The sequence below is a fragment of the Micromonospora sp. NPDC047730 genome, assembly GCF_043204765.1.
Taxonomy (GTDB): Bacteria; Actinomycetota; Actinomycetes; order Mycobacteriales; family Micromonosporaceae; genus Micromonospora.
The window spans coordinates 57,672-113,217 of sequence record NZ_JBIDCU010000002.1 but is presented as its reverse complement, the minus strand read 5'-3'; the positions used below and the strand labels follow the sequence as shown (position 1 = coordinate 113,217).

The following is a 55,546-nucleotide window of genomic DNA, read 5'->3' as shown; positions in this document are numbered from 1 at the left end:
CGGATTTCTGACAGTGCGGCGATACCGGCCGTCCCGGGTCTCCCGCCGGGGCGGCCGGTGGCCCACAATGCTGCGAGCGTCACTCACCACGTAGCGCAACTCACCGTTCGGCGCCGGCCCACGCCGCGCCCGACGACGAGATTGACCCGGCCCCCGCCGGGCGGCACGCGGAGCGACGCGAGCAGCACAACCCCCGCCCCCAAGGGTGCCGGGTGGGCCGTGTCGTCCCCTCACCCCCTGATGCGGCCCGGCCCGCCCGGCGCCACCACGGTCGATCGTCACCGCCCGTGACCGTCGACGGCGGCGTACCCTGCTAGCCGCGGCAGCGCGTGGGGAGGGGGCGTGATGACGGACCGGGGGCAGCGGGGGCGGACGGCCTCGCCGAGCGGCGGGCGGGTGCTCAGGCCCCGGGACTGGGCGGCGCCCGTGCGGGCGATGACCCGCCGGCTCAACCCCGACAACCTCCAGGGCCCCCCGACGCCGGCCGGCCCGCAGCGCAGCGCGGTGGTCGACTGCGCCCTCTACGTCGACGGCCGGCGGCAGCCCGGCGACTGGCGGTACGCCGACGCGCTCGCCGCGGCCCGCCGCGAGGAGAACGCCTTCGTCTGGCTCGGCCTGCACGAACCGGAGCTGGCCGAGATGACCGCCATCGCCGCCACCTACGGCCTGCACGAGCTGGCTGTCGAGGACGCGGTCAAGGCGCAGCAGCGCCCCAAGCTGGAGCAGTTCGGCGAGGTCAGCTTCCTGGTGCTGCGGACCGCGCGCTACTGCGAGCACGCCGAGCTGACCGAGAACTCCGAGGTCGTCGAGACCGGCCAGGTGATGCTCTTCATCGGGCCGAACTTCCTGATCAGCGTCCGGCACGGGGATGCCTGCCGGCTGGCCCCCGTCCGGGCCGACCTGGAGACGAAGCAGGACCTGCTGCTCCACGGGCCCTGGTCGGTGGCGTACGCGGTGACCGACCGGGTGGTGGACATCTACCTGGAGGTCGCCGACCGGCTGGAGGACGACCTCGACACGCTGGAGGTCGAGGTGTTCGACCGCCAGGCGAGCGGCCGGATCCAGCGGATCTACCAGATGAAGCGGGAACTGGTGGAGTTCAAGCGGGCGGTGACGCCGCTGCAACGCCCGCTGATGACGCTCACCGCGCAGCTGAACCGGGACGTGCCCGACGAGATCCGCCGCTACTTCCGCGACGTGCAGGACCACCTCAGCCGCACCGTCGAGCAGGTCAACTCCTACGACGACCTGCTCAACTCCATCCTCCAGGCCCGGCTGGCCCAGGTCACGGTCGACCAGAACAACGACATGCGCAAGATCGCCGCGTGGGCGGCCATCGCCGCCGTCTGGACCGCCATCGCCGGCATCTACGGCATGAACTTCGACGTCATGCCGGAGCTGCGGATGACGTACGGCTATCCGGTCGTGCTGGCCCTCATGCTCGCGATCTCGCTGGCCCTCTACCGCTGGTTCCGCCGCAACGGCTGGCTCTGACCGGGGGGCGGGGACGCGGAAGCGCCGGCGGCGCGGGGTGGCCCGCTCTGCCGGCGCTTTCCGGGGACCTCGGGGCGTCAGCGGCGCCCGTTGGTCTTGGCGCCCTTGCCCAGCGCCTCGGTCAGGTCGTCCGCCGGGCGGCCCGACACGTCCTTGGCGCCCTCGGCCACCGACGGGACCTTGTCCGTCGCGTGGACCGTCGGCTGTGTGCCGGGGGCGGTGGTGGAGGCGCTGTCGCCGCCGGCCACCGCCGAGCTGCCGGCGCCGGTCGGTCCGCCGGCCACGCCCGAGCCGCTCGACAGCGTCGAGGCGTCGGTGACCGGGGTCCGGATCTCCATGGTCTCGACCTCGTCGCGCATCGGTTCCAGCGTGCGGGTCGGGTCGTACTCGGCCCACTCCTGCTGCTCGCGACGGCGACGCATCGCCATCGCGGCGACGCCGGCCACCGCGCCGGCCGCCAGGAGACCGGTCAACATGGACCCGCCGCGCCGTGCGTTCTTCTTCCGGGAAGCCTTCATGTTCTTCGCCTTGACCTTCCTGGTGACCGCGGCCTGCTTGGCTGCGGCGGCCTTCCTGCCGGTGACCGCCTTGCCCGCCGCCTCGGCCTGGGCCTTGCGGACGGCCAGGGCCAGCGGCGCGAGCGCGGCGACCGTGGACGCGAGACCGCTGGAGGCGCGGTCGCGCACGATGACGGCGGTCGGCGCGACGGCGCCCCGGGCCGCCTGGACCCGCGGGCCGACGGTGGCGCCGGCGCCCTTCGCGGCGTGAGTCGCGGCCTGCCTCAGGTGACCGAGGCCCTGGTTCAGCTCCGCCTTGGCCAGCTGCCCCTGGGTCTTACGCCGCCCGATTCCAAACACGGTCCCACCTCCTGGGAGTTGTTCCTTCGTCATCCTCCACCTTCGGATGCCTCCGCACTGCCAGATCGGGCACATGGGAGGATCCGCATGGAACTGACCAACGAGTGAGGAGTACCCGTGGCCGAGGCTGTCTACGCCACCTTGCACACCAACGCTGGCCCGATCCGGCTGGAGCTCTTCCCCAACCACGCGCCGAAGACCGTCAAGAACTTCGTCGACCTGGCCGAGGGCAACCGCGAATACACCGACCCGCGCACGGGTCAGCCGGGCAGTGGGCCGTACTACGACGGCACCATCTCGCACCGGGTGATCAGCGGCTTCATGATCCAGATGGGCGACCCGACGGGCACCGGCCGCGGTGGCCCGGGGTACAAGTTCGCCGACGAGTTCCACCCGGAGCTGCGCTTCGACCGGCCGTACCTGCTGGCCATGGCGAACGCCGGACCGGGCACGAACGGCTCGCAGTTCTTCATCACCGTCTCGCCGACGCCGCACCTGAACAACCGGCACACCATCTTCGGTCAGGTGGCCGACGAGCAGTCCGCGAAGGTCGTCGACTCGATCGCCAACACCCCGACCGGCCCGAACGACCGGCCGCTGCAGGACGTCGTCATCGAGCGGGTCGAGATCGAGCGCTCCGCTGCCTGAGCCGTCCGCGAGGTACCTTTGCCCACATGACTGAGCGCTCCGAAGGTCGGGACCGGTTGGCGGGCCGCGCGGCCCGCGTCGGCGGGCGGGCGCGGTGAGCGAGTCGCCGCCGGTCACCCCGGTCTGCTACCGGCACCCCGGCCGGGAGACGTACGTCCGGTGCACCCGCTGCGACCGGCCGATCTGCCCGGACTGCATGCGGGAGGCGTCGGTCGGGTTCCAGTGCCCGGAGTGCGTGGCGGAGGGACGTCGTGGCGTGCGGCCGGCGCGCACCGTCTTCGGTGGCGGTGCCGCCGGCCGGCACGGCTATGTCACCAAGGCGCTGATCGCGCTGAACGTGCTGCTGATGCTGCTCTCCATCGCCTCGGACCCGGGCGGGGACGCGGCGGTCGGCGGCTCCGGCTTCGGCGGCCTGATGGGCGGCAGCACCCCGCTGACCGACTGGGGCGCGGTGCTCGGCGGCGCGATCTTCCCCGACGGCACGGTCGGCGGCATCGCCGAGGGCGAGTGGTACCGCCTGGTCACCGCGATGTTCCTGCACTACGGCGTGGTCCACCTGCTGCTGAACATGTGGGCGCTGTGGGTGCTGGGCCGGTCGCTGGAGGCCAGTCTCGGGCCGCTGCGGTTCGGCGTGCTCTACCTGGTCTCCGGGCTGGGCGGAAACGTCGCCGCCTACCTGTTCAGCGAGCAGAACCAGCTCACCGCCGGCGCGTCCACGTCGATCTTCGGCCTCTTCGCCGCGCTGGTGGTCATCGAACGCAAGATGGGGCGGGACATCTCCCAGGTGCTCCCCATCCTGGTGATCAACCTGGTCTTCACGTTCACCGTGCCCGGCATCTCGATCCCCGGGCACCTGGGCGGGCTGGTGGTCGGCGGGCTGGTGGCGCTCGTGTTCGCGTACGCCCCACGGTCCCGGCGGACGCTGGTGCAGTTCGCCGGCGGCGCGGTGGTCGTGGTGGCGCTGCTCGGCCTGGCGCTGATCCGCACCGCCGTCATCCTCGGCGGCTGACCGTCCGCTCGGTCGTGCCGCGCGGGACCGACCGGCGGCGGGCCGGCGGCTGACCCGCCGCTCAGCGCGGGCGGGCCTCGTGCAGGGCCTCGGCCACGTCGGCGGGGTCGGCGCCGAGGTCGAGGCGGCCGAAGAGGTGCAGCGACTCCCCGGCGTCGATCTCCAGCACCTCGCTGGTCAGGCCCAGCCGGGCGCGGCGGTCCACGGTGACCCGCTCGACGGCCGGCCAGGGCAGCCGGCGGCGACCCGCGAAGCCCCGGACGACGGTGACCCCCTCCGGGTCGACCGCCAGCCGGACCGGCGCCACCAGGTCGCGCGCCGCCCAGCCGGCCAGCGCGGCGGCCGCGACCACGGCCAGCCCCAACTGGACCGGGTCGCCCTCGTCGAGGAGCAGTGCGAGCGCGAGCAGCGCGACCGCGCCGGCCAGCTTGAGTGCCGGCAGGGTGGCCGGCACCCGCCACTGGTGGACGGTCGGGGACGGGTCTGGGCGCATCCGTCCAGGATGCCAGCGCACCCCGGGGGAGGACGGCGGCCCGCCCAGGACGTAGTATCGGTGGCAGCCGAAGTTACCGGGGAGTAGTCATGAGTGACGCAGTCATCGTCGGCGCGGTACGCACCCCGGTGGGGCGGCGCAAGGGCAGCCTGGCCGCCGTGCACCCGGTCGACCTCTCGGCGCACGTGCTGCGCGCCCTCGCCGAGCGCACCGGGATCGACCCGGCCCAGGTCGACGACGTGGTCTGGGGCTGCGTCTCCCAGGTCGGCGACCAGTCGTGGAACATCGCCCGCAACGGCGTGCTGGCCGCGGGCTGGCCCGAGTCGGTGCCCGGCACCACGCTCGACCGGCAGTGCGGCTCCAGCCAGCAGGCCCTGCACTTCGCCGCCGCCACCGTGCTCTCCGGCCAGGCCGATCTGGTGGTCGCCGGCGGCGTCGAGTCGATGACCCGGGTGGCCATGGGCTCCAGCGGGGCCGGCGGGATGCCCTTCAGCGAGCAGCTCCGCGACCGCTACCGGGGCGTCGAGGGCTTCGCCGAGGACGCGCCGCTGCCGTTCAACCAGGGCGTCGGGGCGGAGCTGATCGCCGCGCGCTGGCGCTTCTCCCGGGCCCAGCTCGACGAGTTCGCCCTCGCCAGCCACGAGAAGGCGGCCGTCGCGCAGGACGCCGGCGCCTTCGAGGCCGAGATCACCCCGGTCGCCCTGGCCGACGGCGGCAAGTTCGTCGCCGACGAGGGCATCCGGCGGGACACCTCGCTGGAGAAGCTCGGTGAGCTGGCCACCCCGTTCCGCCCCGACGGCGTCGTCACCGCCGGCTCCGCGTCGCAGATCTCCGACGGCGCGGCGGCGCTCGCCGTCACCACCAGCGAGTGGGCCAGCCGGCACGGCCTGCGCCCGCTGGCCCGGATCCACACCGCCGTGGTCGCCGCCGACGACCCGGTCACCATGCTCACCGCGCCCATCCCGGCCACCGCGAAGGCGCTGCGCCGCGCGGGGCTGGGCATCGAGGAGATCGGGGTGTACGAGGTGAACGAGGCGTTCGCCCCGGTGCCGCTGGCCTGGCTGGCGGAGACCGAGGCGGACGCGGAGCGGCTCAACCCGCGCGGCGGCGCGATCGCCCTCGGCCACCCGCTCGGCGCCTCCGGCGCCCGGATCATGACCACCATGCTCGCCCACATGCGGGACAACGACATCCGCTACGGCCTCCAGACCATGTGCGAGGGCGGCGGCATGGCCAACGCCACCATCGTCGAGCTGCTCTGACGCCCGGCCTGCCGGGGCGGGAGCTACGCCCCGGCGGGCCGGCGCGCCACCATGTGGCCCTGCGGGGTCTTCTCGGTGCCTTCGGGCTCCTTCACGACCGTGGCCCACAGGTCGAAACCGGCCTCGCGCAGCAGCGCGGCCACCTCGTCCGGCTGCTGCCGGTACCAGTCGGCGCAGATCGGTTTGCCGAAGGCCTCGTCGAGGTGCAGGCATTCGTCGCCGACCTGGAAGGCGAGCATGAGCTGCCCGCCCGGCGCGAGCACCCGGTGGAACTCGGCGAAGACCTCGGGCCGCCGCTCCCAGGGGACGTGGATGATCGAGTAGTAGGCGAGCAGCCCGCCGAGGGAGGCGTCCGGCAGGTCCAGCGCGAGCATCGAGCCCACCTCGAACCGCAGCCCCGGGTACGTCTCCCGGGCCAGCGCGACCATCCCGGGCGACAGGTCGACGCCGAACGCGTCCAGGCCCAGTCGGTGCAGCAGGATCGTGACGCGGCCGGGCCCGCAGCCGACGTCGGCGACGGGGCCGTTGCCGTTGGCCTTCACCGCCTCGGCGAAGGCGGCCAGCAGCGCGCGGTCGAGGGGTCTCTCGTCCATGTCCGTGCGGAGCCACTCGGCGTAGTCGACGGCCATGGTGTCGTAGGAGTCGCGGGTGGCGGCGAGGAACGAGGCGTCCGGCATGGCGGTGAAGGGTAGCCGTCCCCTCCGCCGGCCGCGATGATCATCGCCGGGACCGGCGGGGCGTGTCGATCGCCGCCGGGCACGGGGTGCGCCGGGGATAAGGTGTCGCCCCGGCGCCGGGGACCGGGCTAGATTCCGCGGCGTGACCACTGCCTCCATGCCGTACGCCGACTGGGCCGACCCGCACTGGCGGGACACCGCGCTCGGCTGGGTCGGCGACCAGCTCGGCCGGCACGGCCGGCGGGTCGTCGGGCCGGTCGAGCCCCGGGTCCGGCCGTGGTCCCTCGTCTGGCGGGTGCCCACCGACGCCGGGGACGCCTGGTTCAAGGCGAACAACCCGGGCACCCGGCACGAGGCGGCGCTGTTGGCCGCACTGGCCCGGCTCGCCCCGGGGCGGGTGCTCGACCCGATCGCGGTCGACGCCGACCGCGGCTGGTCGCTGCTGCCCGACGGGGGCCGCTCGCTGCGCGACGCGCTGGGCGGCGACCGTGACCTGCTGGCCCGCTGGGAGCAGGTCCTGCCGGAGTACGCCGACCTCCAGCGCACGGTCGCGCCCCGGGCCGGTGAGCTGCTCGCGCTCGGGGTGCCCGACCACCGGCCGGAGGTGCTGCCGGAGCTCTTCGAGTCGCTGCTGGAGGACGAGGAGTCGCTGCTGCTGGGGGCGGCGGACGGGCTCGACGTCGAGGCGTACGGGCGGTTGCGCGCCCATCGGGACACCTTCGCCGAGCACTGCCGACGGCTGGCCGACTCGGGCATCGAGCCCAGCATCCAGCACGACGACCTGCACGACGGCAACGTCTTCGTCGCCGACGACGGGCACCGGTTCTTCGACTGGGGGGACGCCTCGGTCGCCCACCCGTTCGGCACCCTGCTGGTCACGCTGAACTCGGTCGCGGACGCCTTCGAGCTGCCCGCCGGCGACCCGACGTCGGCGCGGCTGCGGGACGCGTACCTGGAGCCGTGGTCGGACCGGCACGACCGGGCGACGCTGCGCGAGGTGGCCCGGCTGGCCGTCCGCGTCACCCGGGTGAGCCGGTCGCTCTCCTGGCGCCGGGCCCTCATGACGCGGGATCCGGCCCGGGCGCAGTACGCGTCCGCGGTGCCCGGCTGGCTGACGGAGCTGTTCGAGCCCGACCCGGTCTGAACCCGGACGGGCGGCGCGCGGCCCCGCCCAGCAGGCGCGAGGGGCCGCCGGCGACGCTTCCGGCCCGTCCGGTGCCGGCCACGACCTCGACAGGAGCCGTCGACTGTGGTCAGAATCAGCGGGCCGGCGGCGCGAGTGACGCGTCCGCCCGCCGGCCGTCCGACTCACGGGGACAGATCGGGGAAACGTGAAATCCACACTCTCGCCGGCCGGGCTGCGCCGTGCCGCCCGCCGGACCGTGGCCCTCGCCGCCACCACCGTCGTCGGCACCGGCCTCGCGTTGACAGCCGTCACCAGCCCGGCCCACGCCGCCGTCCCACCACAGCCCGGCACCTACACCGGCCTCGGCTTCGACGCCTGCACCGCGCCGACCAGCGCACAGATGCAGGCGTGGCGCGACCACTCGCCGTACCGGGCGGTCGTCATCTACTTCGGCGGCAGCAGCCGGGGCTGCGCACAGCCCGCGCTGACCCCCGAATGGGTCGCGGAGCAGACGGCGGAGGGCTGGCACCTCGTCCCGATGTACGTCGGGCTCCAGGCCCCCTGCCTGGCGACCAGCCGGCCGCGCATCGACCCGGCCCAGGCGGCGGCGCAGGGCCAGGCCGAGGCCGACGACGCCGTGGCGCGGGCGGTGGAACTCGGCCTGCCCCGGGAGAGCGTCCTCTTCTACGACATGGAGGACTACGACGGCGGCGACGCCGCCTGCACCACTGCGGTCCTCACCTTCATGAGCGCGTGGACCGCCCGGCTGCACGACCAGGGCTACCTCTCCGGCTTCTACAGCAGTGTGGCCCGGGGCGTCGCCGACCAGGTCGCCGCCTACGACACGCCCGGCTACGTGCGTCCGGACTACCTCGACTTCGCGCGCTGGGACAACGACGCCACGGTCGAGGACCCGACCATCCCGGCCAGCTACTGGATGCCGAAGCGGCGGATGAAGCAGCACGTGGGCCCGCACGACGAGACGTGGGGCGGGGTCACCATCAACATCGACGGCGACTACCTCGACGTCGCCCCGCTGCCGGCGACCCGGTTCGGCGACTTCACCGGCAACGGCTGGGCGGACCTCGGCTACCGGGAGCCGTCCACCGGCCGGGTGTACGTCTACGGCGGCAACGGCACCACGCTGAGCGGCCGGATCACGCTGGGCGCCGGCTGGAACGGCATGGACACCATCATCCGGGCCGGCGACTTCGACCGGTCCGGCGGCGAGGACGTGATCGCCCGCGAGCCGGCCACCGGCTACCTGTGGCTCTACCCGGGCACCGGGTCGGGGATCAGCGGCCGGATCAACCTCGGCGCGGGCTGGAACAGCGTCCGGGAGATCACGCCGATCGGCGACTACAACCGCGACGGCTTCCAGGACCTGCTGGCGGTGCAGAGCTCCACCGGCGCGCTCTACCTGTATCCGGGCACGGGAGGCAGCGCGTTCACCAGCCGCATCCTGCTCGGCTCCGGCTGGAACACGGTGGACGAGCTGAACGGTGGCGGCGACTTCAACAACGACGGCTACCCCGACGTGGTCGCGCGGGAGAAGAGCACCGGTGACCTCTACCTGTACCCGGGTCGTGCCGGCGCGCCCAACACCCGTACCAAGGTCGGTGCCGGCTGGAACACCATGCGCGACCTCGTCCAGCTCGGCGACTTCGACCGGGACGGCCGGCCGGACATGGTGGCCGTGCAGAATTCGACCGGCTACGTCTACCGGTACCGCTGGCTCGGCACCGCCTGGGCGTCGCCCATCCGGCTCGGCACCGGGTTCGGCTCCATGACCCCGCTGCTCTGAGCGACCAGGATCGAGGACTCGTGACGCTCCGTTCCGCTCTGCCCGCCGGGCTGCGGCGTACCGCCCGGCGGGCCCTCGCCGCGACGGCGGCCACCGTGCTCGCCGCCGGCGCCGCCCTGACCGGCACCGCCGGGCCCGCGTGGGCCGCCGGCTACACCGGGCCGCACCCGGGCGCGTTCACCGGCCTGGGCTTCGACACCTGCACCGCGCCGTCGAACGCGGCCATGAACGCGTGGCTCGCCTCGCCGTACCGGGCGGTGGGCATCTACATCGGGGGGAACGGCCGGGCCTGCGCCCAGCCGAACCTGACCCGGGAGTGGGTGACCACGCAGGCGGCGGCGGGCTGGCGCTTCTTCCCGCTCTACGTCGGGCCGCAGGCGCCCTGCCGCAGCACCAGCAAGCCCCGGATCGACCCGGCGCAGGCCGCCGCGCAGGGGCGGGCCGCCGCCGACGACGCCGCGGCGCGCGCCCGCGACCTGGGGCTCGCCCGGGAGAGCACCGTCTTCTACAACATGGAGAAGTACCCGGCGGGCGACGCGACCTGCACGGCGGCGGTGCAGACCTTCACCCACGCCTGGACCATCCGGCTGCACGACCACGGCTACTTCTCCGGCTTCTACACCGACGTGGCCTCCGGTGGCCTCGCCGACCAGGTCTCCGCGTACGAGCGGGCCGGCCACGGCCGGCCGGACTACCTGGACTTCGCCCGGTGGGACGGCGTGCAGACGGTGGCGGACGAGGCGCTGCCCGAGTCGTACTGGATGCCGAAGCAGCGGATGAAGCAGTACCGGGGCGACCACCACGAGACGTGGGGCGGGGTGACGATCAACATCGACAGCAACCACCTCGACGTCGCCCCGCTGCCCGCCACCCGGTTCGGCGACTTCACCGGCAACGGCTGGGCCGACCTCGGCTACCGCGAGCCGGCCACCGGCCGGCTGTACGTCTACGGCGGCAACGGCGCCACGCTGAGTGGGCGGGTCTCGCTCGGCGCGGGCTGGAACGGGATGGACGCGATCGTCCGGGCGGGCAACTTCGACCGGGCCGGCGGCGAGGACCTGCTGGCCCGCGAGAAGTCGACCGGCTACCTGTGGTTCTACCCGGGCAACGGCACCGGCGTGACCACCCGGGTCAGGGTCGGCAGCGGCTGGAACGGCATGCGCGAGATCACCCCCGTCGGCGACTGGAACGGCGACGGCTTCCAGGACATCGCGGCGGTGCAGACCTCCACCGGCGTGCTCTGGCTCTATCCGGGCACGGGCACCGGCTTCGGCAGCCGGGTCGCCCTCGGCGGCGCGGGCTGGAACGCGATGGACGAGCTGACCGGCGGCGCCGACTTCACCGGTGACGGGCGCCTCGACGTGCTCGCCCGGGACACGGCCACGGGCCGCCTGCACGTCCACCCGGGTGGCCCGGACGGGCTCCTCGGCGCCCGGCTCGACGCGGGTGCCGGCTGGGGCGGCATGCGCGACCTCGTCCAGCTCGGCGACTTCGACCGGGACGGCCGGCCCGACCTGGTCGCGGTCCAGAAGTCGACCGGCAACGTGCTGCGGTACCACTGGAGCGGTGGCGGATGGCTCGCCCCGACCCGGCTGGGCAGCGGTTTCGGCGCGATGCAGCCGTTGCTCTGACCCGTACTTCCGGGCCCGTCCGGCGCGACGGGCCCGGAAGTCGGACAGGCGGTGCGACGCGCGGGTGTGGAAGTTCTGCAATTTGCGCGTGACCCACGTCACCCTCCGGCGCCCGTCGTTGGGCAGGGCATGGACGTCTTCTCCCGAACGTTCCTCCCGGCCGCCTCCGAGGCCGGACTGGCGATGCAGACTGTCAGCCGGCACATGCCGGTCTTCCGCCGCTGCGTCGGCTCCGGCGACGCCACCATCCTGGTCACCCGGTGCAGCCGGCCCGACCGCCCGATGGCCGGCGAGTACCTCTTCCTGCTGACCCACCGGCGGCTGGTCGTCACCCAGCAGACCCGGGTCCTGCACCGGCTGCGCCTGCACCTCAACACCGAGCTGCGGGAACTCAGCAACGTCACCTGGAGCCCGGACCCGCGCCTGCACTCGGTCGAGCTGGCGGCCACCGCGATCGACGGGGTCCGCGAGCGGTTCCTCATCCACACCCGGCACCCGAAGCAGGTGTGGCAGCTCGACGCGCTGCTCAACCACGCCTTCCGGACCCGGCTGCGGACGCCCCGGGAGCGGCTCGTCGCCACCATCGGCGAGGCGCCGGCGGTCGCGCGACCCGCCGCGTTCCGGCCGGCCGTGGTGCGCTGACCGTCTTCTTACCGAACCCGAACATCCGCTGACCCGCCCGACGCCGCCGCGTCGGGAATCATGGGCCGGTGACCGTCGACGCCCCGACCCGCGGGCTCGTCCTCGTGGTGGAGGACGAGCCGGCCATCGCCGACCTGGTCCGGCTCTACCTGATCCGCGACGGGTTCGGCGTACACCTGGAACGGGACGGCGCCGCCGGCCTGGCCGCCGCCCGCCGGCTGCGGCCGGTGGCCTGCGTCCTCGACATCGCGCTGCCCGGCCTCGCCGGCACCGAGGTCTGCCGGCGGCTGCGCGAGGCCGGCGACTGGACGCCGGTCATCTTCCTCACCGCCCGGGACGACGAGGTGGACCGCGTCGTCGGGCTGGAACTGGGCGCCGACGACTACGTCACCAAGCCGTTCAGCCCGCGCGAGCTGGTCGCCCGGGTGCGGGCGGTGCTGCGGCGCACGGCCGGAGCGCCCGGGGGAATGGGCCGGCCGCGGGTCGTCGGCGCGGTGACGCTCGACCCGGCCCGGCGCACGGTGACCGTCGCGGGGGCCCCGGTGCAGCTCACGTCGACCGAGTTCGACCTGCTCGCGCACCTGATGGCCCGGCCGGGCCGGGTCTTCACGCGGGAGGAACTGCTCGCCGGGGTGTGGGGGTACGCGGCCCACGCCGGCACCCGCACCGTCGACGTGCACGTCGCGCAGGTCCGCGCGAAGCTCGGCGCGGCCAGCGTGATCCGCACCCACCGGGGCGTCGGGTACGCCGCCGATGGCTGAGCCCACCGTCGCGCTGCCGGTGGTCGGCCCGCCGGCGCGACCGCCCCGCCCCCGCCCCGCCCGTACGCTCACCTCCCGCGCGGTGCTGGTCACCTGCGCGGTGGCTCTGGTCTCGGTGCTGGTCACCGCGATCGTGGCGGTGCCCCTGGCGGTGCGCGGCGTCGAGCGGCGCGACCAGGAGGCGCTGGCCGCCCAGGCCCGGCTCGCCGCCGAGGTGCTGCGGCCCCGGCTGGAGACCGGGCGGACCGCCGACGAGGAGCGGCTCGTCCGCCAGTTGCGCGCCCAGGGCGTCGACGCGTACCTGGTCCGGCGGGGCGTCGCGGACCGGCCCGGCCTGCCGCCCCGGGTGGTGCAGCGCGTCGCCGAGGGACGGAACGTGTCGACCCGCCGGCCCCTCGACGGGCGGCGCACGCTCATCGAGGGCCGCGCCCTGCCGGGCGGCAACGGGGTGGTGCTGACCCGCTCCCGGGCCACCGCCCCGTGGCGGCAGGTGCTGCCCAGCCTCTGGCTGCCGCTGCTGGCCGGGCTGGCCGCCGGCGTGGTCGCCGGGCTGCTGCTGGCCCGCCGGCTGGCCCGGCCGATCCGGCGCGCCGCCGACGCCGCCGCCCGGCTGCGCGCCGGGGACCGGACGGTACGCGTGCCGGTGGAGCCGCCCGACGAGGTGGCCGACCTGGCGTACGCGCTGAACGGGCTGGCCGCCGCGCTGGCCACCAGCGAGGGCCGGCAGCGGGAGTTCCTGCTCTCCGTCTCGCACGAGTTGCGCACCCCGCTGACCGCGATCCGGGGCTACGCCGAGGCGTTGGCGGACGGGGTGATCGGGGCGGCGGACGCGGCGGGCACCGGCCGTACCGTGCTCGCCGAGGCGGAGCACCTGGACCGACTGGTCAGCGACCTGCTGGCGCTGGCCCGGCTGGAGGCCGCCGACTTCCCGCTCGAACCGGTGCCGGTGGACCTGGCCCGGCTGGCCGCCGACGCCGGCCGGACCTGGGCCGACCGGTGCGCGGCGATGGGGGTCACGTTCCGTGCCGAGGTCCCGGAGCAGCCGGTGCCGGCGTACACCGATCCGGGGCGGATCCGGCAGGTGGTGGACGGGCTGCTGGAGAACGCGCTGCGCGTCGTACCACCGGGGGCGCCGGTCGTGCTCGCGGTCCGGGCGGCCGGCGCGGACCCGGCGGCGGGCGGCGTCGTGGAGGTCCGCGACGGCGGACCCGGTTTCACCGACGACGACCTGGCGGTGGCGTTCGAGCGCGGCGCCCTGCACCAGCGCTACCGGGGGGTGCGCAAGGTCGGCAGCGGGCTGGGGCTGGCGCTCGCCGCCGGCCTGGTCCGCCGGCTCGGCGGGGAGATCACGGCCGGGCACGCGCCGGAGGGCGGGGCGGCGTTCACCGTCCGGCTGCCCCCGGATCCTTACCAAGCTCGAACATCGGCCTGACCCGCCGCTCGCCGGACGGCGGGAGGCTGGGATTCCACGGACGGACGAGAGGGAGACTCATGGCACGTTGGGGAATCGCCGCCGGCACGCTGTTCGCGGCGGTCGCGTTGGGGCTCACCGGCTGCGGCGCGGCCGAGGTGGCGGGCCAACCGGCCCGCGAGACCGCCGTCGAGGTCGTCGCGGCGCTCGGCGCGGAGGGCCAGGCGCTCGCCGCGATGGGCTTCGACGCCGGCGACCTGGACGTCGACCCCGTGGCCGCACCCGCCTCGCCGACGGCCTCGCCCGCCGCGACCGGGGAGAAGCCGCGACGCGAGCGCGCGGAGGAGTGGCGCAAGCGCCGGCAGGCCCGGGTGCTGCTGCGGAAGAACACGCTGCACGGCGAGGCCGTGGTGCGGACGAAGGACGGCGGCACGAGGACCGTCGCCGTGCAGCGGGGCGAGGTGACCGCGATCGACGGCGGGAAGATGACCGTGAAGTCCACCGACGGCTTCACCATGACCTGGACCTTCGGCGACGAGCTGCGCGTCGTCGAGCGTCGTACGACGATCGCGTCCACCGACATCGGGGTGGGCACGACGGTCGGCGTGGCCGGTGCCAAGGAGGGCGACGGCGGCGTGGCCCGCCTGATCGTCGTGCCGGTCAAGCAGAAGTAGGTGTGGCCGCCGTGCCCGGCGGAGGGATCAGGCCGGACCGCCCGGAGCCGGGCACGGCGGGCCACACCCCACCTCAGTACACCCGGGAGCCGATGAAGTCGTCGTGCCCGTAGCCCACCGGGTTGGCGAAGGCGCGGGACTCGAACGACCACTGCTGGCGCGTGCTGGTGGAGCAGGTGGCCAGCCGCAGCCGCGGGGTGCCCAGCCACGGGTCGTCGAAGGCCAGGCAGAGGTTGGTGTTGCCGGCCGCCTTGATCTGGTTGCCGGCCAGCACGAACCTCTGGTTGGCGCCGCCGTGGCAGTCGTGGACGTTGACCGCCGTGCCGGAGTTCAGCGTGCCGCCCGAGACGTCCAGGCAGCGGTCGTGGGAGAGCTCCGAGTGCAGCGACTGCCGGCCCGGGTCGTACCAGAAGCCCTGGTTGCGCCCGCCGTGGCAGCCGTACGACTGCTGCGGCGTGCCGTTGCGCGAGTCGTAGCCCTTGCCGTCGACGCAGGTGCCGGTGGCGGCGTTGCGTAGCTGCCTGAACTCGAACAGCCCCGGGTAGAGCACGCCGTTGCCGGTGCTGGCCGGGTCGACGCAGGTGGCGCGCTGCTGCCCGGAGTTCCAGAACTGGGTGACGCACTGGGCGAACATGCCGTGCCCCCGATAGTTCGGGTGGAACGACTGCCGTGCCGCGTTCTCGTCCCAGACGCCGATCTCGATGTGGAGGCCGCGGACGGCGGTGTTGTCGGTGCACACCTCGTGGCCGTGGAACAGCCGGCTCGCGTCGAGGTAGCGGGTGCCGGTGTTGGTCGCCGCCGCCCGCAGCGCCGACTCGAACAGGGGCACCGCCTTGTTCCGGGCGAACGCGGCGTCGGCCAGGTAGAGCAGGCAGCCACCGGCGTACCAGCCGGGGAAGTTCGGGTTGTCCTCCACGTCCGGGCTGCCGGGGCTCGGGTACGACATGAGGACCAGCTCGTAGTCCGACCGCAGGTAGCCCGCGCCCGTCATGGTCTGCCGGATGTCGGTGAGCGCGTCCTCGACCGCCTGTCGGCTGCCGTCGGTGCGCACCGTCCACTGGTCGGTGTAGGTGGGGTAGCAGGGGCCCTGGAAGAAGACCCGGCGGATGGTGCAGTCGGTGGCGACGGGGCCGAACTGGATCGTGCCGTCGCCGTTCGCGCCGACCACCACCCAGATCAGCTTGATGTGCGTGTTGCGCGCCTTGATCGCCAGGTGGTCGCCATGGTTCAGCTCGTTGTGCTGGGTGGGCCCGCCCCGGATCAGGTTCCACGGGGTCGCCCCGGAGCAGGCGATGTTGTACTTCTCGTCGGCCGGGATCCCGGTGCGGAAGACCGCCTGGTCGTACGAGCGGTCGCACCAGTTGCCGGGTTCGTGGGTGCCGGGGACGTAGTTGCCCACCCCCTCGCCCGAGATCTCGCTGTCGCCCATCGTGATCAGCGCGGTGCGGCGCTGTTCGATGGGGCGGATGGCGGGCGCGCCGTAGAGGGCGGTGGCCTCGGCGGCGCGGATCGCCTCCAGGTTGCCGGGGAGTGGCTGGATGGCCGGACGGTCGGCCGCGGTGGCGGGGGAGGCCGTTCCGGCGAGCATCGGCAGGACGAGAGCGGCGGCGGCGACGACGGTGAGCACCCGTCGTCGGGTCGCGCGTTCGCGTCTGGCAGGGGAACCATGCATCGACGCACTCCTTTCGGCTCGATCGCGGGACGTCGATCGAGTTACCAGAAGGTAACGCCGGCTTCGAGATATGTGAATGCGTCTCGGAATCCTTGCGCGCGGAGTGTAGAACCGGACGATCCGGGCGAGGCGGACGACGTCAGGGGTGCCGCGGCCGTCGCTCCGGCCACCCTCTCCGGGTGGCCGGGCGGCATCGGCGGTGTCCGGCCGGAGGCGCCGGGCGGCGTCGGCGGTGCGCGGCCCGGACGCGCCGGGCGGTGCCGGCGGTGCGCCGCCGGAGACGCCGGGCGGGTCAGCGCCCGGGCGGCAGGGCGTAGCCGACGTAGCCCCGGAACTCGACGCGCCAGCCCGCCGGCACCAGCTCCGCACACGCCGGCCGGCTGCCGGTGCAAACGATCGCGTCCACCGAGGCGGGGTCGGCCGGCGGGCGCCCGGGCAGCACGGACTGCAGCGCCACCAGCTCCGGCGGGCGGCCGTCGGCGTCCCGCAGCAGCAGCCACCAGGGGTACTCCCAGTTGTCGTTCTGCTGCACCAGGCCGATCCGACGGGCGTCCGTCGCGCGTACCGCGCCCGCCGCCCAGCGGAACTCCTCCGCCCACTGGGGGCGCCGCAGGAACCGGGTCTCCCACTCGGAGGTGGTGAAGACCGAGCCCGCGCCGACCAGCCGGCGCGGGAAGCCGTACGACACCGCGAGCACCCCGGCCAGCGCGCAGGTGGCCAGCACGGTCACCGCGAGCCCGACCGCCACCGACCGCCGTCCCGCGCCGCCGTCCCGCGCGGTCGACCGGCGGCGGAACAGCGCGTCGAGCCAGAGCCCCGCCAGCGGTACGGCCAGCGCCAGCGCGTAGAGCAGCAGGCGGTTGCCCCACGGCTGCCACTTGACCATGGCGGTGTGCAGCAGCACGGCCACCACCACGACCACCGCGTACGCGCGCAGCGGCCCCGCCTGCGTCGGGCCGACCCGGCCCGGCCTGGCCAGCGCGAACCCCGTCCCGATCAGCGCCAGCGCCCCGGCCAGCGGGAAGGCCACCCGGTCCTCGTCCGGGTACCAGGACGGCACCGGGAAGCGTTCCCGCCCGAAGGTGGTGGCCCGGTCCTGGGGGTCCACCCCGATCAGGTCGGCGCTGGCGACGATCGCCTCGGCGCCGGCCCGGCGCAGCGGCGCGAGCGGGGTGTCGAACGCCGTGTGCGCGATCCGCAGCGCGTTGACGAGCACCGAGGGCGGGTCGTGCCGCTCCATCGGGACGGACTCGCGCAGCCGGGGCGGGCCGAGCGGGTGCCCGAACTCGGCGGTCACCCGGGCGAGGAACGGACCGACCACGACCGCCGCGACCAACAGGATCAGCACGGACCCGGCCACCGTCCGGGCCACCTGGCGCCCCGGCCGGAGGCCGCCGGGCGCGGCAGCCCCACCGGCGTGACCGACATCCGGGCCGCCCACCGCGCCGGCCCTGTCGGGCACCGCTCCGGCGCGCTCCCGCGCGGTGCCCCGCGCCAGTCGGAGCTGGGCGAGTCCCCAGAGCACCAGCAGCGGCCCGAGCGCCATCAGGCCGTTGGTCTTGGTGACCGCGGTCAGCCCGGTGGCCGCCCCCAGCCCGAGCATCGTCCCGACCCCGGCGCGCCGGCGCAGCCCGTCCAGCGCGAGCGTCGCCGCGCAGGCCACCCAGGCGGCGCAGACCAGGTCGGTCTGGGTGCTGGTCGCCTGGAGCGCCACCATCGGCGTGGTGGCCAGCACGAACGCGGTGAGCAGCTGGGCCCGGCGGCTCCCGCCGAGCTGGGCGGTGATCCGGGTCGCCGCCAGCAGGATGCCGACCCCGGCGGCCCACTGCACCAGGTGGTGCAGCGCGTCGCCGCCGGTGAAGAGGCGCAGGTGCAGCAGCAGGTACTCGGCGCCGGGCGGGATGGTCACCTGGCGGTGGATGGCGGTGGGCCAGAAGTCGAGGTCGCCCTGGGCCACCCAGTGCTCCACCTTCGGCAGGTGGTAGGTCTGCGAGTCGAAGTTGTTCGGTTCGGCCAGCAGGGCGATCAGCAGCTCGACCAGGAGCAGCCCGCCGACCGTGCCGGCGAGCAGCCGCTCGCCCCGCCCCGCCGTACGCCAGACTTCGGCCAGACCGGTCCACCAGCCGGACCGGCGGGCCCCGGCGGCGCCCGGCGCGCCGGCATCCGGTGCGGGCGGCGGGGCCGGGGCACCGGTGGTGGGGCCGGTGGTCGCGCCGACCAGGGCGCGGCGTGGCGCCGCGACCGCCGCCGCCCGTCGCGCGGCGTCCCGCCACCGGCGCTGTCCGGCGGCCGCGCCGGTGGCGGCGAGGAAGAGCAGCCAGGCGACGGCGAACGCCGGCAGGGTGAGCAGCCCCAGCGCGCCGAGCAACTCCACCGTGAGTACCGCGAACGCGCCCGTGACCAGGGCGGCCCGGACCAGCGCGAGGCGCAGCGGCGCCACGGTCTCGGTGGCCAGCGGCCGGAGGGCGACGGTGAGCAGTCCGATCGCGGCGACGGGGGCCAGGGCGAGCGGGTAGCCGGCTGCCGACATGGCGGAAGTAAACACCATCTTCCTGAGGCCGCCACGGTCGATGCCCGCGGTGCTGGGCACCGTCCCGCTGACCAGCCAGGCTAGGCTAGGGCCGACGTATTGTCGCCACCGTGGAGATTCCCGTGAAGCTCTCGATCCTCATGCCGGTCTACAACGAGGAAGAACGCATCGCGGATGCTCTCAAGCAGGCGTTGGCGGTCGACTACCCGTGCGAGATCGAGCTGGTCGTGGTCGACGACGGCAGCCGGGACGGCACCGGTGAGATCCTCGGCCGGGCCGACGACGCGCGCCTGCGGGTCATCACCCACCAGCGCAACGCCGGCAAGGGCGCGGCCATCAAGACGGCGGTCGACAACGCGGAGGGTGATTACCTGGTCATCCTCGACGCCGACCTGGAATACGACCCGCAGGACATCCCCAAGCTGCTCGACCCGGTGCTCGACGGGCGGGCCACGGTCGTCTACGGCAATCGCACCTTCGGCAGCCACAGCGCCTACAGCTTCTGGTACGTGATGGGCAACAAGGGCGTCACGATGGCCGCCAACGTGCTGTTCAACTCCTACATCGGCGACCTGGAGACCTGCTTCAAGCTGATGCCGGTCGACCTCTACCGCTCGCTCGACGTCCGCTCGCGCGGCTTCGGCATGGAGGCGGAGGTGACCGGCAAGCTGCTGCGCCGCCGGATCCGCCCCTACGAGGTGCCGATCAGCTACCGGGCGCGGGGCCGCGAGGAGGGCAAGAAGATCACCTGGAAGGACGGCGTCGAGGCGCTCTGGATCCTCGGCCGCGAGCGCACCCGCCGCCGCCCCCTCGGCGCCCCCACCCGCTGACCCGCCGCCGAGACCTGCCCCGCGGCGGGTCGTCGCGGGCTCAGCGGCCGGCCGGCGCCAGCGCCGACTCCAGGAACCCGCCGACCGAGCGGCGCAGCCCGGCGGCGTCCAGCCCGTGCCACCGGGTGTGGTCCTCGGCCGACCCGTAGCGGCGCAGCTCCTCGCGCCCGACGCCGAGCGCCAGCAGCCGGTGCGGCCGGTCGGCCAGCGCCGCCGACACCACCCGCGCCGACGTCCCGGCCAGGTAGGGCTCGACCAGGATCACCTCCGTGCCGGCCAGCGCCCGCAGCCCCGCGGTGTCGAACGGCCGGGGCCGGTGGGTGTACGCCACCGTGACGCCCAGATTGGCCGCCGCGGCGAGCGACGCGTCCAGCACCGGGCCGACCGCGACCAGCAGCGGGGCGCCCGGCCCCGCGTCCCGGAGCACGCGCAGCGCGCCGTCGCCGCCGTACGGCCGGTCGTTGTGCTGGGTGGAGAGCCGCAGGTACGCCGAGCCGTCGGCGGCCACCGCGTCCCGCAGCAGCGCCGGCACCTCGTCGGGGTGGCCGGGGACGTGCACGGTCCAGCCGTGCAGGGTGTCGATCAGCGAGACGTCCGCCGGCGAGAGGTGGGTGCGCCCGGCAGCCGCCCGGTCGTACGACGCGCCGACGCTGACCAGCACCGCGCCCACACCCTGGTGGTCGAGGTCCAACTTGAGCTGCTCGTACGCGCGCTCGACCAGGAACGGGGCGTAGCTGTGCGCGATCGGCCGCAGCCCGGTCAACGCCAGCCCGCCGGCCACGCCCACCATCAACTGCTCGCGGATCCCGACGTTGAGGACCCGGTCCGGGTGTCGCCGCGCGGCCGGGGCGAACGCGGCGGCGGAGATGTCCGCCAGCACCAGCGCCGTACGCGGATCGTCCGCGAGCAGCGCGGTGGTGGTGTCGACGAAACGGTCCCGCACGGTCACTCCCCCTGGTCGACGACCGCGACGACGACGTGCGGCCGGTGGTTGTCCTGCCCGGTCAGGGCGGTGTGCAGGGCGTCGTGGTCGCGCCCGTCGACGGTGGCGGCGGTCCAGCCGTTGACGGTGAACCGCGCCGCGGCGCCGCCCGGCCAGCCGTGCGTGGCGGAGCCGTTGTCGATCACGATCGCGGTCAGGTTGGCCAACCCGGTCGCGCCCGCGTAGGCGATCGCCTCGTGGTTGGAGCCCTCGTCGAGCTCCGCGTCGCCGAGCAACACGAAGACCCGGGGCGTGAGCAGGCCCTGGGCGCGCAGCCCGAGCGCGGTGCCCACGCCGAGCCCGAGCCCGTGGCCGAGGGAGCCGGAGCCGATCTCCACCCCGGGCACCAGCATCCGGTCGGGGTGGTCGCCGAGCCGGCTCCCGGGGCCGCCCTGGTCGTCCAGCCAGTCGGCGGGGACGAAGCCCTTCGCGGCGAGCACGGCGTAGTAGCCGGCGACGGCGTGCCCCTTGGAGAGCAGGAACCGGTCCCGCTCCGGCGCGTCGACGGTCTCCGGGGTGATCCGCAGGATCCGGTCGTAGAGCACCCAGAGCACGTCGACCGTGGAACGGACGTTCGCGCCGAACTCCCGGCCCGCGCGGACCCGCTCGTACAGCGCGGCGACGGGCCCGGGCAGGGGTGGCGTGGTCGGGTCGTCCGGCGGTGGGGCGGTCGTCACCCGACCCGCGTTGGCGGTCATCGTGGTCATGCCGCTAGCCTGCAAGTTGAAGTCCGCTTCAACTCAAGGCGACGTGATGCACGAGTCACTGACCATCGGCCAGCTCTCCACCCGCAGCGGCGTGGCCCCCTCGGCGCTGCGCTACTACGAGCGGCTCGGGCTGATCCGGGCCGAGCGGACGGGCGGCAACCAGCGCCGGTACGCCCGCACCGAGCTGCGCCGGGTGGCGTTCATCCGGATCTCCCAGCAGGTCGGCATCTCGCTCGAGGAGATCCGGGAGGCGCTGGACTCGCTGCCGGCCTCCCGTACCCCCACCGCGGAGGACTGGGCGCGGCTCTCCGCGGCCTGGCGGGAGCGCCTGACCGAGAAGATCCGGCTGATGACCAAGCTGCGCGACGACCTCGACGGCTGCATCGGCTGCGGCTGCCTGTCACTGCGGCGCTGCACGCTCTACAACCCGGACGACTCGCTCTCGGGAGAGGGCTCGGGGGCCCGCCTGATGCTCCCCCGCCCGGCCGCCGAACCGGCGCCGGCCGCCTGACGGCGGACGACGCGGCGGACGACGGCGACGCGGCGGACGACGGCGGCGCGGCGGACGACGGCGGCGGACATGGCGGCCGGCGGTGGCGGACGACGGCGGCGCGGCGGCCGACGGTGGTCGGCGCGGCGCGGCACCGGCCGCCGGCCGGCCAGCTCGTGATGCTGCGCCGGCCGGTTGACGCGTCAGCCGGTGGTGAGCAGCACCTTGCCGACGTGGTCGCTCGACTCGACCAGCCGGTGCGCCTGCGCCGCCTCGGTGATCGGCAGCCGGCGGTCCACGATCGGCCTGACCGCGCCCGCCTCGACCAGCGGCCAGACCTGTTGGCGGACGCCCCGGACGATCTCCGCTTTCTGATCCCGGGGCCGGGACCGCAGCGCGGTGGCCGCGACCGTGCCCCGCTTGGCCAGCAGCGCGCCGAGATCCAACTCGCCCTTGCGACCGCCCTGCATGCCGATGACCACCAGCCGGCCGTCGGTGGCCAGCGCCGCCACGTTCCGGGGCAGGTAGGAGGCGCCCATGATGTCGAGGATGACGTCGGCGCCCCGGCCGTCCGTGACCCGCCGGACCTCCTCGACGAAGTCCTGCTCGCGGTAGTCGATCGTGTGCGCCGCGCCCAGCTCGCGCAGCCGCTCGTGCTTGGCCGCCCGGGCGGTGACCACCACCGTGGCGCCGAGCGCGACCCCGAGCTGGACCGCGAAGGTGCCGATCCCGCTGCCGCCGCCGTGCAGCAGCAGCGTCTCGCCCTTCGCGAGCCGGGCCAGCTGCACGACGTTCGACCAGACCGTGCAGGCCACCTCGGGCAGCGCCGCCGCGTCGACCAGGTCGACCCCCGCCGGCACCGGCAGCAACTGCCCGGCCGGCACGGCGACGCGCTCCGCGTACCCGCCGCCGGCCAGCAGCGCGCAGACCTCCTGGCCGACCGCCCAGCCGGCCACGTCGGGCCCGGTCGCGCTGATCACCCCGGAACACTCCAGCCCCGGGTACGCGGGCGCGCCCGGCGGCGGCGGGTAGTGCCCCTGCCGTTGCAGCAGGTCCGCCCGGTTCACGGCGGTGGCCCGCACGTCGACGACCACCTCGCCGGGGCCGGGCTCGGGATCGGGCACCTCGCTCCAGACCAGTGCGTCGGGTCCGCCGGGCTCCGGGATCGTCATCGCGCGCATGCCCTGTGTCTACCCCACCCGCCCGTCGGTCCACGCCCGGGACAGGATCTCGTCCACCGTCTGCCCCGGCGTCTGCGCGGAGGTGTCCAGCCAGAGCCCCATGCGGGGCGTCTCCGCGCGGAACCCCGCGTCCAGGTCGGCGACCGGCCAGTCGCCGTACCCGGTCTTCTCCCGGGCGTCCTCGCGGGCGGCGACGACCTCGGGGCTCGGCGCGAGCACGACGACCGCCAGCGGGCGGTGCCGGATGCGGTCGACCATGCCCGGCAGGTCCGCACCGAGGATCACGTCCTGGAGCACCACCGTGAAGCCCGCGGCCGCGTAGCGGTCCGCCGCCGACGCCGCGAGGTCGTAGCGTAGCCGCAACTGCCGCCACGCCTCCTCCGACGGCTCGGCGGTCATCTCCTCCCGCCCGCTGACCACCATCCGCCGGAAGACGTCCCCACGCAGGTGCACCGCGCGCGGCAGCCGCCCGGCCAGCGCCTCGGCCACAGTGGACTTGCCGGCGGCCATGATGCCGGTGATCAGCACGACGGACGGGGTCTCCCACATGCCGCCGATCATCTCAACGCGGGTGCCGTGCCCGCTCGCCCGGTGCGCCGCCGTGGCAGACTAGGCACGGTCGCGTACCCCTGCGGGGCGCGGCCCGGGAGGGTTCGCCTAGTGGCCGATGGCGCTGGTCTTGAAAACCGGTAAGGGCAGCGATGTCCTTCGTGGGTTCGAATCCCACACCCTCCGCCGATGAACAGCAGAAACGCCCCCTGACCAGCGCAAACGCCGGTCAGGGGGCGGGTCTATGGATGGTGAATCGGTCTCACTTCGTCTCGCTCGGGGCCGCCGCGCCTGGGACGCTGTCGCCGTTGTCGGTCTCCGCGTCGCCGATCAGAAACGTCACCGGTGGCGCTCAGTGGGCCGCCACGCCCGACAGTTCGGCGCGCTGCTCCCTGTCGCTGGGCGACGCGGACCGCCGACGCGCAGCGACGACCACCGCAGCGGTCGTCACGAGGGTGAACACCGCCACCCCGGCGAAGGCGACCAGTGTCTGCCGATCGAACCGGGTCACCGGCATGCCCCGCTTCGCCTGCCAGGTGAATATCGCGAACACACCGGTGTAGCCGAGGCTGGCGACGCCGACCAGCCGGGCCCGCACCCGTTCGTCGCGGAGCCAACCATGACTGGCCGCGAGCACAACCAGGATCGCGGTGACGAGCAGCAGCACCTGGATGGCGTGCAGGCCGACGAAGTGCGGTACGCGGAGGTCGCCGCCGGTCGTACTCCAGTTGGTGAGGAACATTCCGTTGCCGTCGGGGTCACCGATTCCGTGGCCGCCGGTCATCGACACCGGGTGCCCGTTGGCGTCGGTCACCGTGCGGGGTGTTGCGCTCGAGGCATTGCCGAGCCAGAGGGCCACGACCATGCTGGCGATGGCAAGCCCGAGTCCGGCGCGCAGGGCGCGGGTCATGGCGCGGTCGCCGGTGCGTTGGATCAGGACCAGGACCGCGATGATCAAAGTGGTCAGCAGGAGTGGCGCGACGCCGATGGAGAACACCGTCCGCACGGTTTCGGCGACAGGCTCGGCATTGTTGTTGAAGTGGCTGAAGGTGCCGTGTGCGGCAGCGTAGGCGACGGCACCGACGTCCAGCAGACCGGCGACCGCGAAAACGGTGCCGAGCCACCAGCCGAGACGCCTGCCCTTGCTCAGCTTGCTGAGCAGCCACGCCAGGGTCAGGCCGTACACCCCCATGGCGAAGCCGAACTTCATCGGCTTCACCCAGACCGATTCGCCCATGAGCAGGCGATCGTCGACGAACAGGCCGACGGCGGAGACCAACGTCAGGGTGAACATGAGCGTCACGTTCGCCACCAGCGGGCGGTGCCAGCCGCGTAGCGGGCTGAGGCACGTTGCAACGATGGTCATCGGGCTCCAGACGAGGATCAGGGGGCCGTATCTGTTCGAACGAGCCCGCCGTGGACGGTGCTGATGCGTCCACCAGCCTCAGCGACTTCGCCCCGCTCAACCATCCGATCAGCCCCCGGACGCGTCCGCCGGTCAACCCCCGGCCGGGCCGGGGGTTATCCCCCGGCCCGGGCAGGCGCGCCGAGATCGATCCTCACCCGAGTTCGGAATGTTTCGAGCCGAGTCTCGGCCGGCGCCGGCTGCACACCATCCGGCCCGGAACAGCACAACGCCCCCTGGCCGGCGCGAACCCTGGCCAAGGGGCGTCGTGGTGCCCGTTCGGGTGGTGCGTCAGTAGTCCAGCAGCAGGGGCTGACGGTGCTCGATCGCGGTCTCGGCGAGATCGAGCATCACGGCGAGGCCGAACCGTGCGAACTCCACCAGCGACGGGTCGTCGGTGAACAGCCCACGCCGAAGCTCCGCCGGGTCGTACCCGGCGAGGAGACCGGCGCGTTCGTCCAGCAGGCGCAGCTCCGCCGCCAGCCGATCGATCGAACCCATCCGGGTCGGCTGACCCGTCGGCCGGGACGCCTCGATCACCAGCGGATCCTCGGCGAGCGGCAGCCACCACTCCACCCCGGACAGCAGGGTGACGTAGCGCTCGGGCTGTGCCGAGGCCGCCTGGTACGCGGGAGCATCGGCGAACTCACGCGGGCTGTCTTCCTTGTCCCCGGGGCTCGGACACAGGTCCGGGCGCTCGTCGTACGCGGCGAACAGCAGGACGGCGCCGAATCCGTCCCAGTCGGGCTTGTCGGTCCAGTACGGCTGGGTCGCGCCCTCCGGCCAGTCCACGGGGCCGCCGAGCGCCTCCCCGAGCCACCGTTGCCACTCCCGTACGGCGTTCTGAACCATGTCCGGGTCGGTCTCGTGGTCCTCGTCCTCGTGCGCCCGGACGATCCGCACGTCGTATCCCTCCTGTGCGCCGATCTGCTGTGTGATGGTCAGCCAGTCGTTCAGGTGGTAGCGGGTCAGCGGTCCGACGTAGAGATCAAGGCCCATGGGGAGGCATTCTTGCCCACGGCGCGTGCGACGCGTCGATCCGGGTCAAAGTCGCCTCGTACGGGACGGCGGGCGCCGCCGGTTCGATCTCGGGCGTCGACGGGGTATGAAGGGCGGAGGACAACCGCGCTCACCGGAAGGACCTGTCCCGATGACCCTGGAACGACCGATCGCCCCGGACCCGTACGAGCTGCTGCCGACCGTGTCGTCGTTCACCCTGACCAGCGACGACGTGCAGAACGGCGAGCCGATGGACACCGCGTACGCCCACGGCAGCGTCGGGGGCGGGAACGTGTCGCCGCAGCTCGCCTGGTCCGGCTTCCCGGCCGAGACCAAGGGCTTCGTGGTGACTTGCCTGGACCCGGACGCCCCGACGGGCAGCGGGTTCTGGCACTGGGTGCTGGTCAACCTGCCGGCGAGCGTCACCGAGTTGCCCAGAGGAGCGGGCGCGGAGGATCTCGGCGGTGCCTTCACGGTCCGCAACGACTACGGCGACCAGGGCTACGGCGGCGCCGCGCCGCCGGCCGGTGACCGCCCGCACCGCTACGTCTTCGCCGTGCACGCCCTGGACGTGGAGCGCCTCGACGTCACGCCCGACGCGACCCCCGCCGCGGTCGGCTTCAACCTGGCCTTCCACACCCTGGCTCGCGCCGTCATCCGCCCCACCTACCAGATCAAGGAGTAGTCCCTCCGCCCGTCAGCTCCCGTGATCTTGCACTTGCTGACCGGACGTAACGGACGAAAGCCTCGGAACGAGGGCGGAAAGTGCAAGATCGCGGGAGCGGGAGCGGGAGAGCGGGTCAGGCGGGGACGCGGGCGACGGCGAAGACGGACTGGCCGAACGGGGGGCGGACGCGCTGCTCCGCCGCCTTGGTGGCGGGGAGCACGAGGGTGTCGTAGACCTTGACCATCGGGCCCTCCTTCGGCATCAGCCGGAAGACCTTGGTCGCCATGAAGTAGCCGATCAGCCCGAGCGCGTTCGCGTAGTGGATCTTCTCCACCGTCAGGCCGGCGGCGGTCATCGCGTCGGCCAGGGTCTTCTTGGTGTAGCGGCGCACGTGGCCGGTGGCGATGTCCGCCGGGCTCATCGCGAACTGGAACGCCGGCACGATGATGATGACGTTGCCGCCCGGCCGGACCAGGTCGCGCATGCTGCGCAGCGCGCCCACGTGGTCCTCGATGTGCTCCAACACGTTGTACGACACGGCCGCGCTGTAGTCGCCCCGCTCCGAGTGCGGCAGCAGCATCTGGCGGACCTCGATGTTCGGCTGGTCGGCCAGCCGCTCCTTCAGGGAGACGAGCCGGTCCGGGTCGGCCTCGGTGGCGGTGAACCGGGGCAGCCGCTCCGCCCACTCCAGCGCGTAGTCGCCGAGCCCGCTGCCGATCTCGATCGGGTTGTCACCGAGGTGCGGCACCGCCAGCTCGACAAACCAGCGACGGTGGTTGACCGCGGTCGCGAGGCCTTCCAGGACCTCGGACTGCACGCGCTGATCCCCAGTGATTTCTGCCATGCGTCGATTCCTCACGATATGACTCGACCCGCGCCTGGACCGACAGAGTGAATCATCCGCGCTGACGGCAGAAGAATCGGGGCACCTGGGTGGCCGAATTGCGGTCGGGGGGTGGGCACGTGATCGGCGGTCGGCGAACCCGGCACATGGTACGCCAGTACCCCGAAACATGTCACGGCGGTGCCATAGCCTGACTACTCTACGAATCGTTATGACTACTCCTGAATCGGACCTCCCCGCCGGCGCGCCGGGACGCGGAGCGCCGGAAAGCGGGTCCGACCGGGGCGTACGCCCCTGGAAGGGGTGGTGGACGGACCTCGCCGCCGTGGCGAGCTTCGTCCTGCTCGGCTTCTGGGTGACCGCGCGGCTGTGGCTGCGTCCGTCCCACGGCATCCGGGACAACCGTACGGACCAGTCCCAGTTCGAGTGGATGATGGCGCACGGCGCGCGGGTGGTGACCGATTTCGTTTATCCGTTCACGTCGGACCGGATGAACGTGCCGGACAGCGTCAACCTGATGGCAAATACGTCCGTATTATCCGTGTCTATCCCAATGACGCCCGTCACGCTGTTGTTCGGCACGCGGGCGTCGTTTCTGCTGTTCCTCACATTGGGCATGATCGCCACGGCGACGGCCTGGTACCTCCTGCTCTCCCGGGTGGTCGTCGGCTCCCGGGGGCCGGCCTGGCTCGGCGCGGCGTTCTGCGCGTACGCCCCGGCGATGATCTCGCACGCGAACGCGCACCCCAACATCGTCTCGCAGTTCGTCGTGCCCCTGATCATCTGGCGCACGCTGCGGCTCGCCGAGCCGGGGCGCTGGCTGCGCAACGGTTTGCTGCTCGCGCTCGCGATCGTCTGGCAGGCCTTCATCAACCTCGAAGTGCTGCTGATGACCGCGATCGGGCTGGGCGTGGTCGTCGGGGCACTCGCCCTCGGCCGGCCCGAACTGCGCCGCCGGGCCCGGCCCTTCCTCGCCGGCCTGGGCACGGGCGCCGTGGTGGCGCTCGTCCTGCTGGCGTACCCGCTGTACGTCCAGTTCTTCGGGCCTGGGGCCTACCACGGACTGTCGTGGCTGATCCGCGGCTACTCCACGGACCTCGCCTCGTTCGTGGCGTACTCCCGGGAGTCCCTCGCCGGTGACGCGCGCACGGCGCAGGGACTGGCGAAGAACCCGACCGAGGAGAACGCCTTCTTCGGCTGGGCGCTGGTCGTGCTCGTCGTCGCCCTGCTCTGGTGGCTGCGCCGGCACGTCGTGGTGCGCGGGCTGGCCGCCCTCACGCTGCTCTTCGGCCTGCTCTCCCTGGGGCGGGAGATCCAGCTCAACGGGAGGGGGACCGGGGTGCCCGGCCCGTGGGCGGCGCTGGAGGGCCTGCCGATCCTGCACTCGGTGGTGCCGACCCGGTGGGCGCTGGCGATCACTCCGATCGTCGGGGTGCTGCTCGCCTACGGGGCGGAGCACGTACGCGTCCTGGCCGCCCGGCATCCGCGGGCCCGACCGCAGATCCGCTTCGCCGCCGCCACGGTGCTCGCCATGGCGCTGCTGCCGATCCTGCCCACCCCGCTGCCCACCACCCGGCTCGACCCCGTCCCCGACTTCGTCACCTCCGGTGCCTGGCGGCCGTACGCGGCCGGCGGACGGAGCATCGTGACGCTGCCCCTGCCCGACACCCACTACGCCGACCCGCTGCGCTGGTCGGCGCGGACCGGGCTGGACATGCCCATCGCCCGCGGCTACTTCCTCGGCCCGGACACCCGCCCCGGGCGGGACCGGGTCGCGCTGTTCTCCGCCCCGCCCCGGCCGACCAGCGAGTTCTTCGCCGAGATCCGGCGCACCGGCGCGGTGCCGCCGATCACCCCGCAGGCGCGGGTCGACGCGGTCGGGGACCTGCGGTACTGGCGGGCGGGCGCGGTGGTCCTCGGCCCGCACCGGCACGCCGACGCGCTGCGCCGGGGGATGACCGAGCTGACCGGCATCCGCCCCACGTACGCCGGAGGGGTCTGGCTCTGGGACGTCCGTACGCTCACCGATTGAGGCGGGACCGGGAGTTCGGGCGTTACGGGCGGACGCAGCAGCCCTGGCAGATCTTGGGCTTGGGGAGGGTGAAGGCGAGGCAGCAGGTGCGGCGCTGCACGGTCGGCTCGCCCGTCGGCCCGGGGACCAGTTCCACCAGGTCGGCGAGGTCCAGCGCGCCGAGCAGGGTCTCGATCGTCTCGACCGAGGAGCCGGGCAGGCCGTCGGCGGCCCGGAGGATGCCGTGGGCGATGCCGGAGGCCACCGACCCGAGCAGGGTGCGCGCGCCGATCCGGACCTCGGCCTGGATCGCGGCGATCATCGGGGCCAGGTGGGCGTCGAGCAGCGAGGCGCGGAGCACCCGGAGCAGCTCGGCCTCGTCGGCGACGACCCGCACCTCGGGCAGCCCGGAGAGCGCCAGCGGGTCGCCCGGCAGCACCGCGACCGTGGTCGAGCGGCGCAGGCCCAGGGTGAGCAGCGGGCGGTGGTCCTCGAAGTGGATCAGCACGTCGGCCGGGTCGAGCAGCGGCACCCGGCGGGCGGAGGCCCAGCCGAGCACCACGGGCAGCGCCGTCCAGTAGCTGTAGGACTTCCAGGCCAGCGCGGCGCAGGCGTGCGGGGTGCCGCCCCAGCGCAGGGTGGCCGAGTGCAGGAACTCCGGCAGCCGGGTGCCGTCGACCAGGGTGCTGGCCCGACCCCAGCCGAACTCGTCGGCGACCAGCAGGCCGGGCGCGAGGCCGGGCACGTCGTCGGTGCCGAACATGGCCCGCAGGGCGGCGGTGACCGGGGCCAGCGGCGCGGCGGCGACCTGGCGCCCAGGCATCACCGCTGTCATCCGACTCATCCCCCGTTCGAAGCGCCCGTCGCTGAGCTAAGGCTAGCCTAACCACAGCTCGCGGGCTAAGGGAAGCCTCACCTACGCCGGATCGGGAGGTGCGGATCACTCCGCCGCGTGCGGCGTACTACCCGGGCGTCGGGGCGGGAAACGCCGGTGCGCAGTATCGAGAAACATCGCTTTGTCAAGGCTCGTGTCGGCAAGGCGGCACTTCTCGTGTGCGCGTGGCCACAGAACGTGAAACTGATACTCCCGGCCACGAGGAAGCTGATGACGACCTCACCGCTCGATCGGGCTGCCGACTCCTTCGCGGCCGAGCTCGCCCGGCACCGTACGGGGCGGGGGCTGTCCAAGAAGCAGCTCGCCACCCTGATGGGGTTCGACCCGTCGTACGTCAGCCACGTCGAGGGGCGGCGACACCGCCCCACCGAGGACTTCGCGCGCCGCGCCGAGGCCGTGCTGGAGGCCAGCGGCGCGATCTGGCAGCGCTTCCGGGAGTACGACGAGCTGCGCCACGCCCGCGCCGAACGGGCCCTCCGGGAGCCGCCCGTCCCCGGGCAGTGGATGCCGCCCGGCACCGGGCTCATCGTCGAGCGGGAACTCGCCACGCTCACCCATATCGGCGACGCGTACCGCTGCGTCATCCGGCGGGAGCTCTACAACGCCGGCACCGAGCCGGTCACCCGCTACCTGGTGCGGGTCGCCGTTGACCGCTACCCGAACGACCCGGGGCGCTCCAACCGGCACCACCGGGAGCATCCGCTCACCTTCGCCGAGCTGCGGCTGCGGGCCGTCCGGGAGGACGCGGGCGAGCAGGAGGCGATGCACTGGCGGGCCAAGCACGACCGGGACGCCTTCAAGGAGATCTGGCTGCTCTTCGAGAACGCCGACCGACGCTTCCCGCTCTACCCCGGCGACCGCGCCACCATCGAGTACGCGTACTGCGTCGGGCACGACAAGTGGGGCCCGTGGTTCCAGCGGGCCGTCCGGCTGCCCACCAGGCAGATGGCCGTACGCCTGGATCTCCCGGCTGCCCTCGACCCGCAGGTCTGGGGCGCGGAGACCTCGCTCTCGGCGGAGGAGGGCCCGCTGCGCACGCCGGTGACCCGCCGCGACGACGCCGACCGGGTGATCTTCGACTGGGCGACCGACGATCCGCCGCTCAACGCGCGCTACCGGTTGCAGTGGCGGTTCCGCGGCCGGCCCAACGCCGAGCCGGAGGAGGCCGGGCGGGTCCGGCCCAGCGACCGGATGCGCGGCATCGGCATCGTGCAGCGCGGCGCCGACCTGCTCCGCCAGCCGGCGCGTCCGTTCGACCTGCCCCGCGAGGAGCAGGCGGCCCGGGACGTGGTCGACCGCCTCTGCGCGGCCCTGGTCCGGCTCGACGAGCTGCACCCGTTCAGCAAGGGCGTGGGCATCGCCGCCCCGCAGCTCGACCTCGGCCGCGCCGCGGCGGTGGTCCGACCCCCCGACCGGTCGGCCGACCCGGTCGTGCTGCTCAACCCCAGGGTGGTCGACACCTCCCCGGACACCGACGAGCAGTACGAGGGCTGCCTCTCCTTCTTCGACCATCGTGGCCTGGTGCCCCGGCCGCTGCGGATCGACGTGGAGCACGCCCAGTACGACGGCAGCCGGATCATCACCTCGTTCGACTTCGGCATGGCCCGGCTCGTCGCGCACGAGATCGACCACCTGGAGGGGCGGCTCTACGTGGACCGGATGGCGCCGGGCGTGCCGCTGGTGCCCGTCGAGGAGTACCGCGAGACCGGCCACCCCTGGCGCTACTGACGCCCATCCGCGCGTCGTGGCCCTCCCGCCGCCGTGCCCTCTTGCGGTGGTGGCGTGGTGGCGTGCCGGTCGGCTGCCCGGGGTGCGCGACCACGTCCGCCCGGGTGGGAAGGACGGCCGGGCGGACGTGGTCGGGCGGGGCGGTGCCGGTCCGCCCGTCGGGGACCGGGGCGCGTGCCCCAGGGGGCAGGGGCACGCGCCCCGGTTGGGGGGAGGAACGCTTCTAGAGGTCGCCGAAGGTGTCGTAGCGGGTGTTCTGCGGCGGGACGTCGTCCTCGGCGAGGACGCGCAGGGTGGCCCGGACCATCCGGGCGGAACCCGAGACGTAGCAGTCGTGCGCCGTCCACGGCCCGTACCGGCTGGCCACGTCGGAGATGTCGCCCAGCTCGCCGTCGAAGTCCGGGTCCTCGCTGCACGCCGGGGTCACCGACAGCCACGGGTGCGCCGCCACCAACTCCCGGAGCCCGGCCAGGCCGTACAGGTCCGCCTCCGTGCGGGCCCCGTAGAAGACGTGCACCCACCGGGTCCGGTTGTAGCTGGCCAGCTCCTCCACCAGCGCCTTCACCGGGGCGAGCCCGACGCCGCCGGCCACGCAGAGGACGTCCCGCTCGGAGGAGCGGTCCAGCGTCATCGACCCCATCGGCGCCGCCACCCGGAGCAGGTCACCCGGCTTCACCCTGCGGACCAGCGACCCCGAGACCCAGCCGGCGCCCGCCGGCGTACGGACGTGGAACTCCAGCACGTTGTCGTCGTTCGGGGCGTTCGCGATCGAGTAGGTGCGCCACACCCGGGGCTGGTGACGGGGTACCTCGACGCTCACGTACTGGCCGGCCCTCCAGCGCAGCGGGTGCTGCAACGCCCGGCAGGTGAGCACCGCCGTGTCCGTGCCGTACCGCTCGTGGGTCAGCACCTCCGCGTGCCAGAACGGCGGGTTGTCGTCGGCCGCCGCTCCGGCGAGCATCTTCTCCGAGATCGCCGCGTACGCGTCCCGCCACGCCTGGTCGTACTCCAGGTTCCAGCCGTCGCCGGCGGTGCTGCGCAGCGCGTCCAGCAGCGCGACGCCCATGGTCTCGTAGTGCGCCGCCTCGACGTGGTACTTCCGGTGGTCCCGGCCCAGCGAGCGCAGGTACTCGTCGAAGCTCTCCGGGTCGCCGACCGTCTGGCTGGCGGTGACGATCGCCTCCAGGATCCGGTCGCCCTGCCCGGCCATCTGCACCGGGAAGAGCTTCCGCAGCTCGGGGTCGAGGAGGAAGAGCCGGGCGTAGAAGTGACCGGCCAGCCGCTCCCGGTGCTCCTCGACCAGGGTCCAGCTCTCCTTCAGCAGCCGTGCGAAGTCGTCCACGGGGCGCGCTCCTTCTCCTGACGGCGGATCGGGCACCCATAGAATGTCCACGGAGCGTGTCGACCGGTCGCACAGAATGTGCGATCGGCTCGTGAGGTTCGTTCGGCGCTGCCGCCGACCGTCGTCGTCGGGCACAGTGGTGCGGTGACACTTGAGCTGGACCGCCCGGCGACCCGCCGGATGCTCGGCACCGAGACGCTGCTGGTGCTCGGCCTCTCCCTCGGCCAGTCCGCCGTCTACGCGACGGTGTCGATCATCGCGAAGCTGGCCGCCGACGGGCCACTGTCGAAGCAGACCGCCGCGCTCAACACCTCGGTGTCGCCCCGGCCGTGGCTGGACCTCACGTACCAGCTGCTCGGGATCTTCTTCGCGCTGCTGCCGGTGCTGCTCGCCGTACACCTGCTGGCGCGGGACCCCGGTGACCCGGCGCGGACGCTCGGCCTGGACGTCCGGCGGCCCGGCCAGGACCTGGCCCGGGGCGCCGGCCTGGCCGCGCTGATCGGCCTGCCCGGCCTGGCGCTGTTCTGGGTGGCGGCCCAGCTCGGCGTCAACGCCACGCTGGTGCCAGCCGCGCTGCCCGAACTCTGGTGGACGGTGCCGGTGCTGGTCCTGGCCGCTGTGCAGAACTCGGTGCTGGAGGAGGTGATCGTGGTCGGCTACCTGGTCACCCGGCTGCGTCAGCTCCAGTGGCGGCTCGGTGCCGTCATCGCGACGAGCGCCCTGCTGCGCGGCTCGTACCACCTCTACCAGGGCTTCGGCGCCTTCCTGGGCAACGTGGTGATGGGCGTCGTGTTCAGCCTGTTCTACCTGCGCACCCGCCGGGTCATGCCGCTGGTCGTCGCGCACACCCTGCTCGACGTGTTCGCCTTCGTCGGCTACGCCCTGCTGCCCAGGGAGTGGTTCGACTGGCTGTGAGCCGCTGTCCGCCGGTAGGCGCTGATCGCGCGGGCGGCGAGCCGCTCGGCCCCCGCCGCGTCGCCGGCCGCTGCCGCGAGCACCGCCGCGCCCGGCAGCAGCCGGGACGCCGCCCGCAGCGCCAGCCAGCCACCGGCCTGGGCGGCGAGCGGCGCGGCCAGCCGCCACGCCGCCTCCGCCGCCCGCGGCCACGGCGCCTCACCGGGCCCGTCCGCCGCCCGGGCCGCCGCCAGTGCCGCCCCCGCGCTCCCGGCGTCCGGGTGCACGCGAGTCAGCACCAGCAGCTCCACCGCCCGGTCCGGATGGGCCGGGTCCCGGCCGTACGCCGCGGCCAGGTGCAGCACCAGGTTGGCCTGGGCCCACAGCACCGCAGCCAGCTCGGCCAGCGGCGCGAACAGCCCCGCCAGCGCGGCCGTCGCCCCGCCCGTCCCGGCCTGCCGGACGAACCGTCGGGTCGCGAGCCGGGCCAGCCCGTCGGCACCCGCATCGGGGTACGCGTCGCGCAGCCCCTGCGCCCAGTCACGGGCACGCGGGCCGAGCACCTCGACGGCGGCCAGGGCCAGCAGCTCCGGAGCGAACCCGGGATGGCCGAGCACCCGCGAGGTGATCCCCCGCAGGGCCGGTTCCGGCGTACGGCCCGACGGGGTGCTCGCCGGCCCGGCGTCGGCTGTGGTGCTCGGCACGCCGGCGGCGGACGTGTCTGCTGCTGCGGCCGGCGGCAGGTCGACGGCCTCTCGCGGCTGCTCGGCCGACGGGCTCTTCGTGGCGGCCGTCTTCCTCGCGGGAGTCTTCCTGGCGGTGGCCTTCTTGGCTCCGGTCTTCTCGGCCGGGGTGGCGGTGCCTGCGGCGGCCTTCCGGGCAGGGGCGGTGGCCCGCGCTGCGGCGGCCTTCCGGGCAGGGGCGGTGGCCCGCGCTGCGGTGGCTTCCTCGACCGGGGTTCCGGCGGCAGCCTTCTTCGCGGGGGGCTTGCTGGCGGGGGTGGCGCGGCGCGTTCGCTCCGCGGCGGCCGGCGCGAGCGACCCCTCGCCCGGCGCCTTTGCCGCCACCGGCCCCGCTGACGTGCCCTCGTCCGGGCCGTTCGTCCCCGCCGTCCCGGCAGGGACGTCGGTCGGTGTCCCCAGACTGGTGGCTCCGGTGGTCACGGGATCCGCGCCGCTCGTGTGTGGGACGCCACTCTGCCCGACCGCCCCGGCCCGGTCGGCGCGCTCGCGGGGCGCCGGACCGGCCGAACGATCGGCCTGACGAGGCAGCGGCGGGTCGTCCGCAGGTGGCTGGAAGAGCACCGCCGGGGCCGGCTTCACCCGCCGGGGGCGCTCCTCGGCATCCTCCGCCGGCCGGGCCGGCGAGGGCGCGGGCGGTGCCGGCTCCGGTGGCGCGGGCGGCGGCGTGAAGGTCGGCTTCGGGGAGCGCCGCCGCGCCCCCTCAGCAGGCTCTCGTCGGGTCGGCTCGCGCGGCGGCTGCTCCTGCATATCGATGGAGCCTAGTCCCGATCACGCTCGCGCACAGCCGGGATACCGACCGCCTGGCGGCCCCCGAGTGCTCCGGCCTGCCGGGCGGTCGGTCGTACGGGGGAAGTCGCTTTGCTCCCGATCGCTGCGGGCATGTATCCTCGGGCGCGGTGGTCTGCAGGGGCCACCAGGGAGACTTCGCCTAGTCTGGTCTATGGCGCCGCACTGCTAATGCGGTTGGGGTCTTAAAGCCCCTCCCGGGTTCGAATCCCGGAGTCTCCGCGCGAAAGCCGGTTGTGTAGACTGGCCGAGCACCAAGCGCCCGTAGCTCAATGGATAGAGCATCTGACTACGGATCAGAAGGTTAGGGGTTCGAGTCCCTTCGGGCGCACAAGATCATCAAGGGTCTGACCTGCTATAGAGCGGGTCGGGCCCTTCTTGCTATCTGGCCCTTTGCGACGGTGGGTGTCACGTGGGTGCGATGTGGGTGTCGCCGTTCGCGCCGGCTTGCCGCCGCGCCTCGGCGTCTTGACCTGCGTATTCGTCCCGAGCGCGGGAGCGGCCGGGATGGGGGCACCTGTTTTCGGCCGGGGGTTCGGCCGGTTCTTGCGGGCCTTGTTCTTGATCTTTTTGCGAGTGCGGCGGGCGGCGGCGAGGACGAGGTGGGCGGTGGCGTCGGCGCAGCGTCGTTGCACCTCGGGTAGGACGCTGGTGTAGGTGTCGGCGGTGGTCACGATGCTGGAGTGCCCGAGCAGGTCTTGCAGGGTTTTCAGGTCGGCGCCGGCTTCGTGGGCGAGGGACGCGGCGCCGTGGCGCAGGTCGTGCAACCTGACCGGGGGCAGTCCGGCGCGTTGGACGAGTTTCCGGAAGCGGGTGGTGGCGTAGTTCGGGTTGATCGGCTGGCCGTCGGCGCGGGTGAACACGTAGCCCGTGTCGGTCCAGGGGGTGCCGTTCTCGGCGGCTTGGGCGCGCTGGTCGAGCTGGCGGCGGCGGTGCGCGCGCAGCACCTGCACCGTGCGCTTGTCCAGGGCGATCGCGCGACGGCCTGCGGGGGTCTAACTACGTCCCGATGTCGCTGTTCCTTGCTGCGGGCCGCAATGGTCCAGAATTCGCGACACGCGGCGCTGTGCTTCGATGCGCTAGCACGCCCTCGCGCGAGACTCCTTCTGTGACTGCGGAGCCGATCCAGCTGCCGACGCGTGACGACACGCATCAGCTTGAGAGGTTGGTTCGGTAGGGCATGTCCGTTGTGGGTTTGGCCGCGGGGTAGAGGTCCTGCTCGTGGTGCTACGCGGATGGCGATGGCGATGCGAGGGTGAACAGGCCGGCCTCGGGTTCGGTCAGGATCTGGCGGGCGACGAGGCGTTTGATCTTGGCGCGGAGATTCTCGGTGTCCTTGGCGGTGGTGCCGGTGCCGAGGGTGTGGCAGATGTCCTTGGCGCGCCTTGGTGCGGTGCCGTGGAACACGGCGAGGATCTGCTGGTAGGCCGGGCTGGCGACGGTCGCGTCAGCGGGTGACGTCGGGTCGGCGTGGCCGATCAGGCTGAGCAGCGTCTTGCGGGTGATGGCGAGTTCGGTCAGTTCGGTCTCGGCTGCGGTCTCGCGTTCGGTGAGCAGGTTCAGCAGCGGCGGCTGGGTCACCGCTGGCGGCCTGGGTCGCGCCAGGACGCGGTGGCGGTGCCGGTCAGCCGGCGGACCAGGTTCGCCGTTGACGCCCACCAGGTGCGTGACACCGCCGAGGCGGGTCGGCTCTCGTACTCGCGGACCAGACGGCGGTGCAGCATCAGCGTGCCGTTGGTCTGTTCCACCACCCACCGGCGGGCGATCGGCACGAAACCGGCGGCCGTGTCGGTGCGTTTGACCTGCTCGACGTCGATACCGTTCACCGCGCCATGGATCTGCACGTCGTCTTTGAACCCGGCGTCGACCCATGCCTTGGTCACCGAAGGGGTGTGGGCCACGACGTTGTCCAGCAGTCGCACGCCGATCGCGTTGTCCGTGACCGACGCCGCGGTCACCACCACCGCGATGATCAACCCCAGGGCGTCCACCGCCAGGCCCCGCTTACGGCCCGGGACCTTCTTCGCGGCGTCCCTACCGGTTGTCGCGGCCGGGACGTGGTTGGCCGCCCGGATCGACTGGGTGTCCAACACCACCGCGGTCGGGTCCTCCCGCCGGCCGGCCCGCTCCCTCGCCTGGCAGCGCAGCAGATCATGAATCACCTGGTCGGTGCCGTCATCACGCCACAAGGCGAAGTAGTAGTACGTCGCGGACTTCGGTGGCAGGTCGTGCGGCAGGTACGCCCACTGACAACCGGTCCGGTTCTGGTAGAAGATCGCGTTCACGATCTCCCGCAACTCGTAGCGGCCCTGATGCCCCGACACCGACGGGTGCCGGTCTTTCCACGCCTGCAGGAACGGTCCCACCACCGCCCACTGCTCGTCGGTCAGGTCGCTCGGATACGCCGCTCGCTCGCCCATGATCGACCCAACGCGGCCGGGACCTCACCGGTTACGACCATCACTCGCATTCACATACCGAACCAAACCCACAATGGGCAAAGGCTACCGAACCACCCTCTGACGTCCTTCACGCGAGTGTCAACGACTCTCACGACTCTCTGTCACCACCGAATGTGAGACAGGGCCATTATTTGTACAGTCCCCTTCCCGGACTGGTTGCTGACGCACCGGCGACGGGCCGAGCAGGCTCTGGTGTCGGTGGTGGCGACGTCGTATCTGCTCGGAGTCTCCACGCGCCGGGTGGAGAAGTTGGTCGAGCAGCTCGGGATCCGGCAGCTGTCGAAGTCGCAGGTCTCGGAGATGGCCGCGCATCTGGACGCCCAGGTCGAGGCGTTCCGCAACCGGCCCCTCGACTCGGGGCATTACACGTTCGTGTGGATGGACGCGTTGACGATGAAGGTCCGCGAGCACGGGCGCACCGTTGCTGCATATTCGCGATGGCGAGCATGTTGGCGCTGCGCCGGTCCTCGGACCGGGCGAGGATCGGGACATATGAGGCCGCCTCGTGCCTGGTGCAACTGGCCTACGGAGACGCCGGACATCATCTCACTATAGCCTTTTTGGGGCATTTCACGGCATTGGTCCGCTTTGCGGCGATAGTCTCCCGTACAGGTCTTTTGGTCGCCCGTCACCTGACGCTGCGCCAGCTAACAACCTTTGCGCTCCGAATCTTGCCGGGGCGGGATCTTGATTGGTGGGGGAAATCTGTGTCGGTGATCAGTTTGGCTCGCGCGTGTCGTAGACACCGTCGGTCTACTGCGATGGCGATGGCGGGGGCTGTCGTCTCTACGACGATTTTCGTAGGGGTCGTTGGGATGTCGGCGGCCTGGGCCCAGGCCCCGGTCCCGTTGGGGGTTGCCGAGTCCTACGGGGTGTTGGCTGGCCAGGCGGTCACTGACGTCCCGCCTCCCGTCGGCCCTTCGGTCATCAACGGGGACCTGGGTGTCTGGCCGGGCACGTCGGTCACCGGCGACCCGGTGGTGACCGGCGAGGAACACGTCGGTGACACCGAAGCGATGCAGGCCCAGGCCGCTCTGACCACGGCGTACGACTTTGCCGCAGGGGAACCGACAACCGCTACGGTGAGCGCCGACCTCGGCGGCCAAACTCTGGCCGCAGGGGTGTACAGGTCGCCCGCCACCATGTCTCTGACGGGCACTGTCACGCTGGACGGTGAGAATGATCCCAACGCGGTGTTCATCTTCCAGGTGGGATCCGACCTCATCACCGCGACTGATAGCCGGGTCAGGCTGATCCGTGGCGCGCAGGCGTGCAACGTGTTCTGGCAGGTCACCAGCTCGGCGACCCTGAATACCAGAACAGTTTTCGCCGGAAGCATCTTGGCGTTGCAATCGGCGACGCTGGGGGAAGGAGCCACCGTTGCTGGACGGGTGCTGGCCCGCAACGGCGCCGTCACGTTGATCCACAACACCATCACGCGACCGTTCTGCACCGCACCCATCGCGCCACCGACGATCTCCAAGGCTTTCGGGACCACGACCATCCGTGCCGGCGGGACGACGTCGCTCAGTTTCACCCTCAGTAACCCCAACGCGAATACGCCATTGACCGGGGTCGGTTTCAGCGATGCGTTGCCTGCGGGGTTGGTCGTCGCCACGCCCAACGGTTTGAGCGGTTCCTGCGGCGGCGGCACGATCACCGCGACTGCTGGTGGTGGCAGCATCAGCCTGGCCGGCGCCACCCTACCGGCCAACGGAAGTTGCACCTTCTCGGTAAACGTCACCGCCACCACCAGCGGAACGAAGGTGAACACCACCGGCCCGGTGGACTCGAACGAAAGCGGCCCGGGTACCCCCGCTGCGGCGAGCATCACGGTCGCCGTCGCTACACCACCGACGATCTCCAAGGCTTTCGGGGATGCGACCATCCCCCTCAACGGGACGACGTCACTGCGTTTCACCCTCACCAACCCCAATACCGAAACGTCCCTGACCGGCGTCAGTTTCGTCGACAACCTTCCTACGGGACTGGTGGTCGCCACACCCAGTGCCGCGCAGACCAACTGCGCCTCCGGCACGATCGCGGCGACTCCCGGTAGCAGCAGCATCAGCCTGTTCAGCGCCACCCTGCCGGCCAACGGGAGCTGCACAGTGTCGGTCAACGTCACCGGCACCACCACCGGAACAAAAGTCAATACGACGACTGCCGTCACCTCGGTTCAAAGCGGCCCAGGCGCCCCCGCCTCGGCAACCGTCACAGTCGGCGCGGCGGTCGTCGCACCGCCGAAAATCGCCAAGACTTTCGGGAAGGCCACCATCCCCCTCAACGGGACGACGTCACTGCGTTTCACCCTCAGCAACCCCAACGCGCGTACGTCGTTGACCGGGGTCCGTTTCAGTGACACCCTGCCCGCAGGGCTCGTGATCGCCACGCCTAACGGTTTGAGTGGTTCCTGTGGCGGCGGCACGATCACCGCGACTGCTGGTGGTGGCAGCATCAGCCTGGCTGGTGCGACCTTGTCGGCCAACGGGAGTTGCACCTTCTCGGTGAACGTCACCGGCACCACCAGCGGAACGAAGGTGAACACCAGCGGCCCGGTGGACTCGAACGAAAGCGGCCCGGGCGCCCCCGCCTCGGCAACCGTCACGGTCCGCGCGGCGGTCGTCGCGCCACCGACAATCGCCAAAGCTTTCGGGAAGGCCACCATCCCCCTCAACGGGACGACGTCACTGGGCTTCACCCTCACCAACCCCAATACAAAAACGTCGCTGACCGGCGTCAGTTTCGTCGACAACCTTCCTACGGGACTGGTGGTCGCCACACCCAACGGTTTGAGTGGTTCCTGTGGCGGCGGCACGATCACCGCGACTGCTGGTAGCAGCAGCATCAGCTTGGCTGGCGCCACCCTGCCGGCCAACGGGAGTTGCACCTTCTCGGTGAACGTCACCGGCACCACCAGCGGAACAAAGGTCAATACGACGGAAGCCGTCACCTCGGTCCAAAGCGGCCCAGGCTCCTCCACCTCGGCAAGCATCACGGTCCGCAAAGGCACTCTGCCCGTCACCGGAAGCCGATACTCAACCTACGTCACCATCGCCCTGACTGTGATCAGCCTCGGTACGGCATTTATCGCGATCAGTCATCGACGGCTGAGCGGACGTAGACGCGACACCGCCTAACTCGCGACGCGGTATGGAATGGCGGATTTCGGTGCTTGTGCGGGACGGCGCACAAGCACCGAAATCCGCAGCGGTGCGGGTGCCGAAAACCTCGCGTGGTCGGTGGAGGCGCACCTCGACCGTTGTGGGGCCTGCCGGACCAGCATCGCGCGGTACGCGTCAACGGCCCTGGTGGTCGAGGCGGTGGCGGTAACGCTGGGCAACCGGCTGCCGGCGCAGGGGCGGGTGCGGCGGGCAACGGAGGTGGCGGCGGGTCAGGGTGTTGGTGGGTGCGGGACCTGCGGCGCGGGCGGCGTGGTTGCTGTCGGTGGCCGTCACCGGGGTGCTCACCGCAGGGTTGGCGGTCAGCCCGACGGTGTCCCGCCGTGGCTGCTCCTGCTGATCGCGCCGGCGCTGCCCGTTGCTGGTACGGCCCTGTCGTACGGGCCGCGGACCGATCCGTTGCACGACCTGATCGCGGGGACACCGCAGGGCGGCCTGCGGATCGTTCTGTGGCGCACGCTGGCGGTGCTCGTGGTTCCCGCGCCCGTCGCGGTCCTGGCCGGCGCGGTGACGGACATCGGTACGCCGGCGTTGTGGCTGCTTCCCTGCGTCGCGTTGACCGTGCTGACGCTGGCGCTCGGCTCGCTGATCGAGCCCGCGTACGCCGCGCTCGTGGTGGCGGGGGTGTGGGCGGTGGTGGTGCTGGCACCGCCGGTCGGCGGTTTGGGGGTCGTGGTGTCCAGTGGCCCGGGGTGGTTGGGCGTCACCGTGGTGGCTGCGGCTGTGGTGTATGTGCGTCGGGAACGGGTGGGGAGGGAACCGGCATGACGGTGGTGAGCGTGGACGGCCTGCGGGTCAGCTACGGCAAGCGGACCGTCTTCGACGACCTGGACCTCGAGCTGGGTGTGGGCGTGCACGGGTTGCTCGGACCGAACGGCGCCGGCAAGACCACCCTGATGCGGGTGCTGGCCACGGTGCTGCGCCCGGACCGGGGTGAGGTCCGGCTGCTGGGCCACCGCATCGGCGATCCCTCGGGGTTGCGGCAGGCGCGCCGCCGGTTGGGTTACCTGCCGCAGGCGTTCGGGTTCTACCCGCGCTTCACCGTCCGGGAGTTCGTCGAGTACTTCGCCTGGCTGAAGGAGTTGACGCTCGTGAGAGCACTTCTCGATGAGGAACCTGAACCAGAATAGCTTTCACCGGTGCCACCGAATGATTCCTAGTTCCCAATGTGGCTCGGAACTTTGCGTCGAGACATATTGTCGACCGGAGATTCAGGCCGGTGCCGTTTTTGGAACCGCCCGCCCGGACCTCGTGCGGAGTCAGGCTGCGGCTCTCCGAGCCGGCGGGCAGATGCGGCAAGCATGGCAGCAGCCCGTGCTCACCACCGATGCCGACATGAACCTGCAGGTCCGCTACCCCCGCGACCAGATTGATGCCGTCCGAGGCACCTGCATCTCCACTATGCGCGAAGCCCTCCGACGACACCGAACCCGGCACGCGCCCACCCTCCACACCGCCAATAGCGACCAACCCCAGATCCCACATTCGCCCGGTGAAGGCGAACAGCAATAGCATGGCTGCGACGTGGTTACGGCGGCGTATTCGGCTTGTCCGCCATACCTGTGCACCGCGACGATGGGTGCTTCGTGGCGAGCTGACCTCTCGGGGGGACACGTGGGAGTGCTGGACGACAAGGACCCGACCGGCGCTGCGCGGCTGAAGGAATGGGCCGATGGCCTGCGCGAGCTCGCGCCGGGCACGCCGCCTACCTTCGAGTTCCAGCGGATGATCCACCCCGGGATGGTGCCCGCGGACGGAGACGGGCTGCTCGCTGCGGACGGTCAGGGCTTGCTGGAGGTTCCGGGTGAGCACATCCAGTCGGTGACGGTCCTGCACTACATGCGTGCGAGTTCGCCGTCGGAGCAGTTCGACACGGTCGGCCGTGACGCGATGTTCGGCGCCCTGCTGACCTTGGTGACCGACCGTCGCTGCCAGGTCGTTCCAGAGGTCATGGCAAGGGTCGAGGGGCAGGAGCATTCCTTCGCGCTGCCGCTGGCCGAGGCGGTGGACACCCATCTCGGTGCGCCCATGCCCGACTGGACCCAGGTCGATGCGGCGTTTCGCGACGCGGTAGCACGACTCACCAGCCTCGCCGACGACGACATGCGGGCCCTCAGCGCGGCGATCCACATGCACTACTGCGCCTCGCTGCTGACCACGCGCGATCTTGTCGGCGCGTATGCGCTGCTGGTCGGTGGTATCGAGTGCCTCGCGCAACACTTCGGCAGTCCCCCGACGGCGTGGGCGGACTGGGACGAGTCGGCGAGCTGGGAGAAGTTCATCGCCCGCCAGGACTTCACCGAGGCCCAGGCCGCGGCCCTGCGTGCCCGCCTGATGAAGGACAAGCCCATCAAGCTCGCGGAGACCTTCGCGACGTACGCCGTGACGCGGCTGCCGGCCGGTTTCTGGCAGGAGCCGGTGCGCTCCTACACCTGGGGCGTGGATGCGATGAGCGCCCGGCCGCGGGAGGGCTCCTGGTCTGATCCGCAGCCGCGCGGCGCGGTGTTCGACGACGACCCGGCGGTCGTCAAGGCAGCGTTCAAGACCGCGTACGCGCTGCGGTCTCAGTTCCTGCACGCGGGAAAGCGGCCAATCTCGTTCGCCGGTGACGTGTTCTCCACCGCCGTGGCCGCGGACCGCCCCACCGGCGAGAAGCCACGTCTGAGCGTCGCCCAACTCCGCGCCGTCCTACGAACCCTGATCATGCAGGAGCTGACCGACCGTGGCAGCGCGGAGCCTCGAGGCTTGGACGAGATCAGGTTTGTCACCGGCTCGAGGCCGACGTCCTGAGCTGACAGCCTCGCGTGCTGGTGGCCGGGTGGAGACTGCCCCGCAGACCGTGGCAGGCGGATACCACCTGGAAGGCGCTACTGCGAGTAGCGCCAAGGCGCGCTGGCGGCGAGCGGGTTCGACAGTGTCGGACGCTAGCCGGACCATTGGGATGGCGGCCAATGGGTCGCGGTGAGAGGGGCGTAATGGCCGGCGACAACGGGTGGGATGACGAGCCGTGGCGGTGCTGGGTCGATGACATGATTGACTCGGATCCGAGCATCCTCGACGAGATCCAGCACTGGTGGGATACGACCTCGCCGGTGCCGATGGTCGGGAGCCGGCATCACACCGTCCCGCGCCGCTATCTCGAACGCTTCTCCGCGTCCGGCCAGATCCGTGTCCGAGATCGGGTCACGGGATGGGCCAGCCTGCGCAACATCAAGGACGTCGGCGCCACCCGCGACTTCTACACCTTCATCAACCTCAACGGTCAGCCCGACGGCCGACTCGAACGCATCCTCGGCGTGATCGAGGACGGAGCGACCGCAGTCATAGACCGCATCCTCGACCCCTTCCGGACACCGCGACCGCTCACGCCGGAGGAATCACTGCACCTGAGCATCTTCATCGGCTTCCAGCTGCTGCGCACGCCTCGGCACCGTCGCGAGGTCGAACTGATGGGCGACTACCTCATCCGCTCGTCGCGGCCGGACATCCGCGGCATCACCGAGGTTCGAGTGGTTCCGGACCCGAACCTGCACCTCGAATACCTGACCAAGAACGCCCCCAAAGTCGCACAGGCGTTCTTCGGCCGCCCGGCGACGCTCGTCACGATCGACCAACCGCTGTTCATCACCTGCGATGAGCCGGTGATCCTGCGTACCCGCGGGGACGTCAGCCACATCCAGCACCTGCCGAGCTGCGCGAAAGCGCAGCGGCGTCGGAAGAAGGACGCGCGTAAGCCCAGCAGAAGCCGCGCGCGCAATGCCGACACGGTCCACGTTTATCCCAGCCGGCCCGGTGTGGCCCAAGCGCACGAGGTAGCCCTCCCGCTCACACCACGAGCCTTGCTCGTCATCGGCCCGCCCGGCGTCACACACGTCGCACCACACCGCCCCCTGCACGGTGAAGCCGCCGTCGCCCTCGCGAACGACGTGAACTCTCGGCTCCTCACCCACGCCTACCAATGGGTCGCTGCACACCCCGCCCACCCCACGTTCACCGACATGGAACTTCCCGAACCCGGGCCCATCGTCCAAGCCTGCGACGGTGGTACGACCTTCGCCCGGGAGCTGCAACAGCCACCCGCACCTCGACAACCCGAGCTGTTGGGCCGCCGCGGCCGCTGAGGCTGGTGAGGATCTTCAAGTCGTTCTCAGGAGGGGCAGCCAAGACGCTGCTCAGCGGCGCTTCCAGGCGTGCCCTGGCGGCGGCGGGCCGAGGAAACCTTGACGTTTCCCGTAGCCGAGGAGGACTTCCACCGACCGTGGCAGGTGCGCGCCACTGCTGAATCCGGTGCCCGGTGAATCCGGTGTCCGGACCACGAACTGCGGCGATCGTGGCTGCTCGGTGGCTGCTCGGACGTCGGGGAACTGGCGCGGACGAACCGCTACCCGCGCGGACCCGACCGGAGGCGCGGGATCCACTTATCCATCGATTAGCGGGAATTAAGCCTACGGATCAGAAGGTTAGGGGTTCGAGTCCCTTCGGGCGCACAAGATCATCAAGGGTCTGGCCTGCTATGGAGCGGGTCGGGCCCTTCTTGCTATCTGGCCCTTTGCGACGGTGGGTGTCACGTGGGTGCGATGTGGGTGTCGCCGTTCGCGCCGGCTTGCCGCCGCGCCTCGGCGTCTTGACCTGCGTATTCGTCCCGAGCGCGGGAGCGGCCGGGATGGGGGCACCTGTTTTCGGCCGGGGGTTCGGCCGGTTCTTGCGGGCCTTGTTCTTGATCTTTTTGCGAGTGCGGCGGGCGGCGGCGAGGACGAGGTGGGCGGTGGCGTCGGCGCAGCGTCGTTGCACCTCGGGTAGGACGCTGGTGTAGGTGTCGGCGGTGGTCACGATGCTGGAGTGCCCGAGCAGGTCTTGCAGGGTTTTCAGGTCGGCGCCGGCTTCGTGGGCGAGGGACGCGGCGCCGTGGCGCAGGTCGTGCAACCTGACCGGGGGCAGTCCGGCGCGTTGGACGAGTTTCCGGAAGCGGGTGGTGGCGTAGTTCGGGTTGATCGGCTGGCCGTCGGCGCGGGTGAACACGTAGCCCGTGTCGGTCCAGGGGGTGCCGTTCTCGGCGGCTTGGGCGCGCTGGTCGAGCTGGCGGCGGCGGTGCGCGCGCAGCACCTGCACCGTGCGCTTGTCCAGGGCGATCGCGCGACGGCCTGCGGGGGTCTTGGGGGGCGCCTTCGACGATTTGGTAGCCGGCGGTGGTGCGGTTGCGTTCGATGGTCAGCACGCCTCGATCGAGATCTATCTCGGTCCAGCGCAGCCCGCACGTCTCGCCGCGGCGTAGCCCGCGTAGGGCGGTGAGCCACCAGAACGCGAACAGCGAGTCGTCGGTCACGGTGCCGAGGAACGTGGCGAGCTGGTCGGCGGTCCACACGGCCACGGCCGGCCGGTCACCCGTCTGTTCCCACTGATGGACCCGAACCTCGGTCCAGACTTTGGCGTGGGGTTGCTGGTAGCCGCTGATCTCGATGTGCCGGGCGGGGTTGCAGTCGAGCAGCCCTTCCCGAACGGCGAGGTTGAGCGCGGCGCGCAGGGTGGTGCGTAGGTGCTGCATCGCCGAGGCCGACTGTGGCCGGCCCTTGCTGTTCGTGGTAGCGGCGATCTGGGCGAACACGGCGCGCAGGAGGCGCGCGTCGAGATCCGCGAGGCGGTAGCGGCCCAGGTGGGGGATGAGGACGTTGTCGACGTCACGGGTGTAGTGGAAACGGGTGGTGAGGCGGATCTTCGTGCGGGTGTCGAGCCAGTGCCGCAGCCACCGTTCGACTGTCCAGCCGTGGGCGGTGCGGTCGGCTTCGGTGGTGCTCAGCCATTCCTGCCGCGCCCGTCGGGCGGCGGCTTGCGACGGGTAGCCGCCGCGGCGTACCCGCTCGGAGCGGCCGAGGAGGTTGGCCGCCGAGCAGTGGAAGTACCAGGTGCCGTGGCCGTGTTCGCCGAGCCGTGGGCAGGACTTCTCCAGCCGTCGGCCATCGAGGCGGCATCCGCACCGCTTGAAGATCACACCTGATGTCGCCATGTCAGCCACCTCTCCTGCCGCCTTGAGAGACAGGATGGGTTGTCACCGTGGCGTCTGCTACGGCTGTCGTCGCTGTGGTGCGGCTGTCGCGTCTTCGGGCCGGTGAGGATGCCTCACGGTCGGGCTGGCGCGGTGCGGGCGCCATCACAGCCGGAGTTCGTGCGTCGCTGCTGTCGGGGCGCTGTTGTCACCGGCCGCAGGTGGGACAGTCCCCCGTCTTGGGCAGGGCGGTGACAGTGGCTGGCCCGGTGCGGCATGCTGCGCGGCGGGCGCTGACCGCCCCTGTCAGCGTGGCCGCTGCGAGGATGACGATCACGGTCGCGGTGCCGGCGGCGACTCGGGAAGTCGGGGTAGCTGGCGCCGACGAGGTCGGCGGTGATGTCGCTCAGGGGATACAGGCCGAGCAGTCCGACCGGGGTGAGCAGTGTCAGCAAGGCCCAGAGCCCTCGGGTGTCGCGGCGGAGGGCCAGCACGGCTGCGGCGAGCAAGGCGGTCAGCAGCAGCGCTACGCCGGCCTCCGGAAGGAAGACGCCCCACTCGCCTGAGCGGTATGGAGTGCCTCGGTTCGGCGCCTACCTCGACGCTGCTGACCGATGCGACGTCCAGTCCCTGATCCGCCTCGGCCAGCAGCCGTGACCCGCCGGCTTCTGGTGCTGTACCTGTCCGCCCGAGGCGCGTCGACCTTCGTGGCCGGCGTCAGCGTCACCACGCTGCTGGCCTGGGCCAGCGGAACCTGGCTCGCCAGCAGGCCCTACTTCAGCGGAACCGCCGCCCGCATCCCCGTGGTCGCACTCGCACCGCTGCTGGCCGCACTACTACTCGGACCAACCCTCGCCGGCGCCGACGAGAACCTCGAACGCAGCACACCACTGCCGTGGCGGGCCTGGCGAGCCAGTCACCTTCTCGTCGCCGCCCTCGTCACCGCCATGGCGCTCAGCCTGGCCGGGCTGCGGGAGCCCGACACGTACGGTGCCCATGCACTGGTTCGCAATGCTCTCGGTTGTATCGGACTGGTCGCTGGCGGCGCAGTGCTGCTCGGCGTGCGGCTGGCGTGGCTGCCAGCCTTCCTCTACGTGGGCGCCGTGTACGCCGCCGCGCCGCGCCACACCGGCGCCATCGTGGCGGCGTGGGCCTGGCCGATCCAGCCCTCCACCACCTCAGCATCCTGGCTCACCGCCGTCACGATCTTCGCCCTCGGTGCCGCCGCGTACATGCACCGCGGGTCCCGCGCCTCGGCTGGCCGCCGCTACCGTCCGAGACGCTGACTGTGTGGCCCACCTGCGCCACCACGGCGTCTGGGCCGCCAGGAGTTGACCGCCAAGTTTCTCGCCGCCGCACGGACGCAGCCCGTCGCCGTTGCGGGCCTGGTCAGATCGGGTGTCGACGGTGACGGCGCAGGCGCGGGCCGTACGCTGTCAAGATGGACACCGGGTATGCCTGGGGCGCCGACCAGCCGCCCGATCCGGCTGCGGCCACAGCCGCCGACACGGATGCGGATGGCCTGACGCCGGAGCAACTGCCGGAGGTCCGCGAGCTGACCGCGCGGGGCTGGCAGTTGGCCCCGGACGCTCCCATGCTGGTCTTCCTGCCCGCGGTGTGGCCTCCGCAGCTGCGTACCTGGGTGCCGGACCGGGCTACCCGCTACGAGACCTGGACCGAACTGGACCCCAAGACGTACGAGGTACTGCGGGAGCAGACCGTGCGGTCAAGCTGGGAGTCCCGCAACGAGGTCGAGAACGACAACGATGCCCTGCTGGCCGACGCGGGCGTCACCGGCCGGCCTCGGGGACGGCTGTGGCTGCTGAAGCCACCGCCCGGGTTCGCCTCGGTCGATGACTTCCTCGCCGAACTGGGTCGGCGTGCCGATGCCGCCGGCATCGACGGGGCGTGCAGCCCGGAGTACGTACGGTTTACCCGGGACCTGCTGCGAGAAGTGACCGACTGAGGATCCTATGCGGGCACGGCGGTGGCCGCGGCTCTGCCGGCTGACCGGCGCTACCACCGTGTCCTGGCTAGACCCAGGACATCAGGCGTGACCAAGCCGTCGATCCTCGCGCTGATCGCCGAACGGCGAGACGGCCGCAAGACGTTGCTCAGCCTGACCGGCCACACCGACCCGGCGACACCCGCTGACGCGAAGGTCGCCAGCCCCGCCTACCAGCAGATCCTCGCCGACTTCCACGCCACCACCGACAGGATGCGCGCCAAGGGCATCTGCCACGCCCTCGGCACCGGCATCACCGCCAAGGACGCCGGAAGGCTACGCGCCAAGCGACTGCAACCCTGCCGCACCGGCTTAGGAACCGGGTGCCCTGCGGCCAGCCAGCCGCTTCGAACAGGCCGGTGATCTCGCAGACCTCGGCGTGTTCCCGCAGGTCACCGTCGGTGTCGACGGCGGGGATCCAGCCGGTCGCAGCCTGGATCGCGGCCCGGATCGGTTCGGTGATCGCGGCGCCGACGGAGAACCGGATGTCGAGGTGCTGCTCGCGCAGGGACCGGATGTGGGCGAGGAAGCCGTGGCTGGAGCCGGCCGAATCGCCGCGGAGCAGGATCGGGGTGCCGTGCCGGACAGCGTCGGGGATCTGGGCCAGGGCCTGGTCCAGGACGGCGATGTGGTCGGCGGTGGTGTTCGAGCCGGCCCGGCCCTCACGCAACAGGCCGGCGAGGGCTTCGCCGGTGTTGTCCAGGAAGCAGAGCAGCGGGTGATAGCCGAAGGTCTTCTTCCAGGTACGGGTCGCCGATTCCTTCTCGGAATGGCAGATCACGATCGTCGCGTCGATGTCCAGGACCAGACCCTCGACCTGCCTGCCGGCCGCGTGCACCGCCGGCAGGTCACCGTGCAGGTCGGCGTGCTGGGCCCAGGCGACCTCGCGGGCTCGGGCCCGCGCGGCACGCAGCTCGGCCAGCATCGGCTCGTCCAGTTGAGACAACAGCCGCCACGCGGTCGGGTCCGAGGCGACCAGCCCGAACAGGGCGCACTGGTCACGCAGCACCCGCCAGATCGGCGATGGCCTCCCCGCCGTCGGCGAGCATCACCGCCAGATCCACGGCGATGCGGCCCGGGTCGTGGCTGCTCCGCCGCTGCCGCAACTTCGCCAACGCGAGGCTGAACGCGCTGGTCAACCCTGTTACGTCGGCCAGATCGGCGAGCAGGCGGGCACCGATGTGCCCGACTATGCCCCGCCCACCGCCGGTCACCATGATCTTCGGGCCGGCCGTAGGGGGCGGTGAGGGGCTTACTTCAACGGATCAAGGCTGGCTGCGGTCGGTGCTCGCCACGAGCGGTTCGACCGTGGTAGCTTCTTGGCGGCGCCGACGGCAGGCGTGAGGCAGGACGCCACTCCCCGGCTTGAGTGGCAGGATCCGCCGCAGAGTAGGGCACTCAGATGCCGTTCGTTCTCAGACCGCCAGACGCGTCTACGTGAAAGCGTCCTTGCATATCCGCTAGCCGGGAGCGGAAGCGAGGGCAACCATGTCGCCAAAGGCGCTATCAGACGAGCTTGCCGGTCAGCGTGCGGCCTATACCGGTGAACGACCCAGCCAGGTGCGGCCCGCGATGGATCAGGCGTTGTGCCTGCTGTCGTCGGAAGCGCAAGGCGCTATCGTCGATGTCTTGCGGGCAACCGCCAAAGAGGGCGTAGAAGCGACGGACGTGCCACGCCTGCATGACTCGATCCGCCGGATCCTGTTTCCCGAAGCCGTATCTCGGAGCCAGCAGGAGCTGGAAGTGAAGCTGTTTATCGCTACAGCCGAGGCTCGTGACCATCTTATAGTCCGCCCGCCAGCCAGCCTGATGCGTCCCACCTTTGCCGTCTCCTCTATCGAGCCGGGAGTGCAGAGTGCCAGTGTGCATCTCGACCGATACGGGCTCGGCCCTCTACTGATGGGATTACTGCCTCAGGCTGGGCAGTATCAGGTCGACGGCGTGGCAGGACTGCGATATCGCCAGAGGCGACGTCACGTCGAACTCCTACTCCTGGAAACCCAGCCACAGGCACGGATCGTCTTGCCGGGTATAGATAAAGGGGATTGGGCGTCGGCTATCCGATTTGTTGAGCAGTCGCACGAAGGTGAGTGCAGGTGGCTGTGGAACGGTGAATATCGCGCAGAATTGAGTCCTGATGAGCGAGAGCGCCTAAATTCCTACCGGCGCGTCTATGGGCCTGCGCATCTTGGCAGCTCGCTATTTCGGCGCCATAGAATCTTAGCCGGTGCTATGGGATTTTCCACCAGGGGCGAGTGGAAGAACCAGTGGAAGCTGGATTGGATTGGCGGTCCGTCTACAGGCGAAGTCGGTGCTCGGCTGTCTCACCCGATCTTCGGGCTGCCTGGCGCGTGGGACCTGCGGTACGTGCGTGACAAGACGGCCGTGCTGCACGAGCGGATATCAGACCAACGCCTCGCGCGTGGCCACCAGCCGCACGAGATCTACCTTTTCCGGCAGCCGCCATATACGAAGGATAACGAGGCTCAGGAACATTGGTACCGCAGCGGCTGGATTGCGTGGAAGGCGTGGGAGAGCGAGGAGGAACGTCGACAGGGCAGGTCGCTGCGACATTGAGAATGTAGGCCATCGAGGGCGCGTCTAGGCCATCGGCCAGTCGGCGGCTGCAGAGGGTTGAAAGGTCAGGGTTACGGCGGTTCTGGGTCGAGGGGCAGGCCGGTGTGGGTGAGGAAGCTGGTCAGGAGGTCGGGGCGGTACTGGATGCGCTTGAGCCGGTTCTTTACCACGGCGGCGAGGTGGTCGACGCTGGTCACGGGGAGGTTGCCGAGGCTGCGTTTGACGTGGGACCAGACGCCTTCGGTGGGGTTGAGGTCGGGGGCGTAGGCGGGTAGCTGGATCACGTGGAGCCAGTCGCGGTTCGCGACGAGTTCGCGCATGGCGGCGCTGATGTGGGTGTTGAGGTTGTCCCAGATCAGCACGATCGGCGCTTTGAGGTACTGGTGAGCGGCATCCAGTAAGGCGATGTAGTCGGTCTCGGCGAAGCTGCGCCGCTCACCCTTGCGAGGACGGTGGACCTTGACCCGGTACAGCAGGCGTGTGCGTTGTCCGGGCTTGACGCAGACCAGCCCCGCCACGGAGATGCGGCCAGAACCCTTGCCGGACACCGCGACCACTGGGGTCCGGCCGCGGGGCGCCCAGGTTCGCGCCTTGGACGGCCGAAGCGTGTGACCTGCCTCGTCCTGGAAGCAGATCCACGCCTCACGCTCGGCCGCCACTATTTTGCCTGCGGCCACACCTCCCGCCGCCAGGTCGCGATCGCCGCTTCGTCGCGTTCGACCGGTCGATGCTTGGGTACCTGCGGGCTGAACCCGATGCGGTGCAACAACAGCGACACACCGCGCAGGGTGTACCGCTGCCGGAACAGCCGGGCGATCAGCTCCGCTACCCGCGCCAGGGTCCAACGCTGGTCTTCGACCCAGCCGTGCGCGGCGGGGGCCCTGCTCAAGCGCGGCCGCGAGCGTATTGAGCTGGGCGTCGGACAGCCGGCAACCACTACCCGACGGGCCTTTCGAGGCCAACCCGGCCGCGCCGTCAGCCAGCCACCGCCGTCGCCAGACGTACACCGCGTTGCGCGACACCCGAAGCCGCCCGGCGATCTCCGGAACCGGCACCTCCTGCGCGAACAACGCCGCCGCCTGCAACCGGACCGCTTCACGTCGAGCCCGGCCCTCCGCCGTCAGCCCACCACCATCGGGATAGCGCACCCCGAACCAGATACGCCACCCATCGACCACGGTCACGTCAACACGCCGGACCGCCTCGCTCTAACCCTGACGATTCAACCTCTGTATCCACCGAAATCGCCTATGGCGTCTCCATCGCCGAGCGTTCGTATGATCGCCGGCGTCAGTACCGGGTTTTGCGGAGGTCCTCGGTGAGGCTACGGTGCCAGGCTCTGCGATGCTCGTCGTCCTCGGGTGGAGGGCCGAGGGCGACGACCGGGTCGTTCACCGCGTACGTGATGCGGTACATCAGTAAAGACACGGCCGTGTCGAGCCACCGCTGGGTGCCTGTGGGGGGTGGCTGGTGGCCAAGCACGATGGTGAACCACGACGGCAGTAGCGCCGCGTCGGCGACCGCCGTGGACAGGCGTTCTCGCAGCTTGCTCTGCAGGGTGGTGCGGGCCGACTCGCCCGTCATCACGTTTGGTCCGTGCACTGCCCGCCGCTCGTCGTCGTCCTGCAGCGCTTGACGGGCCTGCTCGGCAACTGCGGTTGTAGCGGTGTGCTGCGCCTTCGCCGCATTCCATGCCCGGTAGGCGGCCCGAAAGGCGGCACCTGCCTGGCGGTGCTCGGCGCTGTCCCGTTCGGTCGTGGCGAGTGTGGCACTGTGCCGCAACGCGTCCTCGCCGCTGGACCGGATGCGCTGCCGCAGCTGCCTCAGGGCGTCGACCTGGTGCTCGAGGATTGCTCGTTCGTTAGTCGAGAGGAGGACCGATTCGGATTGCCGGCCGCGCAGCGCGCGATCGGCGAGGTCACGCATGGCCTTGTCGGCGTGGTCAATGTCCACCGGGGTGATGTTCTGCTCGGCGCGGACCCGTCGCTCGAGCCACCCGATTGTGGCGGTCAGCGACTTCACCGCCGCCTCGACCTCGGCCACATCGTCGGCTAGTTCCTCGCGCAGCTCGTTCTGTGCCTCGCGGATCTCCTGGGTGGCCTGGTCGAGCCCATCGAGCCGGTCGTCATGGAGTTGGACCTGCCCGTCGAGGGCCTCGTGCTTCTCCTGCAGCTCGTAGACCTCGCTGGACGTCGTGGACACTTGGCGACTTAGCCGTTCGACGGTGTCGGTCAAGTTCCGCAGATCCGTCTGCTGGTAGGTGGAGTACGTCATTTCGTGTCCTCCGCTTCGGTGCCGTCGTACAGCCAGCAGACCAACGCCATCACCAGCAGCGGCAGCAGGGCCAGCAGCCAAAACGCTGATAGCACCCGAAGCACCGCGACGACCACTAAGGCAGCGCAGGCCACCGAGATGAGCGCGCCGACGGCCCGACTACGGTGCCCGAGTCGCTGGGCGTGAGGCTCGCTCAGCGTGATGACCACGGCCACCAAGCCCACCACGATGACCGGCGCCAGATACCAGCGACTGAACCAGCCGGCCACGATGAGCCCGCCCATGACCAGCATCGCCGCCGCCGCAGCTCCACCGGCGGCGTAGACGACGCGGCTACTGATCTGCCGGCGCTGCTCGTCGATCAACAGCGGGATCCGTGCCTCGAAGTCCAGCAGCTGCGTCGTGGCCGCGAAAACCTCCGCCCGTTGCGAGCGGTACGCCGCCGTCCCGGACTCCGTCGCGGCAAGATCTTCGTGGCGCTTACGCAGCACTCGTTGGAGCCGCTCCGCTTCCCCTTGATGATCCAATTTTGGCTTACCCACAGGCTGCACCACCTTCGTCGACCACCGCGTAGACCGCACGCACCTCATCGGCCACTGTCACTCTAAGCGGTGGGCCTGACACTTAACGAAATGTCGATCAAGGGGTCGTGAGCCGTCCCGTATGAACCACGAGCCCGGCCAATCTCGCAAGGCTCGATGCTGCGTCGCTGTGAGAACACCCGCCCGGTGCACTTGGACGCGACCCGCCGGACCGCGGGCCGTCCGTATCGCTCGCAGAGATAGTTGAACGCGGCGTGGGGGATCCCCTGCCTAGAGTGCACGCGTGACAGTTCGCGTGCCTGATCCTGCTTCACCCGACCTAATCGTGGTGCGGCGAGCCGTGCGGGCGCTCGACCAGGAGTTGGCCGCACTCCAGGAAGAAGTTGAGCGCTACGGCCGTGACCCGCAGCCAAGCTGCCTCCATCTTGCCGAGGGCACAGCCTGGCGGCAGGCGCCGGCGCATACCCAGCGCGCTCACCGGCGGAGGCTGCGGCAAGACGTACTTGCGTACGCGCGTCTCGCTACGGTGAGCGTCATTGACCACCTCTGGGCGGTCCGCCAGTTACTGGCCGTTCCTGGTTACCTGCCCCTGTTTGCCTACGCCACGGCGGGTCGGGCTGCGTGCGAGGCGGCAGCGAAGGTTGGATATCTGTTGAACGAGACCATCGGATATGAGACTCGGTTACTGAGGGGCGCGGTGCTGCTGCGCGAGGACGCCGAATCCCGGATGAAGGCCGCGAAAGCGCTGCCCGAAGACTTCCCCGTCGCGGGGACGGCGGT

General features: G+C 71.7%; 51 protein-coding genes, 3 tRNA genes and 4 pseudogenes (1 of these 58 running past the window's edge). 32 read left to right on the top strand and 26 right to left on the bottom strand.

The window, feature by feature from the left end; all coding sequences use genetic code 11:
- Positions 1-345: 345 nt before the first annotated feature.
- Positions 346-1,494: a magnesium/cobalt transporter CorA gene (gene corA / locus ACGF5G_RS05955; RefSeq protein WP_393260610.1), complete on the top strand. Its 1,149-nt coding sequence runs from the start codon at positions 346-348 to the stop codon at positions 1,492-1,494.
- A gap of 77 nt (positions 1,495-1,571) precedes the next feature.
- On the opposite strand, the gene ACGF5G_RS05950 is transcribed toward corA, so the two are convergent.
- Positions 1,572-2,384, bottom strand: a complete 813-nt coding sequence (locus tag ACGF5G_RS05950) for a hypothetical protein (RefSeq protein ID WP_393259385.1) — start codon at positions 2,382-2,384, stop codon at positions 1,572-1,574.
- An 84-nt stretch (positions 2,385-2,468) separates the two neighbouring features.
- Here ACGF5G_RS05950 and ACGF5G_RS05945 point away from each other — a divergent pair, with 84 nt between their 5' ends.
- Both ACGF5G_RS05945 and ACGF5G_RS05940 read left to right on the top strand, forming a co-directional pair.
- Positions 2,469-2,999: a peptidylprolyl isomerase gene (locus tag ACGF5G_RS05945; RefSeq protein WP_350682508.1), complete on the top strand. Its 531-nt coding sequence runs from the start codon at positions 2,469-2,471 to the stop codon at positions 2,997-2,999.
- A gap of 94 nt (positions 3,000-3,093) precedes the next feature.
- Positions 3,094-4,008, top strand: coding sequence for a rhomboid family intramembrane serine protease (locus ACGF5G_RS05940; RefSeq protein WP_393259383.1), 915 nt, complete (start codon positions 3,094-3,096; stop codon positions 4,006-4,008).
- A 61-nt stretch (positions 4,009-4,069) separates the two neighbouring features.
- On the opposite strand, the gene ACGF5G_RS05935 is transcribed toward ACGF5G_RS05940, so the two are convergent.
- Complete coding sequence (locus tag ACGF5G_RS05935) at positions 4,070-4,501, bottom strand: PH domain-containing protein (RefSeq protein WP_393259381.1); 432 nt, start codon at positions 4,499-4,501, stop codon at positions 4,070-4,072.
- 89 nt (positions 4,502-4,590) lie between these two features.
- Here ACGF5G_RS05935 and ACGF5G_RS05930 point away from each other — a divergent pair, with 89 nt between their 5' ends.
- Positions 4,591-5,763: a thiolase family protein gene (locus ACGF5G_RS05930; RefSeq protein WP_393259379.1), complete on the top strand. Its 1,173-nt coding sequence runs from the start codon at positions 4,591-4,593 to the stop codon at positions 5,761-5,763.
- Between the two features lie 23 nt (positions 5,764-5,786).
- Here ACGF5G_RS05930 and ACGF5G_RS05925 read toward each other — a convergent pair whose 3' ends face one another.
- Entirely contained in the window at positions 5,787-6,440 is a 654-nt protein-coding gene (locus tag ACGF5G_RS05925; protein ID WP_393259377.1) for a class I SAM-dependent methyltransferase, read from the bottom strand.
- A gap of 142 nt (positions 6,441-6,582) precedes the next feature.
- Between ACGF5G_RS05925 and ACGF5G_RS05920 the strand changes: the two genes are divergently transcribed.
- The 7 genes from ACGF5G_RS05920 (at position 6,583) to ACGF5G_RS05890 (ending at position 14,489) form a co-directional block, all read left to right on the top strand.
- Positions 6,583-7,584 carry a phosphotransferase gene (locus ACGF5G_RS05920; protein WP_393259376.1) on the top strand — a complete coding sequence of 334 codons (1,002 nt, stop codon included), beginning with the start codon at positions 6,583-6,585 and terminating at the stop codon, positions 7,582-7,584.
- A 187-nt stretch (positions 7,585-7,771) separates the two neighbouring features.
- On the top strand, positions 7,772-9,370 hold the full coding sequence (locus ACGF5G_RS05915) for a glycoside hydrolase domain-containing protein (RefSeq protein WP_393259374.1): 1,599 nt from the start codon (positions 7,772-7,774) through the stop codon (positions 9,368-9,370).
- A 20-nt stretch (positions 9,371-9,390) separates the two neighbouring features.
- Complete coding sequence (locus ACGF5G_RS05910; RefSeq protein WP_393259373.1) at positions 9,391-11,001, top strand: glycoside hydrolase domain-containing protein; 1,611 nt, start codon at positions 9,391-9,393, stop codon at positions 10,999-11,001.
- A 129-nt stretch (positions 11,002-11,130) separates the two neighbouring features.
- Entirely contained in the window at positions 11,131-11,643 is a 513-nt protein-coding gene (locus ACGF5G_RS05905; RefSeq protein WP_350702644.1) for a hypothetical protein, read from the top strand.
- A gap of 68 nt (positions 11,644-11,711) precedes the next feature.
- On the top strand, positions 11,712-12,404 hold the full coding sequence (locus tag ACGF5G_RS05900; RefSeq protein ID WP_357698310.1) for a response regulator transcription factor: 693 nt from the start codon (positions 11,712-11,714) through the stop codon (positions 12,402-12,404).
- Positions 12,397-13,836: a sensor histidine kinase gene (locus tag ACGF5G_RS05895; protein ID WP_393259370.1), complete on the top strand. Its 1,440-nt coding sequence runs from the start codon at positions 12,397-12,399 to the stop codon at positions 13,834-13,836. The genes ACGF5G_RS05900 and ACGF5G_RS05895 overlap by 8 nt, the downstream gene beginning before the upstream one ends.
- Before the next feature lie 59 nt (positions 13,837-13,895).
- On the top strand, positions 13,896-14,489 hold the full coding sequence (locus ACGF5G_RS05890; RefSeq protein ID WP_393259369.1) for a hypothetical protein: 594 nt from the start codon (positions 13,896-13,898) through the stop codon (positions 14,487-14,489).
- Between the two features lie 73 nt (positions 14,490-14,562).
- On the opposite strand, the gene ACGF5G_RS05885 is transcribed toward ACGF5G_RS05890, so the two are convergent.
- Both ACGF5G_RS05885 and ACGF5G_RS05880 read right to left on the bottom strand, forming a co-directional pair.
- A complete protein-coding gene (locus ACGF5G_RS05885) occupies positions 14,563-16,161 on the bottom strand; it encodes a ricin-type beta-trefoil lectin domain protein (protein ID WP_393259368.1) in 1,599 nt (532 codons plus the stop codon).
- 292 nt (positions 16,162-16,453) lie between these two features.
- Positions 16,454-18,691 (bottom strand): hypothetical protein, encoded by a 2,238-nt coding sequence (locus ACGF5G_RS05880; RefSeq protein WP_393259367.1) that lies wholly within the window; start codon positions 18,689-18,691, stop codon positions 16,454-16,456.
- A 122-nt stretch (positions 18,692-18,813) separates the two neighbouring features.
- On the opposite strand from ACGF5G_RS05880, the gene ACGF5G_RS05875 reads away from it, so the two are divergent.
- The gene (locus ACGF5G_RS05875) at positions 18,814-19,521 is read left to right on the top strand and encodes a glycosyltransferase family 2 protein (RefSeq protein ID WP_357698383.1); all 708 of its coding nucleotides are present in this window, start codon (positions 18,814-18,816) and stop codon (positions 19,519-19,521) included.
- Between the two features lie 40 nt (positions 19,522-19,561).
- Here ACGF5G_RS05875 and ACGF5G_RS05870 read toward each other — a convergent pair whose 3' ends face one another.
- Both ACGF5G_RS05870 and ACGF5G_RS05865 read right to left on the bottom strand, forming a co-directional pair.
- On the bottom strand, positions 19,562-20,464 hold the full coding sequence (locus ACGF5G_RS05870; protein ID WP_393259365.1) for a transketolase family protein: 903 nt from the start codon (positions 20,462-20,464) through the stop codon (positions 19,562-19,564).
- Between the two features lie 2 nt (positions 20,465-20,466).
- Entirely contained in the window at positions 20,467-21,210 is a 744-nt protein-coding gene (locus ACGF5G_RS05865) for a transketolase (protein ID WP_393259363.1), read from the bottom strand.
- A gap of 46 nt (positions 21,211-21,256) precedes the next feature.
- On the opposite strand from ACGF5G_RS05865, the gene soxR reads away from it, so the two are divergent.
- A complete protein-coding gene (gene soxR / locus ACGF5G_RS05860) occupies positions 21,257-21,721 on the top strand; it encodes a redox-sensitive transcriptional activator SoxR (RefSeq protein ID WP_393259361.1) in 465 nt (154 codons plus the stop codon).
- Positions 21,722-21,903: 182 nt separating this feature from the next.
- Here the strand turns inward: soxR and ACGF5G_RS05855 are convergent, their stop codons facing one another.
- Together ACGF5G_RS05855 and ACGF5G_RS05850 are read right to left on the bottom strand one after the other, a co-directional pair.
- A complete protein-coding gene (locus ACGF5G_RS05855) occupies positions 21,904-22,881 on the bottom strand; it encodes an NAD(P)H-quinone oxidoreductase (RefSeq protein ID WP_393259359.1) in 978 nt (325 codons plus the stop codon).
- Positions 22,882-22,890: 9 nt separating this feature from the next.
- A complete protein-coding gene (locus ACGF5G_RS05850) occupies positions 22,891-23,430 on the bottom strand; it encodes an AAA family ATPase (RefSeq protein WP_393259357.1) in 540 nt (179 codons plus the stop codon).
- A 97-nt stretch (positions 23,431-23,527) separates the two neighbouring features.
- On the opposite strand from ACGF5G_RS05850, the gene ACGF5G_RS05845 reads away from it, so the two are divergent.
- A tRNA-Ser gene (locus ACGF5G_RS05845) sits at positions 23,528-23,616 on the top strand.
- Between the two features lie 166 nt (positions 23,617-23,782).
- Here the strand turns inward: ACGF5G_RS05845 and ACGF5G_RS05840 are convergent.
- Complete coding sequence (locus ACGF5G_RS05840) at positions 23,783-24,796, bottom strand: hypothetical protein (RefSeq protein ID WP_393259355.1); 1,014 nt, start codon at positions 24,794-24,796, stop codon at positions 23,783-23,785.
- Positions 24,797-25,126: 330 nt separating this feature from the next.
- Positions 25,127-25,834, bottom strand: a complete 708-nt coding sequence (locus ACGF5G_RS05835; RefSeq protein WP_393259354.1) for a hypothetical protein — start codon at positions 25,832-25,834, stop codon at positions 25,127-25,129.
- A 151-nt stretch (positions 25,835-25,985) separates the two neighbouring features.
- On the opposite strand from ACGF5G_RS05835, the gene ACGF5G_RS05830 reads away from it, so the two are divergent.
- Positions 25,986-26,519 (top strand): YbhB/YbcL family Raf kinase inhibitor-like protein, encoded by a 534-nt coding sequence (locus ACGF5G_RS05830; RefSeq protein ID WP_393259353.1) that lies wholly within the window; start codon positions 25,986-25,988, stop codon positions 26,517-26,519.
- Positions 26,520-26,634: 115 nt separating this feature from the next.
- On the opposite strand, the gene ACGF5G_RS05825 is transcribed toward ACGF5G_RS05830, so the two are convergent.
- On the bottom strand, positions 26,635-27,345 hold the full coding sequence (locus ACGF5G_RS05825) for a class I SAM-dependent methyltransferase (RefSeq protein WP_350712433.1): 711 nt from the start codon (positions 27,343-27,345) through the stop codon (positions 26,635-26,637).
- Positions 27,346-27,556: 211 nt separating this feature from the next.
- Between ACGF5G_RS05825 and ACGF5G_RS05820 the strand changes: the two genes are divergently transcribed.
- Positions 27,557-29,377, top strand: a complete 1,821-nt coding sequence (locus tag ACGF5G_RS05820; RefSeq protein WP_393259351.1) for a hypothetical protein — start codon at positions 27,557-27,559, stop codon at positions 29,375-29,377.
- A 22-nt stretch (positions 29,378-29,399) separates the two neighbouring features.
- On the opposite strand, the gene ACGF5G_RS05815 is transcribed toward ACGF5G_RS05820, so the two are convergent.
- Entirely contained in the window at positions 29,400-30,179 is a 780-nt protein-coding gene (locus ACGF5G_RS05815) for an IucA/IucC family C-terminal-domain containing protein (RefSeq protein ID WP_393260607.1), read from the bottom strand.
- A gap of 282 nt (positions 30,180-30,461) precedes the next feature.
- On the opposite strand from ACGF5G_RS05815, the gene ACGF5G_RS05810 reads away from it, so the two are divergent.
- Positions 30,462-31,979 carry a peptide deformylase gene (locus ACGF5G_RS05810; protein ID WP_393259349.1) on the top strand — a complete coding sequence of 506 codons (1,518 nt, stop codon included), beginning with the start codon at positions 30,462-30,464 and terminating at the stop codon, positions 31,977-31,979.
- A 223-nt stretch (positions 31,980-32,202) separates the two neighbouring features.
- Here the strand turns inward: ACGF5G_RS05810 and ACGF5G_RS05805 are convergent, their stop codons facing one another.
- The gene (locus ACGF5G_RS05805) at positions 32,203-33,321 is read right to left on the bottom strand and encodes a globin domain-containing protein (protein ID WP_393259347.1); all 1,119 of its coding nucleotides are present in this window, start codon (positions 33,319-33,321) and stop codon (positions 32,203-32,205) included.
- 144 nt (positions 33,322-33,465) lie between these two features.
- On the opposite strand from ACGF5G_RS05805, the gene ACGF5G_RS05800 reads away from it, so the two are divergent.
- Complete coding sequence (locus tag ACGF5G_RS05800) at positions 33,466-34,236, top strand: CPBP family intramembrane glutamic endopeptidase (RefSeq protein WP_393259346.1); 771 nt, start codon at positions 33,466-33,468, stop codon at positions 34,234-34,236.
- Here the strand turns inward: ACGF5G_RS05800 and ACGF5G_RS05795 are convergent.
- Positions 34,197-35,705 carry a hypothetical protein gene (locus ACGF5G_RS05795; RefSeq protein WP_393259344.1) on the bottom strand — a complete coding sequence of 503 codons (1,509 nt, stop codon included), beginning with the start codon at positions 35,703-35,705 and terminating at the stop codon, positions 34,197-34,199. The genes ACGF5G_RS05800 and ACGF5G_RS05795 overlap by 40 nt on opposite strands.
- Before the next feature lie 170 nt (positions 35,706-35,875).
- Between ACGF5G_RS05795 and ACGF5G_RS05790 the strand changes: the two genes are divergently transcribed.
- Together ACGF5G_RS05790 and ACGF5G_RS05785 are read left to right on the top strand one after the other, a co-directional pair.
- Positions 35,876-35,966: transfer RNA gene (locus ACGF5G_RS05790), tRNA-Ser, on the top strand.
- Positions 35,967-36,002: 36 nt separating this feature from the next.
- A tRNA-Arg gene (locus ACGF5G_RS05785) sits at positions 36,003-36,075 on the top strand.
- Here the strand turns inward: ACGF5G_RS05785 and ACGF5G_RS05780 are convergent.
- The 3 genes from ACGF5G_RS05780 to ACGF5G_RS05770 all read right to left on the bottom strand — a co-directional run bounded on the left by ACGF5G_RS05780 (position 36,041) and on the right by ACGF5G_RS05770 (position 38,164).
- On the bottom strand, positions 36,041-36,697 hold the full coding sequence (locus ACGF5G_RS05780; RefSeq protein ID WP_393259335.1) for a tyrosine-type recombinase/integrase: 657 nt from the start codon (positions 36,695-36,697) through the stop codon (positions 36,041-36,043). The genes ACGF5G_RS05785 and ACGF5G_RS05780 overlap by 35 nt on opposite strands.
- Before the next feature lie 274 nt (positions 36,698-36,971).
- Positions 36,972-37,325 carry a hypothetical protein gene (locus tag ACGF5G_RS05775; protein WP_393259343.1) on the bottom strand — a complete coding sequence of 118 codons (354 nt, stop codon included), beginning with the start codon at positions 37,323-37,325 and terminating at the stop codon, positions 36,972-36,974.
- Complete coding sequence (locus tag ACGF5G_RS05770) at positions 37,322-38,164, bottom strand: IS5 family transposase (RefSeq protein WP_393259342.1); 843 nt, start codon at positions 38,162-38,164, stop codon at positions 37,322-37,324. The genes ACGF5G_RS05775 and ACGF5G_RS05770 overlap by 4 nt, the downstream gene beginning before the upstream one ends.
- A gap of 186 nt (positions 38,165-38,350) precedes the next feature.
- On the opposite strand from ACGF5G_RS05770, the pseudogene ACGF5G_RS05765 reads away from it, so the two are divergent.
- From ACGF5G_RS05765 to ACGF5G_RS05740, 6 genes and pseudogenes are all read left to right on the top strand, one after another.
- Positions 38,351-38,635 (top strand): annotated as a pseudogene (locus ACGF5G_RS05765) (transposase); the annotation flags it as partial.
- A gap of 386 nt (positions 38,636-39,021) precedes the next feature.
- Positions 39,022-41,346, top strand: a complete 2,325-nt coding sequence (locus ACGF5G_RS05760) for an ice-binding family protein (protein WP_393259341.1) — start codon at positions 39,022-39,024, stop codon at positions 41,344-41,346.
- A gap of 102 nt (positions 41,347-41,448) precedes the next feature.
- Complete coding sequence (locus ACGF5G_RS05755; RefSeq protein ID WP_393259340.1) at positions 41,449-42,156, top strand: anti-sigma factor; 708 nt, start codon at positions 41,449-41,451, stop codon at positions 42,154-42,156.
- Positions 42,153-42,485 (top strand): annotated as a pseudogene (locus ACGF5G_RS05750) (ATP-binding cassette domain-containing protein); the annotation flags it as partial. The gene ACGF5G_RS05755 and the pseudogene ACGF5G_RS05750, both read left to right, overlap by 4 nt.
- Positions 42,486-43,008: 523 nt before the next feature.
- A complete protein-coding gene (locus ACGF5G_RS05745) occupies positions 43,009-44,178 on the top strand; it encodes a hypothetical protein (protein WP_393259339.1) in 1,170 nt (389 codons plus the stop codon).
- Positions 44,179-44,363: 185 nt separating this feature from the next.
- Positions 44,364-45,509, top strand: a complete 1,146-nt coding sequence (locus ACGF5G_RS05740; RefSeq protein ID WP_393259337.1) for a DUF4238 domain-containing protein — start codon at positions 44,364-44,366, stop codon at positions 45,507-45,509.
- 331 nt (positions 45,510-45,840) lie between these two features.
- Here the strand turns inward: ACGF5G_RS05740 and ACGF5G_RS05735 are convergent, their stop codons facing one another.
- Positions 45,841-46,497, bottom strand: a complete 657-nt coding sequence (locus ACGF5G_RS05735; protein WP_393259335.1) for a tyrosine-type recombinase/integrase — start codon at positions 46,495-46,497, stop codon at positions 45,841-45,843.
- 424 nt (positions 46,498-46,921) lie between these two features.
- On the opposite strand from ACGF5G_RS05735, the gene ACGF5G_RS05730 reads away from it, so the two are divergent.
- The 4 genes from ACGF5G_RS05730 (at position 46,922) to ACGF5G_RS05715 (ending at position 49,334) form a co-directional block, all read left to right on the top strand.
- A complete protein-coding gene (locus tag ACGF5G_RS05730; protein ID WP_393259333.1) occupies positions 46,922-47,380 on the top strand; it encodes a hypothetical protein in 459 nt (152 codons plus the stop codon).
- A gap of 314 nt (positions 47,381-47,694) precedes the next feature.
- Entirely contained in the window at positions 47,695-47,934 is a 240-nt protein-coding gene (locus tag ACGF5G_RS05725) for a hypothetical protein (protein ID WP_393259331.1), read from the top strand.
- Between the two features lie 87 nt (positions 47,935-48,021).
- The gene (locus ACGF5G_RS05720) at positions 48,022-48,654 is read left to right on the top strand and encodes a hypothetical protein (protein ID WP_393259330.1); all 633 of its coding nucleotides are present in this window, start codon (positions 48,022-48,024) and stop codon (positions 48,652-48,654) included.
- Positions 48,655-48,809: 155 nt separating this feature from the next.
- Positions 48,810-49,334 (top strand): DUF5956 family protein, encoded by a 525-nt coding sequence (locus ACGF5G_RS05715; protein WP_393259329.1) that lies wholly within the window; start codon positions 48,810-48,812, stop codon positions 49,332-49,334.
- A 346-nt stretch (positions 49,335-49,680) separates the two neighbouring features.
- On the opposite strand, the pseudogene ACGF5G_RS05710 reads toward ACGF5G_RS05715, so the two are convergent.
- Positions 49,681-50,590: pseudogene (locus ACGF5G_RS05710) on the bottom strand (transposase); the annotation flags it as partial.
- A 271-nt stretch (positions 50,591-50,861) separates the two neighbouring features.
- Here ACGF5G_RS05710 and ACGF5G_RS05705 point away from each other — a divergent pair.
- A complete protein-coding gene (locus ACGF5G_RS05705; protein WP_393259327.1) occupies positions 50,862-51,950 on the top strand; it encodes a hypothetical protein in 1,089 nt (362 codons plus the stop codon).
- Between the two features lie 71 nt (positions 51,951-52,021).
- Here ACGF5G_RS05705 and ACGF5G_RS05700 read toward each other — a convergent pair whose 3' ends face one another.
- The 6 genes and pseudogenes from ACGF5G_RS05700 to ACGF5G_RS05675 all read right to left on the bottom strand — a co-directional run bounded on the left by ACGF5G_RS05700 (position 52,022) and on the right by ACGF5G_RS05675 (position 55,244).
- The gene (locus ACGF5G_RS05700) at positions 52,022-52,627 is read right to left on the bottom strand and encodes an IS630 family transposase (protein ID WP_393260605.1); all 606 of its coding nucleotides are present in this window, start codon (positions 52,625-52,627) and stop codon (positions 52,022-52,024) included.
- Positions 52,609-52,839 (bottom strand): winged helix-turn-helix domain-containing protein, encoded by a 231-nt coding sequence (locus tag ACGF5G_RS05695; RefSeq protein WP_393260603.1) that lies wholly within the window; start codon positions 52,837-52,839, stop codon positions 52,609-52,611. The genes ACGF5G_RS05700 and ACGF5G_RS05695 overlap by 19 nt, the downstream gene beginning before the upstream one ends.
- A gap of 82 nt (positions 52,840-52,921) precedes the next feature.
- Positions 52,922-53,005: pseudogene (locus ACGF5G_RS05690) on the bottom strand (helix-turn-helix domain-containing protein); the annotation flags it as partial.
- 235 nt (positions 53,006-53,240) lie between these two features.
- A complete protein-coding gene (locus ACGF5G_RS05685; protein WP_393259325.1) occupies positions 53,241-54,224 on the bottom strand; it encodes a hypothetical protein in 984 nt (327 codons plus the stop codon).
- Complete coding sequence (locus tag ACGF5G_RS05680; protein ID WP_393259324.1) at positions 54,221-54,715, bottom strand: hypothetical protein; 495 nt, start codon at positions 54,713-54,715, stop codon at positions 54,221-54,223. Before ACGF5G_RS05680 ends, ACGF5G_RS05685 begins: the two co-directional genes overlap by 4 nt.
- Positions 54,716-55,085: 370 nt before the next feature.
- Positions 55,086-55,244, bottom strand: coding sequence for a hypothetical protein (locus ACGF5G_RS05675; protein ID WP_393259322.1), 159 nt, complete (start codon positions 55,242-55,244; stop codon positions 55,086-55,088).
- A 48-nt stretch (positions 55,245-55,292) separates the two neighbouring features.
- Between ACGF5G_RS05675 and ACGF5G_RS05670 the strand changes: the two genes are divergently transcribed.
- On the top strand, positions 55,293-55,546 hold the start of the coding sequence (locus tag ACGF5G_RS05670) for a hypothetical protein (protein WP_393259320.1). The gene runs 463 nt beyond the window's last position; the window shows 254 of its 717 coding nt (coding positions 1-254); the start codon lies at positions 55,293-55,295; its stop codon lies off the right edge, out of view.

Coding starts and splice junctions, on each gene's coding strand:
- ACGF5G_RS05725 (WP_393259331.1), top strand. CDS start 47,695: ATGACGATCACGGTCGCGGTGCCGGCGGCGACTCGGGAAGTCGGGGTA.
- ACGF5G_RS05905 (WP_350702644.1), top strand. CDS start 11,131: ATGGACGTCTTCTCCCGAACGTTCCTCCCGGCCGCCTCCGAGGCCGGA.
- ACGF5G_RS05840 (WP_393259355.1), bottom strand. CDS start 24,796: ATGACCATCGTTGCAACGTGCCTCAGCCCGCTACGCGGCTGGCACCGC.
- ACGF5G_RS05760 (WP_393259341.1), top strand. CDS start 39,022: ATGTCGGCGGCCTGGGCCCAGGCCCCGGTCCCGTTGGGGGTTGCCGAG.
- ACGF5G_RS05810 (WP_393259349.1), top strand. CDS start 30,462: ATGACGACCTCACCGCTCGATCGGGCTGCCGACTCCTTCGCGGCCGAG.
- ACGF5G_RS05770 (WP_393259342.1), bottom strand. CDS start 38,164: ATGGGCGAGCGAGCGGCGTATCCGAGCGACCTGACCGACGAGCAGTGG.
- ACGF5G_RS05825 (WP_350712433.1), bottom strand. CDS start 27,345: ATGGCAGAAATCACTGGGGATCAGCGCGTGCAGTCCGAGGTCCTGGAA.
- ACGF5G_RS05715 (WP_393259329.1), top strand. CDS start 48,810: ATGGACACCGGGTATGCCTGGGGCGCCGACCAGCCGCCCGATCCGGCT.
- ACGF5G_RS05950 (WP_393259385.1), bottom strand. CDS start 2,384: ATGACGAAGGAACAACTCCCAGGAGGTGGGACCGTGTTTGGAATCGGG.
- ACGF5G_RS05835 (WP_393259354.1), bottom strand. CDS start 25,834: ATGGGCCTTGATCTCTACGTCGGACCGCTGACCCGCTACCACCTGAAC.
- ACGF5G_RS05880 (WP_393259367.1), bottom strand. CDS start 18,691: ATGTCGGCAGCCGGCTACCCGCTCGCCCTGGCCCCCGTCGCCGCGATC.
- ACGF5G_RS05820 (WP_393259351.1), top strand. CDS start 27,557: ATGACTACTCCTGAATCGGACCTCCCCGCCGGCGCGCCGGGACGCGGA.
- ACGF5G_RS05830 (WP_393259353.1), top strand. CDS start 25,986: ATGACCCTGGAACGACCGATCGCCCCGGACCCGTACGAGCTGCTGCCG.
- ACGF5G_RS05890 (WP_393259369.1), top strand. CDS start 13,896: ATGGCACGTTGGGGAATCGCCGCCGGCACGCTGTTCGCGGCGGTCGCG.
- ACGF5G_RS05685 (WP_393259325.1), bottom strand. CDS start 54,224: ATGACGTACTCCACCTACCAGCAGACGGATCTGCGGAACTTGACCGAC.
- ACGF5G_RS05795 (WP_393259344.1), bottom strand. CDS start 35,705: ATGCAGGAGCAGCCGCCGCGCGAGCCGACCCGACGAGAGCCTGCTGAG.
- ACGF5G_RS05930 (WP_393259379.1), top strand. CDS start 4,591: ATGAGTGACGCAGTCATCGTCGGCGCGGTACGCACCCCGGTGGGGCGG.
- soxR (WP_393259361.1), top strand. CDS start 21,257: ATGCACGAGTCACTGACCATCGGCCAGCTCTCCACCCGCAGCGGCGTG.
- ACGF5G_RS05935 (WP_393259381.1), bottom strand. CDS start 4,501: ATGCGCCCAGACCCGTCCCCGACCGTCCACCAGTGGCGGGTGCCGGCC.
- ACGF5G_RS05705 (WP_393259327.1), top strand. CDS start 50,862: ATGTCGCCAAAGGCGCTATCAGACGAGCTTGCCGGTCAGCGTGCGGCC.
- ACGF5G_RS05925 (WP_393259377.1), bottom strand. CDS start 6,440: ATGCCGGACGCCTCGTTCCTCGCCGCCACCCGCGACTCCTACGACACC.
- ACGF5G_RS05865 (WP_393259363.1), bottom strand. CDS start 21,210: ATGACCACGATGACCGCCAACGCGGGTCGGGTGACGACCGCCCCACCG.
- ACGF5G_RS05895 (WP_393259370.1), top strand. CDS start 12,397: ATGGCTGAGCCCACCGTCGCGCTGCCGGTGGTCGGCCCGCCGGCGCGA.
- ACGF5G_RS05850 (WP_393259357.1), bottom strand. CDS start 23,430: ATGTGGGAGACCCCGTCCGTCGTGCTGATCACCGGCATCATGGCCGCC.
- corA (WP_393260610.1), top strand. CDS start 346: ATGACGGACCGGGGGCAGCGGGGGCGGACGGCCTCGCCGAGCGGCGGG.
- ACGF5G_RS05855 (WP_393259359.1), bottom strand. CDS start 22,881: ATGCGCGCGATGACGATCCCGGAGCCCGGCGGACCCGACGCACTGGTC.
- ACGF5G_RS05740 (WP_393259337.1), top strand. CDS start 44,364: ATGGCCGGCGACAACGGGTGGGATGACGAGCCGTGGCGGTGCTGGGTC.
- ACGF5G_RS05815 (WP_393260607.1), bottom strand. CDS start 30,179: ATGCCTGGGCGCCAGGTCGCCGCCGCGCCGCTGGCCCCGGTCACCGCC.
- ACGF5G_RS05885 (WP_393259368.1), bottom strand. CDS start 16,161: ATGCATGGTTCCCCTGCCAGACGCGAACGCGCGACCCGACGACGGGTG.